The organism is Amycolatopsis echigonensis (genome assembly GCF_002846615.1).
Classification (GTDB): Bacteria; Actinomycetota; Actinomycetes; order Mycobacteriales; family Pseudonocardiaceae; genus Amycolatopsis; species Amycolatopsis echigonensis.
The window spans coordinates 853,543-908,094 of the sequence record NZ_PJMY01000003.1; the positions used below are offsets into that span (position 1 = coordinate 853,543).

The window sequence follows — 54,552 nt, forward strand, 5'->3', positions numbered from 1 at the left end:
GGCCCTTCAGCGGCACGTCCGCCACCTGGGCGGACGCCGGGCCCTCGGTCGAGGAGGAAGCGAGCTTGCCGGTGTCGACCGTGATCCCCTTGCCGCCGAGCACGCCGGGCAGCAGCGAGACCGACGCCGACGCGCCGTAAGCCGAGCCGGCGGGCGACTGGGCGGCGAACGCCGACGGGGCGACGGCGGTGGCGAGCAAAGCCAGCGCGGGCACGGCGACCGCGACGGTCCGTCCGCGCAGCAGGGCAGAACGCATGAATTGTCCTTCCGAACATCAAGAATGAAGCCGCCGCACGGATCCCCGAATCCACGCGCGACCGAGCACAACTGTCGGTCACCGGCAGGCCGCGACATTATCAAGCCGCCCGGGAAACGCAAAGCAAGATCCGTCGCACAGCGCGCCCACCCGACGGTTCAGTGACCACAATTATCGCAATTTCACCACTAAAGAGTGATGTAACGCGGCGGCCTCCCGGCCGCTATCTCACGCTGAGCTACCGGAACCGGGGCCCCGATGGCGGATTGCCCCGCACTCCACCCAGAGGGGTGATCCTTCGGAGGGTTCCCACCGGGCACCCGCCGTAATGTGACCGCTACGACAGTACGGCAACCATTCCGCGGTTCGCCAATTCGTCCCGCAACCGGCGCCCGCGCGGACGGAAATTGTCCACAATGGAATCAGCGGGAGCGGAACGAGCGAACGGGAAAAAGGGTACGGTTCTCCTTCCCAGGTCGGTGACCAGGGCCAATGCGCGATTGCGGACAGTCCGAAAAGGACTCCGGGCGCGTTCTGGCGCTTCCTCGGCCACTCCACGGCGCCGGCGACCTGAGAGAAAATCCCGTTCCGGTCCGGAACCCCGGCGCGCGCCCCGTTCGTCGACCATCTTCCACAGCACGCGGCAGACGCCGGTGCCGGTCGGCGTCGCCGGGACGCTCATCTCGACCAGCTGCCCCGGTTCGGCATCCGGAACCGGCAAGCGCGGCGGCGACGGGCACAGCACCGTGGTGCCGCCCGCGACCTGCAGACAGCGGCATCACGGGACCGAGCCGGTGTTCTTCAGCCACCCTTCGACCGCTCCTGCCCAGCGCACTGGGCCACTCGCGTCGCTGCCGACAGAGCGGATTTCGACGCCACCGCACCGAGTTCCGTGCGCATGCGGTCGTAGGACGGGTCCCCTGCTTCCCGCTTCAGGTCCAAGAACGCGCCCGAGAGACGGGAGCCGGGGCGGCGCAACCCCGGCCAGCCCGCCGGCTCTGCGGTCATCCCAGCGCGCCGCCCGTTTTGCCCTCAACCGATCGCTGTCCACGGTCAAGAGCAGGCGTTGTCCACGGCTCAGTCAGCCGGACCGCGCAGGGTCAGGACGACCCGTAAGACGTGTTCGACGGCCGACTCGAACATCGCGCCCCGCAGTTCGCCGCGCGTCTCGAGGTTGCGCGCGGCGAAGTCGAGCATCTGGTCCGGCCCGACGCGGCGGACGACGAGCGCCGCGACCTCCTCGAGGTCGAGGCTCGGGTTGTCGAGCCGGGTGAGGGCGAACTCGATGATGAGCTCTTCGTCGGTCACGCTTGCCAGGATAATCGCGATCCGGGCGTCAGCCGTGGCTCTGATAGCGCCCGTACGGATAAGCCTCGACCAGGGTGACACGCACGAGCGCGCCGCTGGGCACCTCGTACTCCCGCCGCTCCCCCGGTTTGGCGCCGTGCAGCGCCCGCCCGAGCGGTGAGTCCGGCGAGCAGACCTCGAGACCGGTGCCGACTTCGTCGCGCGCGGCCAGCAGGAATGTCTCGGTGTCGCCGTCGTCGTAGCGGACGGTCAGGACCATCCCGGGCTCGGCGATCCCGTCGTCGGGCGGGTCCTCGCCGACGACGGCGTTGTGCAGCAGGTCTTCCAGTTGCCGGATCCGCGCCTGGCGGTGCTGGTCGCGCACGAATCGGTCTTCGTCGGCGAGGTCGGGTTCGCGTCGCAGGGCGGCGAGTTCCGCGGCGAGGCGGGCGTGCGCGTCGGCGGTCAGCCAGGGACGCGAGGAGGTCGTCGACATGAAGGGGTGCCTTTCGGAGGACGTCCGTGGGGGCCGGGCAAGCGGGAGGCTTCCGGCCCCCACGGACTTTCGAGGAGTCCCGCGGCGGTCAGCGGGGCTCGGGCTCGGTGCGGCGGTCGAGCACGCCGGCGTCGGCGGCGAACCAGCCCGCCGCTTTCACCAGGATGTCTCTTTCGGTGCGCAGCAAGGCGTTCTCCGCGCGGAGGAAGAGCAGTTCGGCGTGCTCGTCCCCGGTCAGCGGCTGCCCCACGGGCTCGGCGGACATGCGCGGGTCACCGCAGCGGGTCGAACGGCCGCAGCGTTTCGGGCTGCCTGCCGGTGACGATCTGCTCGGCGAGCAGCTTCCCGGTGATCGCGCCGTGGGACAGGCCCCACATGCCGTGTCCGCCCGCGACGTACATCCCGGGCGCGCCGGTCTGGCCGATCACCGGCCGTCCGTCGGCGCTGATCGGGCGCGAGCCGACCCAGGCGTCGGTGCGCTGGTCCCAGCGCAGGCCCTTGAGCAGCGGCCGGGCCGAGGCGATGATCGCGTCGACGCGCGCCGGGTACAGCGGGTCGTCCGGCTTGCGGAATTCCATCGTCCCGGCCACCCGCAGCCCGCCTTGGTACGGCGTGCACGCGACCCGGATGTCCGGCAGGTACATCGGGCTCGGCACCGGCTCATCGGTCGGCACGGTGAAGGAGTACCCGCGGCCGGCGCGCACCGGGACGCGTACGCCCCACTTCTGCGCCAGCTCGCCCAGCCACGCGCCGGTGGCGAGCACGACGGCGTTGGCGTTGACGGTCTGCCCGTTCGCCGACAACACGGTGTAGGCGTACTCGTGCCGGCGGATCGCGGCGACCTCGAACCGGTGCCGGATCGTGCCGCCGCGGCTGACCACCGCGCGGGCCAGCGATTCGACGAACCGGCCCGGGTCGACATAGCGCTGGCCGTCGATCCGGATGCCGGCCCCGATCCGGTCGGTGACCTGCGGGAAATGCTCGCGCAGTTCCGGTCCGGCGAGCTGGGTCCAGGACACCTTCTGCCCGGCGTCGCCGAGCCGGTCCAGCTCCTTGACCAGCGTTTGTGCCTTCGCGGAGGTCTCGAAGAGGGCGGTGATGGGCGCGTCGATGGTCGGCGCTTCCACGCCGTTCGCGGTCAGGATGTCAAACGCTTCAAGGCATTCCTCGTTGAACGGCAGGTTCGCGCGCACTGCCCGGGTCCAGGACCGGTGGGTGCAGTTCGCCGCGAAACGGGCCAGGAACTGCCACAGCCGCGGGTCCGGGCTGGCCGGGACGTGCAGCGGTGCCTGCCGGTCGAGCAGGGTGCGCAGGCCGTAGCGGAGGACGGCGGGTTCGTTGAGCGGAATCGACAGCCCCGGCGAAAGCCAACCGGCGTTGCCCCACGACGAGCCCGCCGCGATGCCCTCGCGGTCGACGACGGTCACTCGCACGCCGCGTTCCTGCAGGAACCAGGCGGTCGACAAACCGACGATGCCCGCGCCGACCACGATCGCCGAACGCGGCCCGCCGTCCAACCGGTCGAGATCGCCCATGTGTTCCTCCGCCGAAGCCGTGCCGCTGGTTGTGCTGATGCGGCCAGGATGACCCGGATCCGGCGGCCGGTCTTTGTCGAGTTCGGCCAAACAGGGCAGGCCGGTTTGTCCGGATCGGTCAATCCTGCGGATCGGCGACCGCCAGCTCGATGATCATCGCCAGCCGCTTCGCGGGCAGATCGAGCCGCAGCGGCGTCACGTCGGCCATCTTCCGCAGCCGGTAGCGGATGGTGTTGGGGTGCACGCCGAGCCGTTCGGCCGCTTCGGTGAGGTCGCCTTGGGTCTCGAGCCACGCGCGCAGGGTCGCGACGTAGCTGGTCGAGTGGGCCGCGTCGTGCCTGGCCAGGTCCGCGATGGGACCGCGGGCCGGGGCTCGTCCCGCTGCCGCGGCGGCGCGCAGGCGGAGGATCAGGATGTCGTCCCAGGACTCGTCGTAGGCGACGGTCGCGCCGGGTTTCGGGCGGACGTCGTGCAGCGCGAGGCACTCGTCGGATTCCCGTCTGCTGGCGGGCAAATCCGCGGTGGACGCGGGCGCGCCGATGCCCGCCGCGACCGTGACCTGCGCGGGCAACGCGTCCCGGATCCCGTCGATCCACGCGCGGGCGGTCTCGACGTCCTCGCCGGGCAGGACGGTGTAGACGGTGTTGCTGAACAACGTGCTCCGGCCCGGCCGCGACCAGCCGAACCCGGTGGTCGCGCGCTCGAACGCGAGCAACAGCGCGGCGTGCCGTTCGTCGGCGATGTGCGCCTGGAGCGCGACCACGCGGAACCGCCCAGGCGGCAAGCCGAGCCTGCTCAGCACGGCCGCCGCGTCCGGAGTGCCTTCCAGCAGCCGGATCACCAGGTCCGACTCGACCTGCCGTTCGAGGTCAGCGCTCGCCCGCGACCGCAGCAAATGCAGCCCGACCGTGCGGGAACTGTCGTGCAGGACGGTGCGCCGGACGTCCGACAGCGGCTCCTCGCACTCGACCCAGATCGACCCGAGAGTCTCGCGTCCGGCCCGGACCGCGACGACCATGCGTCCGGTGAGCCCGTGCTCGGGATCGGGTTCGACGAACAACGGCTCATCCGAAACGGCGAGATGTGCGAACACGCCACGGCGCTCGAACAGGTCGCGCACCTGGTCCGGCACTCGCCGCCCGAGGATCGTCTCCAGCCGCACCCGGTCCGCTCCCTGCTGACGGCTGGAGTACGCGAGCACTCGCGACAGCTGGTCTTCGATGGTGACCGCGCTGCCGAGTGCGTCGGCGAGGCTGTCGGCCAGCGCGAACAGGTCGGTCGGGCCGCGCCCGGATTCCGTCTCGCGCCCTTCGAGGACCAGGCCGTAGACCACGCCCGCGAGCTGGCCCCACGACACTTCCGGGTCGACGAGCAGCACCGCGACCGGGCCGTTCTCCGCCTGCGCGACCTCCTCCGGTCCCGGCGGCGTCGCGCCGCGCACCAGCACTACCGACGCCCGCGCCGCGGTGGCCCGTTCGATGGCTTCCAGCACCGATTCGACGCCCACCGCCAGGTAGACGTCGCCGCGCAGCCCGCGCGGATCGGCGGGGTCGTCCATCACCACGTCCCGCAACGCCGCCTCTCGCGCGACGGGACAGCAGCACAACCGTGCGCCGTACCCGCCGAGGACGTTGACGAGCCGATCCAGGGTGACCATGCCCTGTTCATACCTGACGCGGCGCGCCCGGAGTCGTATCGTGCAGGTCATGCGGGCGCGGGTCGAGGACGTGCACGAGCTGGCGCTGGGGATGCCCCACGTCACGGTGGTGCGCGGCTCGCAGGAGAACCCCGTCTACCAGGTCGGCGGCAAGTCCTTCGTGTTCTTCCGGACACCGCGGCCGGACGCCTTCGACCCGGAAACCGGCGAACGGTATCCGGACGTGATCGTGTTCTGGGTGCCGTCCGAATCGGACAAGCAGGCGCTGGTCCAGGACCCGGACAGCCCGTTTTTCACCACCCCGCACTTCAACGGGCACCTGTCGGTGCTGGTCCGCGCCTCCCGCCTCGGCGAACTGACGCGGCAGGAGCTGGCCGAGGTCGTCGAGGACGCCTGGCTGTCCCGTGCGTCACCGCGCCGTCGCGAGGCGTGGCTGGCGGGGAACCGGTCTCGGTAAGCGATCAGGAATCAAGAAGCATCCGGGCCGGTGCCGGACTTAGCGTTTACGGCATGACTTCCTTCGACTTCGTCACCCTGGACGTTCCCGATGTCGCCGCCGCCGAACGCTTCTACACCGCCGCATTCGATCTGGGCGACCGTCTCCGCTTCCGGCAGGCCGCCGCGCCGAGCACCGGCTTCCGCGGATTTACCTTGTCGCTCACCGTTTCCCAGCCGGCCAACGCCGTCGCTTACCTGGACGCCGCCCTCGCCGCGGGCGCTACTTCCCTGAAACCGGCAGCTAAGTCGTTCTGGGGTTTCGGCGGAGTGGTGCAGGCTCCGGACGGCGCGATCTGGAAGGTCGCGACTTCCACGAAGAAGGACTCCGGCGCGGGGGTCCGGGAATACGACCAGATGGTGTTGCTGCTGGGCGCGTCGGATGTGGCGGCGACCAAACAGTTCTACGTCTCGCACGGGCTCGCGGTCGGCAAGAGCTACGGGCGCAAGTACGTGGAGTTCGAGACCAGCCCGATCAAGCTGGCGCTTTACGGCCGGAAGGCACTGGCGAAGGACGCCGGGGTGCCGGAGGCGGGTTCGGGCTCGCATCTCCTGACCATCGGCGGGAACGCCGGGCGGATCACGGACCCGGACGGATTCGCTTGGGAGACTTCGGTTCTGGCCTCGTGAGTGTTCGTCCCGGTTAGAACCGGGACGAACACTCACGAGAAGGTGACCGACACTCAACGAGCCCCGCCCTCCGGACAATAACCAGAACACAGCAGCACCATCCGCGAGAACCGCCCGTCCGCGTCGTCGTCCACATACGCCTGTTGTTCCACCGCGAACCAGCCCTCGCCGAGCCGTTCCGCGCGCACTCGCGCTCGCCAGCGCAGGTGCAGGCGCGGGCCGACCCGGTCCACCTCGCCCTCGGCGAGTTCGAAATCGTCGACCTCGCCGAACCAATGGGTGAACGCGGCGGTGACCTCAGCCGGACCGTGGAACTCACGCAATCCCGGCGGCAGCAAGGCCGTCAGCTCCACCGCACTGTCCAATGCGGACGACATCCGCGCGAAGTCCTGCCGGCTCAATGCTTCGATGAAGGCGCCCGCCCGGGAGATGCGGGAGGCCTGGAGTTGTGTAGTCATGCCTCAGGTCTACGGCTCGACCCAAGCCGCCGGATCGGGTAACTGCCCGATCTTTCACCCGGCCAGACCGCGGTGCATCGCGACCAGCGCGGCCTGCGTCCGGGTCGTCACGCCGAGTTTCGCGTAGATGTGTTCCAGATGCGTCGAAACCGTCTTGCGGGACACCGTGAGCGCGGCGGCGATCTCCGGATTCGACAGCCCGCGAGCCAGGTGCAGCAGGACCTCGGTCTCCCGGGCGGTCAACCCGGCCGGCGTGCGGCGGACTCGTTGCCCCGCCGCAGTCAGAACCGCGCTCACCGCATCGGGATCGAGGCGTCCGGCCTGGGCTTCGGACGTGAGCACCCGCGCGGCCGCGTCGGAAGCGAGCGGGGCGCGGTGCGGGCGCGGTTCGCCGAGCGCGTGGTAGACATCGGCGGCGGCGAGGACCCGCGACGTCATCGGCAGGGCGTCGCCGGAAAGTCCGTGCGGGTAGCCGGAACCGTCGAGTCGTTCGTGGTGCTGGGCCGCGCAGCGGGCGACCGCGGCGAGGCCGGGCATTCCGGTGAGCATCCGTTCGGTCAGGTACGGATGCGTGCGGGCACGTTCGGCCTGCGCGAGCGTCCACGGCTGGGTCGCGTTCCAGATCGCGCTCGGAACTCCGATCATGCCGATGTCGTGCACCCAGCCCGCGCGGCGCACCAGCCGGACGTCCGGCGCGGGGAGGCCGAGCCGGGTCGCGCCGTCCGCGGCCAGCGAAGCGACTCCGCGGGAATGCCCGAGCCGCGGCGGCGATTTGAGGTCGGCGAAGTCGGCGAACGCCTGCAGTGCGCGGTCGAGTTCGTCGTCAGCCAACGCCGCGCCTAGCCGCGGGTCCAGCGCGATCACCTCATCCCATGCCTGGATCCGGTCCAGCCCGGCCAAGATGTCGCCGCGGTGGTTCAGGAAGCAGTCGACCAGCGCCGGGTCGAATTGGGTGCCCCGGCGTTCCCGGGCGACGGCGACCGCGCCGTCGACGCCCGCGGTGTCGTGGAAAGCCTCGACGTTGTCGGCGAGCTGGACCAGCCGGATCGCCGGATCGAGGTCCGCGCCGCCGGCGTCGCCGGGGACGCCGCGGCCGTCCCAGCGTTCGAAGGACTGCAGCAGCGGACGGCATACGTCCTCGCCGAGGTCGAGCCGTCCGGCCAGTTCGCTCGCGCTTTGGCAGTGCGCCTGCATGACCTGCTGCACCGACCGGCCGGCTGTGGCGAGAAACCGGCCGACGAGCGCGGCGCGGCGGAGTCGCGGACCGCCGCGGCCGAGGTGCCGCAGGACGAACATCGCCATCGCGACCCCCGCGAGGTCGCCGTCGTGACTGTCGGCGTACAGCTCGGTCTCGTCGCCGAACAGGGCGGCCAGTTCGCTGGTGTCGGCGGCGCAGCCCACCCAGGTCAGCAACGACGTGTAGTAAGCCGCCGCGCGCACGCTGTCGTCGGCACCGGCCGCGTCGGCCAGCCGCAGGGCGATGACGGTCTGCCGCAGCACGCGCTCCATCGGGCGGCCCATGCCGAGGTCGGCCACCAGAGACAGCGTGGCGACCAATTCGGACAACCGCACCGGCGCGGCTCTGCTCACGTCGGGAAGGTCGCCGTTGAAATTCCGGTTGTTACGCCGGACGGCACAGTCCCGACTTCCAGGCAGAGTCCGGAGGTGCGCGATGGCGACCGAAGTGCCGACGTTCTGCCCGCTGTGCGTGTCGAAGTGCGGGGCCACCGCGACGGTCGAGGACGGGCGGCTGCTCGCGCTCGGTCCGCTGCCCGGCCATCCGACCGGTGCCGCGATCTGTGTCAAAGGCAAGGCCGCGCCGGAGATCGTCGCGCATCGGGACCGGCTGCTGCATCCCCTCCGCCGCACCGCTCCGAAAGGCGCGGCCGATCCGGGCTGGGAGCGCATCGGCTGGGACGAGGCACTGGCGACGATCGCGTCCCGGCTGACGACGATCGCGGAGGAATCCGGACCGGAAGCGGTGGTGTTCGGCACCGCCTCGCCGTCGACGTCGGCGATGTCGGACACCGTCGAATGGCTGACCCGGCTCCGGCGCGCCTTCGGCAGTCCCAACTTCGCCGTGTACATGGAACTCTGCGGCTGGGGCCGTCACCTCGCCACGCTCTACACCTGGGGCGAGCCGGTCCCCGGCGCGTACCTGCCCGATCTTGAGAACGCGCAGTGCATCCTCTACTGGGGCTACAACCCGTCGGTCTCCCGGCTCGCGCACGCCACCGCGACCACCGCCGCACTGCGCCGCGGAGCCAAGCTCGTCGTGGTCGATCCCCGGCGCGCCGGGCTGGCCAGCAAGGCCGACGAATGGCTGCGCGTCCGCCCGGGCACGGACGCGGCGCTGGCGTTGTCGCTCACCCGCGTGATGATCGACAACGGTTGGTACGACAAGGAATTCGTCGAACGGTGGACCAACGCCTCTCAACCGGTCGGCGAGTCCCGGCGGGTGTGGGACCTGATTGTCGAGGAGTGCGCGAAGTACCCGCCCGAGACCGCTGAGGAAATCACCGGCGTGCCCGCGGACCAGATCGTCGCCACGGCTCGACTGCTGTGGGAGCAGCGTCCGGTCGCGTTCTACACCTGGAGCGGGCTGGAGCAGCACAGCAACGCGACGCAGACCGTCCGCGCGATCGGCCAGCTCTACGCGCTCACCGGATGCATCGACGCACCCGGCGGGAACGTACTGTTCACGCCCGTGCCGACCAACCCGATCGACGGCCGGGAGCTGCTGGCGCCCGAACAGCGCGCCAAGACCATCGGCGTGCAGGAGCGTCCGCTCGGTCCGGCGAGGTTCGAGTTCGTCACCGGCGAGGACTTCTACCGCGCGGCGCTGGACGGAGCGCCCTACCGGGCCCGGGCGCTGGTCAACTTCGGCGGCAACCTGGTCATGGCGCACGGCGACAGCGCGCGAGGCCGCGACGCTCTCCGCGCGCTGGATTTTTTCGTCCACACGGATTTGTTCCTGAACCCGACGGCGGAGCAGGCGGACCTCGTACTGCCCGCGGCAAGCGCCTGGGAAGCCGAAGCGCTGCGGATCGGTTTCGAGACCAGCCAGGCCGCGCAGTCGACTGTCCAATTGCGACAGCCGTTGGTCGCCGCACGCGGCGAGGCCCGGTCGGATCTGCGGATCATCTTCGATCTCGCCGTCGCGCTCGGCCTGGGCCACCAGTTCTTCAACGGAGACATCGAGTCGGCCTGGCACCATCAACTCGCGCCGAGCGGTATCACGCTCGACCAGCTGCGCGCCGCACCGGAAGGAATCCGGCTGCCGCTGGAAACGGTGTACCGCAAGTACGAACAACGCGGCTTCCGGACGCCGTCCGGTCTGGTCGAGTTGTACTCGAAACCGTTGCTGGAACACGGATATCCGCCGTTGCCGACCTTCACCGAACCGTCGATCAGCCCGCTGTCCCGACCGGATCTGGCGACGCGGTACCCGTTGATCCTTACCTGCGCGAAGTCGCTGTTCTTCTGCGAAACCCAGCATCGGGAAATCACCAGCCTGCGCAAATCCGCGCCGGAGCCCGCCGTCGAACTGCATCCGGAAACCGCCGCGGCCCGAGGAATCGGCGCCGGGGATTGGGTGCGGCTGGAGACGCCGTTGGGAAGCGTCCGCGCGAAGGCGAAGTTCAACGTCAACCTGCGGCCGAACGTCGTGTGCGGACAGCACGGCTGGTGGCAGCCCGCCGGTGAACTCGGCCTGCCTGGCTATCCGCCGTTCGGCGACGGCAGCGCGAACCTCAACCTCGTGCTGGGCCAAGGCCCGAGCGATCCGATCAGCGGCAGCTCGCCGTTGCGCGCTTCCCTCTGCGAGATCGCCAAAGACAGCTAGTTCCGCTTCTGCGAAAGGGCATTCAGGCTGACGTCAACGATCGCGCGGAGCTGTTTCGGACTTGTCCCAGCACGGCTCATCACGGCCAGCGACTGATTGACCGCCGCGAGGTGAACGGCGAAGTCGTCGGCGTCGGCCACCTTCGCGGCACGCAAGGCGGTCCGCAGCCGCGCCCGCTGAAGGCCCAGAGCTTCGGTCGCGCGCGCGGCGATGTCCGGGCTCAGCACCGGTATCGCCATCGCGGTCTGGGCGACTAGGCAGCCATCCGGCACGCCGGGGTCGGCGATGCGGTTCAGGGTGACTTCGAAGAACTCCCGGATCGCCCGCAGCGGGTCGTCCGCCGCCTTCGACAGGGCTTGCTCGTACCTCTCTCCGTAGCGCGTGGCGTAACGGTCCAGGCAGCGCAGGTACAGGGAATCCTTGTCGCCGAGCGAAGAGTAGATGGAGCTGCGGTTCAACCCGGTCGCCTTGGAGAGGTCGTCCAGCGAGGTGTCCGCGTACCCTGCTCGCCAGAATTGGACCATCGCCGCGTCGAGCACGACGTCCATGTCGAACTGCTTCTTTCCGGCCATCGCGCGTTCGCCTCTCCTGAGCCCTGCCTTCGTGACCAGCCTACCTCATCTTGAACTGATCGGTTCAAGATGAGGTAGGCTCGAGCCATGACTGACGCCGCGCACCCCCTCCCCGAGTTGCCGCTGCCCGACCTGCCGGGATTCAGTCACCGCTGGGTCGACGCCGAAGGCATCCAGCTGCACGCTGTGGAAGGCGGCAACCCGACTGGCCCTGCCGTCGTTCTGCTCGCCGGATTCCCGCAGACCTGGTGGGCCTGGCGCAAAGCGATGCCAGGCCTCGCCGATCGATTCCGCGTGCTCGCCATCGACCTGCCCGGACAAGGCCACTCCGACCGTCCGCGCGACAGCTACGACACGCACACCGTCGCTTCGCGGGTCCAGGCCGCGGTGACCGCGCTCGACGTGCCGAAGTACTGGCTCGTCGCCCACGACATCGGGGCCTGGGTCGCCTTCTCGCTGGCCCTGAAGTACGAAGAGCGCCTGCACGGCGTCGCGCTGCTGGACGCCGGCATCCCCGGGATCACCCTCCCGGACTCCGTCCCCACGGATCCCGAGCGGGCCTGGAAGACCTGGCATTTCACGTTCCACCTGGTGCCGGAGCTTCCCGAGACCCTGCTCGCCGGTCGCGAACGCGACTACGTCGACTGGTTCCTGAACGCCAAAGCCTTTTCCCCGGACACGTTCGACAGCGCCGAAACCGAGCATTACGCCGCCGCCATCGCAGCTGAGGGCGGTCTCCGCGCGTCTCTCGCCTACTACCGCGATGCCGCGGAATCAGCGCGGAAGAATCGGGACGCTCTCGACCGGCAGCGTTTGACTGTCCCCGTCCTGGGAATTTCCAGCTCCCACGGCTCGATCCCCGACATGGGCGCTTCCCTCAGCCCGTGGGCGGACCAAGCGACCGGCGTCGTCCTCCCGGACGCCGGACACTTCATTCCGGACGAGCAGCCCGACGCGGTCGTGGCCGCCGTGACCTCGTTCATCGACCACGCGGGGTAATGCCACGTCGGATTTGCGCCAGCGAGAACGTCCTCGCGGCCAAAGACTGGCGGACATGATCCTCGGCCGCTTCCTCGCCGCCAGCACCGAATTCGACCAGCGCCTGACGTCCGTCCGCCCCGACCAGTGGACCGCCCCGACGCCCTGCACGGAATGGAACGTGCGTCATCTCGTCAACCACATGGTCCGAGGCAATCTCAACTACGTCGACCTACTGGCCGGCGGCACCCGCGAGCAGTTCCTGCACCTGCGCGACACCGACGCCCTTGGCGACGACCCGCTCGCCGCCTACACCGCGTCGGTGCAGCTAGTCGCCGAGGCCTTCAGCCGCCCCGGCGCGCTGGACCAGGTGCTCGACTACCCGCTCGGCAAGGTGACTGGCCGCCAAGCGCTGGCCGTGCGTGCCACGGATTCCGTCATCCATGCCTGGGATCTCGCCCGAGCTGTCGGTGCCGACGACCGTCTCGACCCTGATCTGGTCGCGTGGATCAGCGACAACCTCGAGACGATCTACGCCGGACTGGCGGAATCCCCCATCGCCGCGGACACAACGCACCGGTTCTTCGCCGAGCCGGGGACAGCGGTCAGCGAATCGGCCACGCGGCAGGACCGGTTGCTGCGGTTGATGGGCCGGGATCCGCGGCGATTCAGCGAGCGGTGAGCCAGGGGGCGAGGAGCTTCTCCAACGCGTCGTCCGACAGCGCCGCCGCTCCGCCGTGGAATTCGTGCCACCGGGAGGCCTCGCGGTAGTCGACTTCGAAGGCGCGCATCAGGACGTACATGAAACTTCCCGAATCGAACCGCTCGCCCAGCAGGGTGCGGGCGGTCCGGGCCACGTCCACGGCGGTCTGGCGGCCGTTGACGTCAGCCAGCTTCAGTTCCTCAGCCGCCGGATCGAGCAGGCTCGGCGCACACAACAAGACAACTACTCCACTCTGAACTGTTCGCTCAACCCTCGGCGGCGAGCTGTCCGCAGGCCGCCGCGATGTCCTGACCACGGGTATCCCGCACGGTGCACGCGACCCCGCCCGCATTCACCAGCCGCACGAACTCCCGCTCCACCGGCTTCGGCGACGCATCCCACTTCGAACCCGGCGTCGGGTTCAACGGGATCACGTTGACGTGCACCAGCTGGCCCGAGCCGAACGTGTCAAGCACCTGCACGATGCCGCTGGCCCGCAGCGGCAAGCAACTCTTCCGGATCGTGCAGCGGCGTTGTGACCGGCAACGCAGGCGAACGTGGTTCCAGGGCGGGCAGGCCTGCCGCGGGTGGTTCTGGCCGCCCGCCCCGGGGTTTTCGGGACCTCCGCTTGCCTAGCAAGCCTCACGGCGCGTCGCGCGGTCAGGCTGTTTCCCGCTGCGTCGGGAAGTCCGGCATTCCGCTTGCACATCGCGGCGGTGATCTGACCCCGCGACAAGCCGATCCTTTGCGATCACGGTACGTGTCCCGGGCGGTCGAGGGATCAGTCAGTGCAGGAATCCGTTGACGAGGGCGAAGGTGGCGTCAGTGGCTTCGACCTGGGGGATGTGCCCGGCACCGGGCACGATCGCGACTTTGCTTCCGCTGATCCGGGCGGCGAATTCGTCGGCGTAGACGGCCGGGACGAGTTTGTCTTGCTCGCCCCAGACGATCTGCGTGGGCGCGCTGATCCGGTGCAGGCGCCGTTCCAGTCCCTTGTCGGGGATGGGCCAGACGAACTTGCCGGTGCAGCCGAGCGCCCAGACCAGGCCCGCGCCCGCGGCGATCGCCTCCTCGGGGTCTTCGGGCGGGGTCAGCATCGCTTTCGCGGCGTCCCCGTCGGGGTCGGCGAACAGCAGTTCAGGGAGCGCGGCGGGCGGGGCGGCGATCCAGTTCGCGACCGGGTGCTCGTCGCGCCAGAGACCGATCGGGTCGAGCAGGACCAGCCGGGAGAACCGGTCTGGGTAGGCGGCGGCCAGTTCCGCCGCGAGCATTCCGCCGAAGGACTGTCCGATGAGGACCGGAGTGCCGATGTCCAGTTTTCGGATCGCCTCCTCGTAGATGAGCACGACTTGCCACAGGTCGTCGACCTTGTGGACGGCGTAGGGGTCGGCGGGCGAGGTGCCCGGGAATTCGGGGGCGTAGATGGTGAAGTCCTGGGCGAGGCGGTCCAGGAACCGGTCCCAGGCCAGCCCGGCGGCCGGGTGCAGGTAAACCAGGCCGGGGCCTTGGCCGGCGACCTTGACCCGAAGCTGGATCTCTCCGCCCCAGACGTCGACGGTTTTCTCGGTGAAGTCGAGGGTGCTGGTCATGCGAGGGCTCCTGTCAGACGGGCAGAATCGGCCAGCGGCGTGCCGCCGAGTCGTTCGGGCCACCAGTGGTGCGGGTAGCGCTCGTCGGTCCACAGTTGCTGTAGGCGCGGCATGACGGCGCTGGCGAACAGGTCGATGTTGTCTTTGGCCAGTTCGTGCGGCATGGAACCGAACTGCAGCATCGCGTGCAGGTTGCCGATGCGGTACTCCCGGGCGTAGGCGAGCAGCTGTTCGGCGACGGTGTCCGGGGAGCCGCAGATGACCGAGCCGGCGTCGACCAGTTCGGCGAAGGTCGCGGTGCGCATCTTGCTGTAGATACCGAAGTCCCCGGGGTCGCGCATGATCGCTTCGACGCCGCGGATGTCGATGCCGCCGGGCAGCGCGAGGCGCTCCATCGGGATGGAGCCGATGCCTTTCTGGAAGAAGTACTCGGCGTGTTCGGCGTAGCGCGCTTCGGCCTTCGCGTCGGTGTCGGCGACGCAGATCGTCTGCATGAAGCCGAGCCGGTACGGGTTGGCGTCCTTGCCGAGCCGGTCGGCGATTTCCCAGAACCGGTCGAAGATCCGGCGGCCGGTGACCTTGAGCCCGAACCAGCCGAAGTAGTTGAACCCGAATTCGCGCTCGAGCGTCATCTGCATGGTGCGCGGGTTGCCGATGCCGGTGATCCACACCGGCGGGTGCGGTGCCTGCTGCATCGGCCGCGGCCAGATGTTGACTGCGGGGTACTGGCCGAATTTGCCGTTCCACGGGAACGCGTCGCCGCGGTGGGTCCACGCTTTCAGCACCAGTTCGAGGTTTTCGTCGAACCGTTGCCGGGTCTGCGCGGGCGGGACGCCGTTGTTGAGGTTGGCGTCGTAGGCGAGGCCGACGGGGAACCCGCTGACCAGGCGGCCGTTCGAGATGCAGTCGATCATGGCCAGTTCCTCGGCGGCGCGCAGCGGTTCCCGGCTCTTGCCCAGCGATCGGCCGACCGGGTAGATCGCGGTGTCGATGTTCTCGACTTCGGTGGCGTAGGCGAGGGCGGACTCGATGATGTCCGGGTTGGGTGCCATGTCGTAGGAACTCTGGCCGTGCTCGGTGACCGCCAGCCCGTCGAATCCCGCGCGCGCGGCGTGCATCAGCTCGTCCATCGCCTCGCGGAACGCCGCGGCGACGTGCCGCGGCTCCGTGACGTCGTGATACGGGGTGGTGATGACGGATTCGAAGCGTTGTTCGAAGTCGTCGGCCAGGTGCCGGTAGGGAACCTGTTGGAAGTACGTGACTTTCACGGTGTTCTCCAGTTCTGTCGAAGCTCAGATGTCGAGCGGCTCGCCGCTGTTTCCCGCGTCGGACAAGGCATGCAAGTCGTGCACCCGGCCGACCCACTCGCCGGCCGGAGCGCCGCCGAAGGTCACGGTTCGCGGCAGCTGCGGCAGTTTCAGACCGGAGCGGCGGAACTCGCCGCGGTGGAAAATCAGCGGGTCGAGCCGGCGCGCGTCGTGGCATTCGACCTGGCCGAGCACCAGCACGTGATCGCCGCCGTCGTAGGTGCGCCACGGCCGGCATTGCAGCCACGCCGCCGCTCCGGTCAGCCGCGGCGGTCCGGATTCGGGCTCGTGCCAGGAAATCGGGCCGTTCTTGGGTTTTCCGGCGAAGTGCAGGGCGACGTCGAGCTGGTTGGCGGAGAGGACGTTGACGGTGAACTCGTTGTCCGCCAGGCCCGCGCACGCCTTGGCCCGGCGCGCCACGGACACGAGCACCAGCGGCGGATCCATCGACACCGACGTGAACGAGTTCATGGTCGCGCCTCGAGGTTGGCCGTCAGCGTCGCGGTAGGTGACCACTGTGACGCCGGTGGAGAATTCACCCAGGACCGTGCGCAGTCTCTTGGGGTTCAACGGTGTGCTCATGGCGGTCATGGAGGTTCTCCTGTCCCTGGGTCAGGTGACGACGTTGAGGAAGTCGGGATCGAGTTCGCGGTGGGTGTAGTTGATCCCCCTCGCGGCGTTGTCCATCGTCCAGGTGATCGTGCGGAAGTCCGGGCCGGTGCGGTAGCCGCCCGCGAAGACCTCGTTGCGGTTGCCCGCCGGGTCGAAGAAGTAGATCGTTTCGCCGCGGGTGATGCCGTGCCGGGCAGGGCCGAAGTCCACGGGCACGTCGTGCATCGAGAACAGGTCCCCGGCGCGCAGCAGGGTGCTCCAGTCGTCGACGTGGTAGGCGAAGTGGTGCAGTTTTCCCTGTTCCCCCTTCACGAACGCGATGTCGTGCGGTTGTTCGCCGCAAAACATCCACGAGCCGACCAGCTGGTCGTCGTCCTCGCCGCCGACCAGCCGTTCCGCGGCCCGGAACCCGAGCACCTCGGAGAAGAACCGTTCCAGCAGCGCCGGGTCTTCGGTCGTGATCAGCGTGTGGTCCAGCCGCGGCACGCCGAGGCCGCGCAGTCCCGAGCGCGGCCAGGGATCGGGATTCCAGTTCCCGGTCGCGTTGCCGAGGTACTCGACGTCGCTGTACAGCTCCAGGGTGTGTTCCGAAGGCAAGGTCAACCGCAGGCCGTCGCCGACGCCCTCGTTGTCGCCCTTGCTCATCCGTTCCACCCGGACACCGAACGACGCCGCCCGGTGCTCGAATTCGTCGAGGTCGCTGGATTTCTCGACCTTGTAGCCCAGCTTGACCAGGCCGACGCCGCCTTCCTCGAGCACGACTGAATGGTGGTCGTGCTCGTCCCAGGACTTGAGGTAGAGCCGCCCGTCCTGTTCGGCGACCTGGTCCATGCCGAGCGTCTCGCGGTAATGCTCGGCCGAGCCCGCCAGATCGGTGACTCGCACGTGGACATACCCGAGTCTGATCACACCCATGTTCGCTCCCGGTTTCAGCTGGCGGGCCGGAAAGTTCCGAAAACCCGCGTCAGAGTGTCCTTTTCGGACAGTCGAATGACGACCTCGCCGACGGGCTGTGCCCGGCAAGGAAGGCATTTGCCCGCGGCGCGCTCTTCCGCGCTCAGCACGGACTCGGCGATCGGGACGGGATAGCCGACCTCTCCCTCGACCAGATCGGCCTTGCAAGCCCGGCAACCGCCTCGCCGGCAGCAGTAGCGCGTCCGGTACCCGTGCCTGCGAACCGCATCGACGATCGTTTCTCCGGTGTGGACGGTGAGCCGCACCCCGGCGGGAAGAATCCGCACCGCCCCGGAAACCTCAGGTTGGCCGCTCATCGGCACCGCCGCCTCGTCGTCGAGTCGATTCGTTCACGCTGTCCGACGGACTGTAAGCGGGTCCCGGGCCCGATTCGATCCGCTGCGCGCGAAGCCCATCCGGTTCGCGCAAGCATTTGTGCCGAACAGCACGCGACCCGTTGCCCGGCGGTTGTCGCGCGTGTCAGATTCGCGGCAACCCACCGCTGAGGCACCGAAACAGGGAGTCGCGATGACCGGAGAATCACCCGAGATCGGCCTGACGATCGACGTCCGCGGCGTCGCCACGAACTACCACGACCAAGGATCCGGCGATCCGGTGCTGCTGATCCACGGCTCCGGGCCCGGCGTCTCCGCGTGGGCGAACTGGCGCCTAGTCCTTCCCGAACTCGCGAAGCGGCACCGCGTGCTCGCCCCGGACGTCCTCGGCTTCGGCTACACCGAACGCCCCGAAGCGGCCGTCTATGACGCCGAGAGCTGGCTGGACCATCTGGTCGGCTTCCTCGACGCGCTCGGCCTCGACCGGGTGTCAGTGGTCGGCAACAGCTTCGGCGGCTCGCTGGCGCTGCGGCTGGCCACACGGTATCCGGACCGCGTGCACCGGCTCGTGCTGATGGGCAGCGTCGGCGTGCACTTCCCGATCACCCCGGGACTGGAAGCGGTCTGGGGCTTCGAGCCGTCCGTGGAGAACATGCGCCGCCTGCTCGACGTGTTCGCCCACGACCCGCGCTTCGCCACCGACGAACTCGCAGAGCTCCGATACCGCGCCGCGACCCGGCCGGGCGTGCACGAAGCGTACGCGGCCATGTTCCCGCCGCCGCGGCAGGACAAGGTCGCGGCCATGGCCGTCCCGGAGGACGCCATCGCCGCGCTCCCGCACGAAACGCTCCTCGTGCACGGCCGCGACGACCAGGTCATCCCGCCCTCCACCAGCCACCGGCTGCTGGACCTGATCCCGAACAGCCAGCTGCACGTGTTCGCTCGCTGCGGGCACTGGGTCCAAATCGAACACGCTGCCGCCTTCGCCGCGCTTGCGGACGCCTTCCTCTCCGGGGCACTCTGAACCACGCCCCGTCACCACGTGGACAACGACGACTGCGTCAGGTGATCACCATGACCGCGACACCGAACCGGCCGCTGCCCGGCACTTCGCCGAGGTGGTCGACCGACGTCGTACGCACCGCGGACCGGGACGAGGCCCAGCAGGAAATCTCGCAGGTATTCAGCCCGCACACCCTCGAGGTCGTCGGCCCGGGCCAGGACCTCGACGTCGCGCTCCGGGCGCGCCGCACCGACTCGATCACCGTCGCCGACATCCGGCACGGCACCGAAGTCGTCGTCCGCCCCGGACGGCTGCACTCCTACTACGAGATCAACGTCCCGCTCCGCGGCCACACCCTCTCGCAGTGCGGACCCGACGAAATCGAGTCCGGTGCCGGACGCGCGGCGGTGCTCACCCCCACCGAGGAATCGAGCATGCACTGGAGCGCCGACTGCGCCCAGCTCGCGGTCAAGGTGAGCCGGCACGTGGTCGAGCGCACCGTCGAAGCAGCGCTCGGCTCCCCGCCGGACGAAGCGGTGCACTTCGCCGTCGGATTCGACCTCACCGGCTCCCCCGGCCGCAACTGGCTCCGGGCAGTACTGCTCCTGCGCGACGCCGTCGACTCCGGCGCCCCCGACCTCGTCCTGCGCCCGCTGGAAGAACTGGTCGTCGGCCAACTGCTCGCCGCCCAGCCCAACAACTTCTCCGACCGCCTGCTCCACGACGCCGCCCGCCCCGCCCGGCCCCGCATGCTCTCCCGCGTCATCGACGTGATCGACGCCGACCCGGCCGCCCCGCACACCGTCGCCGACCTCGCCCGGATCGGCGGAACCAGCGTCCGGTCCCTGCAGGCCGCGTTCTCCGAACACCTTGGGCTCACCCCGACGGAATACCTCCGCCGGGTACGGCTCGCCCGAGCACACCAGGATCTGCAAAACGCAGCCCCCGGCGACGGCCTCTCTGTCTCCGACATAGCCTTCCGCTGGGGATTCGGCCACGTGCCCCGCTTCGCCGCCGCCTACCGGGAACGCTACGGCCAGCTGCCGTCCCAGACCCTGCGCACCTGATCCGGGCAGCGGCCACAGCCAACCGGCTAGCCGATCAGCACACCGTAGAGTGCGAGGACTCTGGTCCGGACACGGGGACGCTCCGGTCGATACCACCGTGCTGGTCCACAAGAACCGGCCTCTGATCAGGACCTGTTACGCCCAGCACGAGCACTACTACCGCGCCATGCACTTGCCGCGGAGCTCGATCAGCGGGTCCGCTCGCCGAGATCATCAAGCATCACCGCGACATCAACGCCGCACCCGACGCTGTCCAGGACGGTCTCGCCGTGAAGGGGATATCGGCCCGACGGGCACAGGAGACTGAGCGACCGCAGAGGCGGCGAGGGCCGCTGAGACCGTCACCGCAGCCGCAGTCGGTAACCCAGTACCTCCACCACATCTCTACGCTCAGCGGCGACGGGATTTCCGGTGAGAGATAACGCGATAACGCCGACGAGCGCCCGGAACGGTGCGCTGTTCGAGAGGCTGGAAACGATCCGCGCGCCGCTCCGTCCGCCATCGGATTCGTGCCCCGCCCGGCGCAATGCGCATGCTTCAACGCGGCCTCGTCGCGCGGCTGATCGACCGCACTCGCACGTGCAGCTCCCGCCCATAGCCCATGAGGGGGTTGCAGCTTTTCCCGAAGGGAGGAGGCAACGGCGAACCGGCTCCTGCGGACGGGTGTCGAAACCGCGCTTCGAAGGATCCGGAGCAGACCAGCCACTCGCCGCCCCCGCTCTCGGACCGGCTGATCGGAGTGGTCAGCGGGCGAGCCAGGGGGCCAGCAACTTCTCCAGATCAGCGTCCGACAGCGCCCGTGGGCCGCCGTGGAATTCGTGCCAGCGCGACGCGTCCCGCGCGGCGGTGTAGTCGACCTCGAACGCCCGCATCAGCACGTACATGAACGTCACCGAACTGAACCGCTCACCCAACAGAGTCCGCGCCTCACGAGCGACCTCCGTCGCGCCCGTGAAGTCGGCGAGCCGGAGCTCCTCCGCAGCCGGTTCCAGCAGGCTGGGGGCATACATCACGACAAACACTCCATCATCGAAACCAACACACTCAGCCTTCAGCAGCCAACTGTCCACACGCCGCAGCAATATCCTGACCACGCGTGTCCCGCACCGTGCACGCGACCCCGCCCGCATTCACCAGCCGCACGAACTCGCGCTCCACCGGCTTCGGCGACGCATCCCACTTGCTGCCCGGCGTCGGATTCAACGGGATCACGTTGACGTGCACCAGCTGGCCCAGGTGCTTGCGCAGCCGCTTCGCCAGCAACTCCGCCCGCCAGGGCTGGTCATTGATGTCCCGGATCAACGCGTACTCGATCGACACCCGCCGACCCGAAGTATCCGCGTAATACCGCGCAGCCGACAGCACCTCATCCACCGACCACCGGTTGTTCACCGGCACCAACGTGTCCCGCAGTTCGTCGTCCGGCGTATGCAACGACACCGCCAAACGCACCTGCATCCGCTCATCCGCCAGCTTCCGAATCGCCGGAGCCAACCCCACCGTCGACACCGTCACCGAACGCTGACCGATCCCCAAACCACCCGGCGCCGGATCAGTGATCCGACGCACCGCCGCCACCACACGCTTGTAGTTCGCCAGCGGTTCGCCCATGCCCATGAAGACGATGTTCGACAGCCGACCCGGGCCGCCGGGCATGGAGCCGTCGCGCATGACCGCGGCGGCGTCGCGGACCTGGTCCACGATCTCCGCGGTCGACAGGTTGCGGTCGAGACCGCCCTGGCCGGTCGCGCAGAACGGGCACGCCATCCCGCAGCCCGCCTGGCTGGAGATGCACAGCGTCGCGCGGTCGGGGTAGCGCATGAGGACGCTCTCCAGCAGCGTCCCGTCGTGCGCGCGCCACAGGGTCTTGCGGGTCGCGCCGCCGTCCGCGGCCAGCGCGCGCACCTCGGTGAGCAGCGGCGGCATCAGGTCCGCCACGAGCTTCTCCCGCGACGCGGCCGGGATGTCGGTCATCTCCGCCGGGTCGACGGTGAGCCGCGAGAAGTAGTGGTTCGACAACTGCTTGGCGCGGAACGCCTTCTCCCCCAGTTCGACGACGGCCTCGGCTCGCTCGGCCAGCGTGAGGTCGGCGAGATGGCGCGGCGGCAGGCCGCGCTTGGGCGCGTCGAAAACAAGAGGGAGGGCAGTCATGACCGATCAAGTGTCTCATACGCGCGAAGGCTGGTGCCCCTCCCCCTCGGGCGCGCAGGCGAACCGGGGCAACGGCGGACGCCGGCGCGGTCCGGGCGCCGGGTAGCCGGAATGGCGGCCGACGAACGACGGGCCCGCTTCAACGGAAAAACACCCTACGAAGGTCGGATTGCCGAATGCTTTCCGCGGTGAATTCCCTTATCGTCGACGCCGGGCACGCGCTAATCGACCGGCGCGGAAATATCCGCCACGGTACTTCGGCAACGGAATACCCCCGTTAGTCGGTAGTCGCCGCAAACTTCGCGCGCGTACCGTTCCGGGCACATCTCCCCTTCCCCGCCGGTCCGGGAATTCCCCGGACCGGCCGGTCTTCCCCGTTGGAGGATCCCGTGAAAGTGCCCTCTTCGATTCTGCGCGGAATCGCGGCGGCCGCCCTCGCCGCGTCAGCCGCGTTCGCCGTTCCCGCCGTCGCGGACGCGGGCGAAACGAACATCTCCATGCAGGCGCAGCAGAAAGACAACTGGTGCTGGGACGCCAGCGGCAACACCATCGCCTCGTTCTGGGGCTATTCGCTGACCCAGACCCGGTTCTGCCAGATCGCGCACAACGAATCCGGCAGCGACTGCGCCGACAACCAGGGCTACCTGAGCGACCAGCAAAGAGTGTTCAGCTACCTCGGGTTCCGCAACGTCGGCACCTACAATTCCAACGGGTATCGCCTCTCCTTCTCCGGCATCAAGAACCAGATCGACGCCGGACAGCCCATCGGCACCCGGATCGGCTGGACCTCCGGCGGCGGCCACATGCACGTTCTCTACGGCTATGACGATTCGAACGGCAGCAGCATCGTCGAATACGGCGACCCGTGGCCCTCGAACGACCGCTACAACTCCATGAACTACAGCACCTACGTGTCCAACAACCAATTCTCCTGGACCCACACCGTCTACGGAATGGTGGGCTGACTCATGCTGCGAACCATCCTCCGCGCCACTGTCGCCTCCGGAGCCATCGCCGCGGCGGTGTTCGCCGCGAACCCGGCGTCCGCCGCGACAGCGCCGACGGCACCGTCCCCGTCGGACACGGCCGCGATCTCCGGCCTGCTCGCCAGCCCGGACACCGCCGCCCGCCTCTCGCACACGAAGTTCCCCGGCGCGGCACCGGCAGCCGCGCACGCCACGCGCGCCGCCGCCGACGCCAACACCCAGATCCCGGTCTACGAACCCACTGCGGCCTTCATCAACGGCGAATCCGACGTCCCCGCCGCCCTCGCCTACGTCGCCTCCCCCGCCCACCTCGCCGACGGCCGCGAGGCGACGGTGTGGGCGCAGCCGAGCAAGGCCGGGTGGCAGGTCGTCAACGTCGCCTCCGGCAACGACGAACAGGTCCACGCGGCGGCCGCGCACGGCGGCTACCTGCTGCACGAACCCCAGGTCAACGCCTGGTACTCCGTCACTGGCGACACCGTGACGGTGCTCGACGGCGCGGTCTCCGGCGTCCCCGCAGGCACCCGGGTGACTCTGGCGGCCTACCGAGCCGAGCTGCAGAAACGCTACGGCGACAAGCTTCCCGGCTCTACGTATGACAAGACCGGCGCGGGCGGAGGCTATGCCGTCCCCGCCCCGAACACCGGCACGGACGGCAGCCCGGCCATCGCACTCGCCATCGGCGGGGCGGTCGCGGCAGCCGGATGCGGCGCGTTCTTCCTGCGCCGCCGTTCCCAGCCCAGCAAGTGATCACCCGGCGGCAGGGGTACGCCCCTGCCGCCGATCCCTCTCCCGTCGAGAGACGCCGCCCGGAGAGATCGAGCGCGGGCGGCTCCATGGTGCGCGCGCTCAAGACTGCCGGCCGGGCACCGAAGCGGCGACCCGCGATTCCGATACCCGCTCTGTCCAGACGCGCCGCACGCTCTCCGCATGGGAAGCGGCGGGCGAACTGCGACGGCGACGACACGATCCCCGCACCGGGCAACCGCCGTTCAAGCCCGGGTGTAGCCGCCGTCGGCGAAGAGTTCAGCTCCGGTGACGAACGACGAAGCGTCCGAAGCCAGGAAGAGCGCGGCCTCGGCGATTTCCTCGGGATCAGCCAACCGCCCCAGCGGCACGACAGCCTCGGCGAACCGGTCGGCCTCCGCCCCCGCGGCGCTCAGCAGACCGGGGGTCCGCGTGGGGCCCGGGCTGAGCACGTTGACCCGGAACCGGCGCTCCCGCGACTGCCGCGCCCAGTTGTGCACGAGGTTGCTCAGCGCTGCCTTCGAAGCGCTGTAGATCTCGAGATTCTCATTGGGCCGCAGGCTGTTGCTCGAGCCGACCACAACGATCGAAGCGTTCTCCGCCAGCAGCGGAAGCGCCTTCTGCACGGTAAACAGCGGCCCCTTGACGTTGACGGCGAGCGTGCGGTCGACGTTCGCTTCGGTGTGGCCGCCCAGCGAGGCGTCCGCGGCGGTTCCCGCGTTCGCCACCAGTACGTCGATGCGGCCGGCCTCCGCGCGCACTCGCTCGTAGAGCGCGTCCAGGTCGGCGAGAACCGAGACGTCGGAGCGCACGCCGGTGGCCGCGGGCCCGAGCTCCTCGACTGCCGATTCGAGACGGTCAGCGTCCCGACCGGTCACGAAGACCGTGGCCCCTTCCCGCACGAAGCGGCGGGCGACGGCCAGCCCGATTCCGCTGGTCCCTCCGGTGATCACGGCGACCTTCTCCTGCAACACGCCGAACACCAGGTCCTGGAGCGAGCCCGGGAGCAGTTCTGGGCGACGGGGTACGCCGGAACCCGGATGGACGACATCGCCCAGGCGACCGGACTGGGCAAAGGCAGCCTGTACGGCGCGTTCGGCGACAAGAGCAAGCTGTTCCACCGCGTGTTCGGCGACTGGTGCACCGCTGTCGTCGAAGTCGCCGAAGGACGGCTGACCGGCGGTGACGACTCGAAAGCCCTGGCCCGGCTGTCGGAGTACGTGCACCTGATGGCGGAGAACACCGCCTCCGACGCCGAACGCCGCGGCTGTTTTCTGGCCAAAGGCGCGGCGGAACTCTCCCAACTCGATCCGAAGGTCGCCGAGCGGTCGACAGAGACCATGACGGCGTTGCTGGCCCTGCTGCGCAAGGAGATCAGCGCCGCCCAGCGCCACGGCGACATCGACGACGCGGCTGATCCGGAGGGGTTGGCGGCGCTGCTGCTGACGGTCGTCCGCGGGGTCGAGGCGGTCGGCAAGGCCGGGCTGGATCCGCAGACGCTGCGGAACATCGCGGACACCGCACTGGCGGTCCTGCCCAAGGGCCGAAACAGGCCCTGATCCGCCCTAAGCCTGTTCCACCGCCGCCGGAAGCTTCACCGGCTGCCGCAGCGCCTCAAGCACCGCGTTCACCGCCGCCCGCCGCGGCGAACCTCGCCGGGTGACCGCGACGATCGTGCGCGTCACCGGTGTCGCCAGCGTCTTCGTTGCCACCCGATACCGCGGATCCACCGCCAGCTCCGGCAGCAACGCGATCGACAGCCCGGCCTCGACGTGCTGCAGCGTCATCAGGTAATTGCTGAACCGGCACACCACGCGCGGCTCGAAACCCGATTCGCGGCAGAGCCGCAACGTCAGATTCGCCATGTAGGACTGGGGAATGTCGAGCGCCCACGGTTCGCCGGCGTAGTCGGCGAGCACCGCGGGTCCAGGCGGTTCCGGACGGTCGACGGCGGTCACCAGCACGATCGGGTCGGTCGCCAGCCGGATGATCTCCAGGTCGGGCCCGAGCGGGAGGTCGGCGAAGTCGGTGGTGGTGATGATGACGTCGCTGTCGCCCGCCCGGAGCGCCGGAACGCTTTCGTGCGGTTCCCGTTCCGCCAGTTCGGTTTCCAGCCGCGGATAGGTCTGCGCGAGACGGGTCGCGGCGGGCACCGCGAAGGTGTGGATCGCGCTCTGGAACGCGCCGATCCGCACCAGCCCGGCCGGTTCGTCGCCGCGCAGTTCGGCCTCGACCGCGTCGAGATGGTCGAGGATCGCGCGCGCCTGCCGGGCCAGTTTCTCCCCGGCAGGAGTCAGCCGGACGCGGCGGCCGGTGCGCTCCAGCAGCCGGGTGCGGGTTTCGGTTTCCAGCAGCGCGAGCTGGTGCGACACCGTGGAGGCGCTGAGATTCACGTCCTGCGCGACCGCGCGAACGGTGCCCAGCACAGCGAGCCTGCTCAACAGCCGCAACCGCGACGGGTTCAACATGGCCCCATCGTTGTTCGATGAAACCGCACAGGCAAGCGCAAACTGTGAGATGGACGCGGCGCTCGCCGCGGCTCTACCGTCGAGTCATGGCCACCGACACCTTCTGGTCCGACGTCGACCGGCACCTCGTCCGCTACGCCGGCCCCGGCTCGTTCACCGGCGAGATCATCGACCGCGCCGAGGGCAGTTTCGTCTTCGCCGAGGACGGACGGCGGATCCTCGACTTCACGTCCGGGCAGATGAGCGCGATCCTCGGGCACGCGCATCCGGAGATCGTCGAGACCGTCCGGAAGCAGGCCGCGAAGCTCGACCACCTGTTCAGCGGGATGCTGAGCCGTCCGGTGGTCGACCTCGCGCGGCGGCTGGCCGAAACGCTGCCGGACCCGTTGGAGAAGGCTCTGCTGCTGACCACCGGCGCCGAGTCCAACGAGGCCGCGCTGCGGATGGCCAAGCTGGTGACGGGCAAGCACGAGGTCGTCTCGTTCGCCCGGTCCTGGCACGGGATGACGCAGGCCGCGGCGAGCGCCACCTACAGCGCGGGCCGCAAGGGCTACGGTCCGGGCGCGCCCGGCAACTTCGCGATTCCGGTGCCCAGCGGGGCGGACTGGCAGCAGCAGCTGGACCTGGCGTTCGACCTGATCGACGCGCAGTCGGTCGGCAGCCTCGCCGCGTGTTTGGTGGAGCCGATCCTCAGCTCCGGCGGAATCCTCGTGCCGCCGCCGGGTTATTTCCCGGCGCTGCAACGGAAATGCCGGGAACGCGGCATGCTGCTGATCCTCGACGAAGCCCAGACCGGGCTGTGCCGCACCGGAACCTGGTACGCCTTCGAGCACGACGGCGTGGTCCCGGACATCCTCACGGTGTCCAAAACGCTCGGTGCCGGTCTGCCGCTCGCCGCGGTGCTGACGAGCGCGGAAATCGAAGAGGAAGCCCACGAACGCGGGTATCTGTTCTTCACCACGCACGTCTCGGACCCGCTCCCGGCGGCGGTCGGGAACACCGTGCTGGACGTGCTGATCCGCGACCGCCTCGACGAACGCGCCCTCCAGCTCGGCGCCCGGCTGCGCACCGGACTCGAGGAAATCGCGACGCGCCACGAGGCGGTCGGCGAGATCCGCGGCCGGGGACTGCTCGCCGGACTGGAACTGAGCGGCGGAGGACCGGACGCGGACAAACTCGGCGCGCGCGTGACGCAGCGGTGCCTCGAACTCGGGCTGCACATGAACATCGTGCAGCTGCCCGGGATGGGCGGGGTGTTCCGGATCGCGCCGCCGCTGACCGCTGCCGAAAGCGAGATCGACCTCGGACTGTCCATTCTGGACGAAGCGATCGGAGACGTCTCGCGGAGCTGACCACAGCGGGGAACGGTCGCCGCCGTCTGGACGACGCAGCAGCTCTTCGCGGCGCGGCCAAACACGACAAGCTGCTCCTCGGCACCCGGATCCGGCTGGTCCCGAGGGTTCACTTCGGGAACGTAGCCCGCAGCGAGACGAGCGGGACCGCGGCACCCGCCAGCACGACCGCACAGCCGGTCTGCGCCAGCAGGAACCAGAGCGGGCACGCGCCGGGGATCAGGTCGACACCGACGATCGCGACCGGCGCGACGATCGCGATGAGCCGCATCCGCAGATAAGCCGCGCGCGATCCCCGCGCCGCGGCCGAAACCAGCCACCACGAGACGGCGGCGCTGACGACCACGACCCCCGACCGGATCCACATGAAGCTGGACACCTCTCCGCCGGAAAGGGCCCGCGCCGCGATCGCTCCGAGGACGACCGCGCTCACCACTCCGTAAGCCGCGACGAACCCCTTCGCCAAGACGAGCCGATCCCGGTCGGTGGGTCGTTCGATGGTCTGCATCGGCGTTCTCCCTTGTGGTTTCCCGTTGTGCCAGCAACGCTAGGAAGCCGCGGCCAGGCCCGGTATGCGCCTGGACGCACAAGGGGGTGGGCCTGGACCCACTCCTGTCCCGCGGTGGCGGGAATCCGGTGTTTCGTGGTGCACAGTGGACCGTGAAGCCGGAGAACGAGGGGGCGAACCGATGCGATTACTACGGTCCTGGTTACGCGGGTGCGGGGTGGGACTAGGCCGAGCCGCCAAGGCCGCGGGCGTGGCCATGCTGGTCCCGGCGGTGTGGGCGGCCGCGGTGGGCCTGTGGCTGTTCTGGGGCGGCGGCCCGTGGGCGTGGATCGCGCCGGTCGCCTGGGCGGCGATCGGGACGCTGCTGCTGGCGCGGCCGGTGTGCCGGATGACCCGCGCGCTGGTCGCCGGCTGGACCGGCGTCGTGCTCCCGCCCGGATACCGCGAGCTGCCGCCGGTCACCCAGCTGTCGACCGGATACTGGTGGAACGGCCACTCCTATTCGCGCACCAGCAAAGACGCCCGGCGCGAACAGCGGCGGAAGAACTGGCGCCACGACCCGGCGAACTGGCGGGACCTGCGATTCCTCCTCATCGCGCCGTTCTCGTTCGGCCTGGTCGCGCTCGTGCCGCTGCTCGGCCTCGTCGCGGCCTTCCTGGCGCTGACGAACCTTCCCAGCGGATACTTCGCCGGTCTGCTGGTCACGATCGCGACCGCGCCGTACGCGTGGCGGAGCGTCGTCCCGGTAGCCACGCGGTTCCTGGGCGCGTCCGCGAAGATGGAGCTGGCCGACCGGGTCGACACGCTGACCGCGTTGCGCGCGGACACGACGATCGCGCAAGCCGCCGAAATCCGCCGTATCGAACGGGATCTGCATGACGGCGCGCAAGCCCGGCTAGTCGCGCTCGGCCTCGCCCTGGCGACGGCGGAGAAGCTGATGGAGACCAATCCCGAGCAGGCCAAGCAATTGCTGCGCGACGCCCGCGCCGGTGCCGCTACCTCCCTCACCGAATTACGCGAACTGGTCCGCGGCATCAGCCCGCCGGTGCTGAACGAACGCGGCCTCGTCGACGCCGTCCGCGCGATGGCGATGGACCTGCCGGTGGACGTGACCGTCGAGGCCGACTTGCCGCAGCCGCCCGATCCGCCGATCGAATCCGCGCTGTACTTCGGAATCGCCGAGTTGCTCGCCAACACGGTGAAGCACGCACGCGCGTCACACGTGCGGGTTTCCCTTCTGCGGGAAGGGAATCGGCTGTGCGCCGAGGTCGAGGACGACGGACTCGGCGGGGCGGAAATCCGTCCGGACGGCGGGCTCGCCGGACTGCGCCGCCGCCTCGCGGTCTTCGACGGCACCGTGGAGATCACCAGCCCGGAGGGCGGGCCGACCCGAGCGTGGATGATGGTGCCATGCGCATCGTCGTAGCCGAGGACCTCTACCTCCTGCGGGACGGCCTCGTCCGGCTCCTGCAGGCGTACGGCCACGAGGTGGTGGCGACCGCGACGACCGGTCCGGAAACCGTCGCCGTACTGCGGGAACACCGGCCGGACGTCGCCGTGGTCGACGTCCGGATGCCGCCGACGCAAACGGACGAGGGCCTGCGTGCCGTCCTCGCCGCGCGACGCGAGACGCCCGGACTGCCGGTGTTGATCCTGTCGCAGCACGTCGAACAGCTCTACGCCCGCGAGCTCCTCGCCGACGGGGCCAGCGGCGTCGGATACCTGTTGAAGGACAGCGTTTTCGAGGCCGAGCAGTTCATCGACGCCCTCGAACGCGTCGCGGCCGGCGGCACGGCGATGGACCCGGCGGTGATCTCGAAACTGCTCACGAGCGGGTCGCCGGACCAGCGACTCGGCTCGCTGACCGAGCGCGAGCGTTCGGTGCTGGAGCTGATGGCGGAAGGCCTGTCGAACGCGGCGATCGCCGGACGGCTGTTCCTGAGCGAAAGCGCGATCAGCAAGTACACGACGTCGCTGTTCGGCAAACTCGGCATCACCGACGACGACACCGGCAACCGGCGCGTCCTGGCGGTGCTGACGTATCTGAACTCGTGAGAACGGCCCGCACCGGCTCCGGTGCGGGCCGTCGAGGCGTCAGCCGACCAGATTGTCGAAGCGGCGCAACGTTTCCTCCGCGCCCAGCGCCTGCGTGATCGCGTGCAGGTCCGGGCTGCGGGTCGACCCGGTGATCGCGATCCGGATGATCTGCGACACCTCGCGGATCGAACCGGGGTAGGCGTCCGGGTCCTTCTTGTATTCCTTGGCGTTCTTGGCGAATCCGTGCTTCGCCGCGACGTCGCGGATCTGCTGGAACCACTCCTGGCCGTCGTCGAGCTGCTGGTAGGCCGACACGAAGTCCGACGCCACCGCGCGCACGACGTCCGCCGGAACGCCGAGCGCCGCGATCCGCTCGTCGTCGGGACCGGTCGCCGCCTGGTGCAGCTGCGGGAAGAAGAACCCGTAGACGGCGCGGAATTCGCTCCACTTCTTCAGGTCCTTGCGCGGGTTCTCGACGCCCTCGCGCTCCACCGCAAGCGCTCGCAGCGCCAGCTCGCGCGAAGACTCCAGGACCGCCTTCAGCTCCGGGTCGAACCGCTCCGCCCACTCCAGCACCGACGCGAGAATCTCCTCGCCGGACAGCGTCGCGACGTAGTCGGCGGCGAGGTCGTCCAGCTTCACCAGGTCCACGAGCGGACCGGCGACGCCGCACTCGTCGAGGTTGATCGGCGCGTCGAGCGCTTCGGCGAGCGGCATTTCGGCGAGCCGTCCGTTCGCCAGGCCGCGCAGGTAGTACAGCACCGCCGGAACCGGGTAGCCGGCTTCGAGGTAGAAGTCGACGGACGCTTCCGGGTCCTTGCGCTTCGACAGCTTCCGCTTGCTGCCGCCCTCCTGCTTCATCAGCGGCGCGATGTGCGCGTACTGGATCGGCTCGAAGCCGAGCGCCTCGAACAGCTGCTGGTGGGTCGGCACCGACGAGATCCACTCGTCGCCGCGGATCACGAGGTTCACCCGCATCAAGTGGTCGTCGACCGCGTGCGCGAAGTGGTAGGTCGGCAGCCGCGGGCTCTGGTCGGAGCTCTTGAGGATCACCACGTCGTTGCGGTTGGCCTCGGCCTCGATGGTGCCGCGGATCGCGTCGGTGAAACGCACGCGCTGCCCGGTGTCGTCAGGCGCGCGGAAGCGGACCACCCACGGCTCGCCCGCGTCGAGCTTCGCCTGGACGTCGGCCGGGTCGGCGTCGCGCCAGATCGCCCAGGAGCCGTAGTAGCCCGTCGGGAGCTTCGTCGCCTGCTGCCGTGCGGTGATGGACGCCAGCTCGTCCTTCGTCGCGAAGTCGATGTACGCGCGGCCTTCCCGCAGGAGGTGCCGTACGTAGGTGAGGTAGATCTGCTCGCGCTCGGACTGCCGGTACGGGCCGTACTCGCCGCCGCGCACCGCGTCCTCGTCGGCCTGCAGCCCGAAGTACGCGAAGCCGCGTTCGAACTGCTCGAGCGCGCCCTCGACCTCGCGCGACTGGTCGGTGTCCTCGACGCGCAGCAGGTAGCGGCCCTCGGAGCGGCGCGCGACATCCTGGTCGATCGTCGCGACATAGATGCCGCCGATGTGCACGAAGCCGGTCGGCGACGGGCCGAACCGGGTCACCTTCGCGCCGTCGGGCAGCTGCCGGGCCGGATAGCGCTGTTCCCAGTGCTCGGGCTCGGGCAGATCCGCGGGGAACAGGGCGTCGATGACCGCACGGTCCAGCATCGGAGGTCGGGTCTCCCAGGTCGTTCGGGTGATTTCGCTAGTGCTTCGAGTATCGCCGACCGCCGTCTTCCCCGGTCGTCCAGGTCCCCGGCTTGTCGGTACGGTTGCCAAGCGACCGGTTCCGATATATCGTGAACGTGTCGCAACAGTTCGAGAAAGGAAACCAAGACCCATGAACCGACGACGACACCCCTTCCCCGGAGGACGCTCGTTCCCCGGCGGACATTACGAACACGGAGAGCACGAGCAGCACGGCCGGTCCTCCTTCGGCCCGTGGGGCCGGGAATTCGGCGAGTTCGCCTTCGGGCCCGGCGGTCGCGGACGACGCGGCCACGGTCCGGGCGGACGCCGCGGCTCGCGACGCGGCCGGCGCGGCGACGTGCGGGCGGCGATCCTGATTCTGCTCGCGGAACAGCCGCGGCACGGGTACGAGATCATCCGCGAGATCGGCGAGCGCAGCGGCGGGCTCTGGAAGCCCAGCCCCGGCTCGATCTACCCGACCCTGCAGATGCTGGCCGACGAAGGCTTGGTCGTGAGCCGCGACGAGAGCGGCAAGAAGCTCTTCGAGCTCACGGACGAGGGCCGCACCGCCGCCGAGCAGCAGACCGGCACGCCGCCGTGGGAGCACTTCACCGACGACGTCGAACCGGTCGAGCACGACCTGCGCAAGGCGGGCGCGACGCTCGCCGCGGCTGTCGTGCAGGTGATGCGCGCCGGCAGCGAGAACCAGCAGGCCCGCGCGGTGGCCGTGCTCAACGAAGCACGCCGGTCGATCTACTCGATCCTCGGCGAGGTCGAGGACGAAGAGTCCGGCGAGGCAGCCGAGTGACCGGGCAGGACGAGGCCGGTGGGCTTGTCGCGGCAATGCACGCGATAGCCCACCGGCAGCGTCACCTCGCCCGGCCCCGGGTTCAGCCGGCGCGTGTCGGCGATCGCCCGCTGCGCGACTTTCGCGCTGAACTCGATCTTCAACACTGATTCCGCCGCGGCGAAGTCCGCGAAGCGCCAACGCGTGCGTACGCGCCGACAGTTGAAGCCGTGCGCGGCGAAGAAGCGTTCCACCGCAGGCGGGTCGTAGTGCGGCAGATCTGCCCGCATCCACCCGCCGTACGGCTCACTGGTCACGTCGAGGTCGACGATCACGATCGATCCTCCGGGCCGCAGCACCCGTTCCGCTTCGCGCAATCCGGGTTCGCATCCGGGGCCGAAGAAATACGCGGTGCGCGCGTGCACGATGTCCACACTGGCGTCGTCCACCGGCAACCGCTGCGCTCGTCCCACGCGGACCCGCACGTTCTCCAGATCCCGCACCCGTCGCTCCGCGTCCCGCGCGAGCGGCGGGTGCGGTTCGATTCCGAGCACCGAACGCGCGTCCGCGGCGAAGTACGGCAGGTGGTATCCGTCACCGCAGCCGAGATCGAGCACGTCCCGTCCGGTCCAGTCGCACTCTTCGCGCAGTACGCGCCAGATCTCGCCGTCCACGTCCTGCGCCTGGTTCTCCACGGCGTAGACCTGCTGGTAGTACCAGATGTTCGGGCTGGGAACGACTTCTTCGGACGCCGCCGGCCCGCGGAACAACCAGCGCACGGCACTCCTCTCCGGTCCGGGGCGCCGACGGGCGCGGCGGCTTTCCCGCTCAGAGCGTAGAACCCCGCTCCGCCGCATAGACTTCTCCCTCGTCGGGGAGGAGACGCGCAATGTCGATCGGCTGGCCAGGCTCCCGCACGATCCCGGCAGGGCTCCCCTGCTGGGTCGAGGTGGCGTGCCACGACGAGGCTCGGGCACAAGAGTTCTACTCCCGCCTTTTCGGCTGGGAATACGAGATCCGGCGCGACCCCGCGTCGCCGACCGGCCGGTACTCCATCGCCTCGTGCGACGGGGTCGCCGCCGGTGGTCTATACCAAGCCGGGTCCCGCAGCGCGCCCGGCTGGACGCTGCAGCTCGCGGTGCCGCACACGGCGAGCGCGGCGGAGTGGGTGGAGCACCTCGGCGGCCAGGTGACGCTCGGGCCGGTCGCGATTCCCGACCGCGGCAGCATCCTGCACGCGATCGACGCGTGCGGCGCGCCCGTGGTGTTCTGGGAAGCCCCGCCGGACTGGCAGTTCGCGAGCGGCGCGCCCAACACGTTCAGCGGCGCGGACCTGAACACGCACGACGGCGTGGCCGCGGACCACTTCTACACCAAGCTGTTCAACTACTCGAGCCGTCAGGTCGGCGACGGCGAAAGCGTTGACTACGTCGAGTACTCCATTGAGCACACAGCGGTGCTGTACCGCTACGTGATGGGTCCCGAATACCGCCGGGACACGCCCCCGCACTGGCTCGTGTACTTCGAGATCGACCCCGCGCGAGGCGCGGACGCGGCGGCGGGCGAGGCGTTGATGCTGGGCGGTTCGGTCGTGATCGAGCCGTACGACACGCCGTTCGGCCGCACCGCGATCCTCGCCGATCCGGACGGCGCGGTGTTCGCGGTGATCGACCACTCGCTGGTGCTGGAAGACGTGGGCCGCGCCGAGGTCGACGACCCGTACGACGACTAGCGGCTCAGGCCGGGACGAAGGCCGACAGCAGCAGCCACGACACGACGGCCGAGGGCAGCAGCGAGTCGAGGCGGTCCATGATGCCGCCGTGGCCGGGCAGCAGCGTGCCCATGTCCTTGATGCCGAGGTCGCGTTTGATGAGCGATTCGACGAGGTCGCCGAGCGTCGCGGTGAGCACGATGGCCGCACCGAAAATCGCGCCCTGCCAGGCGTGGCCGTCCAGCATGAGGCTGATCGTGAGCACGCCCGCGGCGATGCCCGCGATCATCGAACCGGCGAAGCCCTCCCAGGACTTCTTCGGGCTGATCGTCGGCGCCATCGGGTGCTTGCCGCCGAGCACGCCGGCGATGTAGCCGCCGGTGTCGGAGGCGACCACGGCGATCAGGAACGTGAGCACGCGCCCGACGCCGTCGTGCGGCGGCACGAGCATGGCCGCGAACGCGCCGAACAACGGCAGGTACGCGGCGGCGAAAACGGAACCGCTGACGTCGCGCACGTAGCCCTTCGCACCGCCGGGCAATCGCCACAGCAGGCAGGCGAGCACGGTGAGCACGAACGCGGTGAGCGCGCCTTCCCGGCCGAACGGCCAGGCCAGCCAGATCATCGCCTGCCCGCCGACCAGCACCGGGATCAGCGCGACCTTGGTGTCCGCGACCCGACGCAGCACGCCGGAGAACTCGAAGGTGCCGACCGCGATCGCGGCGGCGATGACCCCGATGAAGAGGAACCGGACGGTGAGCAGGGAAACGATGATCGCGGCCCCGAGCAGCAGCCCGACGCCGATCGCGGCGGGAAGGTTGCGCCCGGCCCGGGACGCCTTCTTCTCCGGTCCGGCTTCCTCGCCGGAGCCGGGGTTGCCGCCGGACGCGGCTGGTTCGCCGTTCGCGGGAACGCCCGCGGCCGTCGCGCCGGTCCCGTTTTCCGCCTTCGCCGACGCGGCACCGGATTCCGCGCGCGCGTTCGTCGCGGATTCCGATTTCCGTTGCCCGGCAGGGGGTTCCGGAGCCGGTTCCAGCCGCGACACCGGGTCCGGCCCGGCGGCCGGGTCCGGTGGCGGGATGTCGCCCACCCGCTCGTCGCGTTCCTCGCTCACCTGGCTCATCAGACCTCGAGCAGCTCGGCTTCCTTGTGTTTCACCAGCTCGTCGACCTGGTGCACGTAGGTGTCGGTGAGGTTCTGCAGCTCCTTCTCGGCGCGCGCGACCTCGTCCTCGCCCGCTTCGCCGTCCTTGGCGATGCGGTCGAGTTCTTCCTTGGCCTTGCGGCGGATGCTGCGGATCGAGACGCGGGCGTCCTCGCCCTTGCCCTTCGCGACCTTCACCATCTCCTTGCGCCGCTCCTCGGTGAGCTGCGGGATGACGATGCGGATGACGTTGCCGTCGTTGCTCGGGTTGACGCCGAGGTCGGACTCGCGGATCGCCTTCTCGATGGCGTTCAGCTGCGTCTGGTCGTAAGGCTTGATCAACGCCATCCGGGCCTCCGGCACGTTGACGCTGGCCAGCTGGTTCAGCGGCGTCGGCGCACCGTAGTACTCGACGACGATGCGGGAGAACATCGACGGGTGGGCCCGCCCGGTGCGCACCGACGTGAGGTCTTCCTTCGCGACGGACACCGCTTTTTCCATCTTCTCCTCGGCGTCGAGGAGGGTCTCGTCGATCACGGCTACTCCCGGTGTTGTGTTGTCGGACCTGAGCTTGATCCCAGCAGGTCTAGGCGGACGCCTCGTCGGCGGGGGTCGAGACCAGCGTGCCGATCCTCTCACCGCCCACCGCGCGGGCGATGTTGCCCTCGGTGAGCAGGTTGAACACGATGATCGGCATTTTGTTGTCCATGCAGAGGCTGAACGCGGTGGCGTCGGCGACCTTGAGGCCGCGCTCGAGCACCTCGCGGTGGCTGATCTCGTGGAACATCTTCGCGTCCGGGTCGGTCTTCGGGTCCGCGGTGTAGACGCCGTCCACGGCCTTGGCCATCAGCACGGCTTCGCAGCCGAGTTCGAGCGCGCGCTGCGCGGCCGCGGTGTCGGTGGAGAAGTAGGGCATGCCGACGCCGGCGCCGAAGATCACGACGCGGCCCTTCTCGAGGTGCCGTTCCGCGCGGCGCGGGATGTAGGGCTCGGCGACCTGGCCCATCGTGATCGCGGTCTGCACGCGGGTCGGAAGGCCTTCCTTTTCGAGAAAGTCCTGCAGCGCGAGGCAGTTCATCACGGTGCCGAGCATCGCCATGTAGTCGGCGCGGTCGCGGTCCATGCCGCGCTGGGACAGCTCCGCGCCGCGGAAATAGTTGCCGCCGCCGATCACCACCGCGATCTGCACCCCGGTGCGCGCGACGTCGGCGATCTGCTGGGCGACGGAGTGCACGACGTCGGGGTCGACACCCACCGCGCCGCCGCCGAACATCTCGCCGCCCAGTTTCAGCAGCACCCGGCGGTACCCGCCCTCGACCCGGTCCTCACCCATGTCTGTCGCCTCCTGCCCCTCGGTAGACCCGACTGTGCCCCGTCCCCGACGCGCGGAGACGGGGCACAGTGCCAGAACCTAGTCCCAGTGCCTCGCTCAGGCCTGGCCGACCTCGAACCGGGCGAACCGGGTCAGGGTCACGCCGGCCTCGTCGAGCAGGGCCTTGACGGTCTTCTTGTTGTCCTTGACCGACGGCTGCTCGAGCAGCACGTTGTCCTTGTAGTACGCGTTGACCTTGCCCTCGATGATCTTCGGCAGCGCCTGCTCGGGCTTGCCTTCCTCGCGGGCGGTCTGCTCGGCGATGCGGCGCTCGTTCTCGATGATCTCGGCCGGCACCTCCTCGCGGGTCAGGTACTTCGCGCGCAGCGCGGCGACCTGCATCGCGGCGCCGCGGGCGGCGTCGACGTCGTCGCCGGTGAACTCGACCAGCACGCCGACGGCCGGCGGGAGGTCGGAGCCGCGGCGGTGCAGGTAGATCGCGGTCTGGCCCTCGAACGACACCACGCGGCGCAGCTCGAGCTTCTCGCCGATGCGGGCCGAGAGCTCCTGCACGACCTCGTTGACCGGCTTGCCGTCCAGGTCAGCGGCCTTCAGCGCCTCGACGTCGCTGCTCTTCAGCGTCTTCGCGGTCTCGACGATCTTCGCCGCGAGCTGCTGGAACTCGTCGTTCTTGGCGACGAAGTCGGTCTCCGAGTCGAGCTCGATCATGACGCCGCCGTCGCCGGCGACCAGGCCCTCGGCGGTGGCGCGCTCAGCGCGCTTGCCGACGTCCTTGGCACCCTTGATGCGCAGGAACTCGACAGCCTTCTCGAAGTCGCCGTCGTTCTCCTCGAGGGCCTTCTTGCAGTCCATCATGCCCGCGCCGGTCATCTCGCGCAGGCGCTTCACGTCAGCGGCGGTGTAGTTCGCCATCGTGTTGAATCCGTCCGTTTCAGGTACGTGTGCGGTGAGCGCCGTCCGGGCGGCCCTGCGCGGACCGCCCGGACGGGGTGGATCAGGAGTTGGCCGGAGCCTGCTCGCCGGTCGCTTCCGCGGTCTCGGTCGCGGCGGTCTCGGCGGTCTCGGTCGCCGCGGCGGCCTCGGTCGCGTCGGCGGCGGCGGTCTCCGAGCCCGCGAGGAGCTCCTTCTCCCACTCGGCCAGCGGCTCGTCCGAAGCACCGGTCTCCGGCTTCGCGTCGGCCGAGGCGCCGTTGCGGCCGGAACGGGCCATCAGCCCGGCCGCGGCGGCCTCGGCGACGACCTTGGTCAGCAGCGCGGCGGAACGGATCGCGTCGTCGTTGCCCGGGATCGGGTAGTCGACCTCGTCCGGGTCGCAGTTGGTGTCGAGGATCGCGACGACCGGGATGTTGAGCTTGCGAGCCTCGCCGACGGCGATGTGCTCCTTCTTGGTGTCGACGATCCACACCGCGGACGGCACCTTGGCCATGTCGCGGATGCCGCCCAGGGTCTTCTCGAGCTTGTCCTTCTCGCGGGTCAGCGTGAGGATCTCGCGCTTGGTCAGCCCGGTGAAACCGCCGGTCTGCTCCTGGGCCTCGAGCTCCTTCAGGCGGAGAAGGCGCTTGTGGACGGTCTGGAAGTTGGTCAGCATGCCGCCGAGCCAGCGCTGGTTCACGTAGGGCATGCCCACGCGCGCGGCCTCGTTGGCGATCGCTTCCTGAGCCTGCTTCTTCGTGCCGACGAACATGATGGTGCCGCCGTGCGCGACGGTTTCCTTGATGAACTCGTACGCACGGTCGATGTAGGTCAGCGTCTGCTGCAGGTCGATGATGTAGATGCCGTTGCGCTCGGTGAAGATGTAGCGCTTCATCTTCGGGTTCCACCGACGGGTCTGGTGCCCGAAGTGCACGCCGCTGTCGAGCAGCTGCTTCATGGTGACGACGGCCATTGCCGGAATCACACCTTCTCTGTACTCGCGCGCTCCCGCTGTCGGTCTTCGATCCGCCGGCGGAGGCGCTGTTCCGGTTAGTCGCCCGCGACCGGGAGGCCACGAGCCCTGGTGCCGCAGCCGATGCCCGGACCCGCGGGTTCGGCAGTGCGAAACCCCAGGGACCGCCGGACACCGTGCGCCCTCCGTCCGGGTTCCCGCCGAAGCGGCCCGTCCGAGGACGCGCGCATGTGCACGCGAAGTCAGCCCAGCGAGTGGACTGCGGAATTGATTCTACCCCCTGCCACCAGGCCCGTCCCTGCGGGCGGCCTTCGCCCTCCCCGGGGTTGTCCACAACTGTGCCGGCCTGTGGACAACTAGCGCTGAACAGCGAGTTCCGGTCGGCCGGTGGCTGAGGATGGGGACATGACCACGACCCGATCTTTTCCCGCTGACTCTGCTGCGGCCGCTGGCCCCGCTGGCCCCGCTGCCCCCGCGGCTCCCGGTGCCCCTGCTGCCACGGTTGCCACTGCTACCGCTGTTGCCCGCCCCGCCGACTCGCCCGCGGCTTCCCTGCCGCCCTCGTCGACACCGAGCACGGCCCGCTCAACGCCCTCCCCCGTTCCTCGCCCGGACAGAGAGGCGAGCAGCCGATCCGATCCGCCGTCGCATTCGCCCGCGCCTGATCTGCTGTCGCTCAGCCAGCCCCGCCTGAATCCGCCACCGCTCAATCCGCCCACGCTCAATCCGCGCAGCCTCAATCCGACGCCGACGATCGCGTCGCCGTCGGCGAAGACGACTTTGTCGTCGATGTCGGCGTCGCCGACGGCGGAGTCACCGTCGATTTCGACGTTGGCGGAGTCGACATCCGCACCGAGGTCGACGCCGTCGGCGGCGGCGATGTCGGCGGCGCTGTCGGCGGAGTCGCTGTCGGCGGAGTCGCTGTCGGCATCCGCATCCACGTCGCCGTTGCCGTCGGCGCAGTCATCGTCAATGTCGGCGATGTCGAAGTCCGCGGCGTCGGCGAAGTCGGCGAAGTCGGCGAAGTCGGCGAAGTCGGCGAAGTCGGCGAAGTCGGCGTCGGCGGAGTCGGCGAAGTCGGCGTCGGCGGAGTCGGCGGAGTCGGCGGAGTCGGCGGAGTCGGCGGAGTCGGCGTTGCCATGGTCGGCGTCCGCATCGCCGTCGCTGGAAACACCTCACCCGGTGGTCCTGGCTACCGGCGCCCTGCTCGCTCAGCACCCATCCGCGGCCACCGCCCTCCTGAGCCCTGGCGACACCACCCCACCCGCTGTCTCAGCGCGCTCGCTCCCTCGGGGCGGCCGTCACCGCAAACCACCCGCTAGACCGCGTAGAATCCGCACGGCACTCCTCCGCGCCTGGACCCGCGCGACCTCCGCGGCGAGCACCGCCACCCGCTACGCCCTCTTCGCCTCCCGCAGGCTCGTCCGCCCATCCCACCGACCGGCAACGAACCTGCTGCCGAGGATCCGAATCTCCCTCCCCTGCGATTTCAGCTGGGGCCACCCCCCACTGCGCCTAGCCGGACCAAGCGGCGAGCTCCCGCTTTTCAGCTCGCCCAACCGAAAAAGCACCACCCGAACGTGGCTGATCCTGGCGACGGTATTGACCCTGTCCGCAGGCTCAGCCGCCCTGTTCACCTCCCGAGCCGACGCCGCCCCGATCCAGCCGACTCCGGAAGAGCCCGGCCGCCTGGCCTGGCCCTTGACGCCCCGTCCACACGTCACCCGCAACTTCGAACCACCCACGACCCCGTTCGGCCCAGGCCACCGAGGCGTAGACCTGGAAGCTGCGGCCGGACAACAGGTACTGGCCGCGGACATGGGCGTAGTGGTCTTCGCCGGCCAAGTAGCAGGCCAAGGAGTAGTTGCCCTGGACCACGACGGCGGCCTCCACACGACCTACCTCCCCATCGCCCCGACAGTCGCCCCCGGAGACCAGATCTATCGCGGCCAGCCGCTGGGAACCGCAACGCCAGGCCACCCCGGCTGCCCAACCGCCGCCTGCCTGCACTGGGGAGCCCGCCGCGGCACGGAATACATCGATCCGCTCGCCCTGGTCGGTACCCCCAGCCGAGTACGCCTCAAGCCGTGGGCAGAAGGCCCCTGACACCGCGGCAATAACGGCTGCGTCCCTCGCCCCTCGGCGCAGTCGCCTCAGTCAGCACGGTCGCCGCAACCGCCGCAACCGCGGCAATCGGTGCAGTCGGCAGGATCGCCTCACTCACCGCAGGCGGCACGGTCGGCGCAGCCGCCCGGAAGTCAGTTGCTGGGTTGCTCCATCAGCTTGGCGCGCAGCCGCATCACCGCGCGGGTGTGCAGCTGGCTCACCCGTGATTCCGTGACGCCGAGGACTTTGCCGATTTCCGCCAGGGTCAGGCTTTCGAAGTAGTAAAGGCTGACGACGATCTTGTCCCGGTCGGTGAGCTGGGCGATGGCTTCGGCGAGCTGGCGGCGGTTGTCCTGGTCCACCAGGACGGCCACCGGGTCGACGGCGCCGTCGTCAGGGAGAGTGTCGACCAGCGAGCCAGCGTCTTTGCCTGCCGCGACAAGGTCTTCCAGGGCCACCACGCTGGTGAGGCGGAGCTGGCCGTAGAAGTCGCGGAGGTCGTCGAGGCTGATGCCCATTTCGCCGGCTAGTTCGGCGTCGGTCGGGGTTCGGTGCAGGCGGGCGCCGAGGCGTTCCAGGGCGCGGGCGGTTTCCTTCGCCTTGCTGCGCACCGCGCGCGGGACCCAGTCCTGGGAGCGCAGGTCATCGAGGATGGCGCCCCGGATGCGTTGCATCGCGTACGTCTCGAAGCGCAGGCCGCGTTCCGGGTCGAATTTCTCGATCGCGTCGACGAGCCCGAAGATGCCCGACTGCACGAGGTCGCCGACGTCTACGTGCGTCGGCAGACCGGTGCCGACCCGGCCCGCGACGTACTTCACCAGCGGTGCGTAGTGCAGCACCAGCCGGTCGCGCGACGTCTGGTCCGGTTTGTCGGCGAACTGCTGCCACAGCGCCTGAATCCCCGCGTCGACATCCTGACCAGGACGACCGTCCCCGTTGGCGGCGTCCTGCACGCCGGGGCGTGCCGCCCCGGCTTCCGTGACCTGCGATGTGGAAGTCATTGCACGGTCGTTCTCGGCGTGCTGATCAGTGTGGTCTCCGTGCTCGTGCGGATGCGCGTGCGCCGGCGGCTCGGCCCTGCCGTCCCCGGCCGAGCCGCTGCCGGCCTCTTCAGGCCCGCGGGTGTGCTCGGTCATGGATCGCCTTCAGCCGATCGACGGTCACATGAGTGTAGAGCTGGGTCGTGGCCAGCGTAGCGTGACCAAGCAGTTCCTGAACGCTCCTGAGATCCGCACCTCCTTCGAGGAGATGTGTCGCGGCGGAATGCCTTAGTCCGTGCGGCCCCATGTCCGTTGCGCCCGGCACCGCGGCCACCGCCTCGTGCACGACGCGCCGTGCCGCGCGCGGGTCCAAGCGCTTGCCGCGAACGCCCAGGAAAAGCGCCGTCAGCGGCGTTTCCCCAGCCAGCGCAGGCCGTCCGTCCTCCAGCCACGCGGTCAGCGCCTCGGCCGCCGGGACGCCGAACGGGACTGTCCGCTCTTTGTCTCCCTTGCCCACCACCGAAACCACGCGACGGGAAAAGTCCACGCTGCCGACGTCCAGTCCGCACAACTCCGACACCCGAATGCCAGTCGCGTACAGCAATTCGACCAATGCGCGGTCACGCAGAGCAACCGGATCCCGTTCGGCTGCCCCTTTCGCGGAGGCGTCCATGAGCGCGTCGGCCTGCTCGGCCCGGAGCACGCCGGGCAGGGTCCGGTGCGTGCGCGGCGCGGCCAGCCGACCGCCGGGGTCCGACTTCAGCAAACCGGTGCGGTGTGCCCAAGCCGTGAAGGTGCGCGCGGCCGCAGCGCGGCGCGCGAGGGTGGTGCGCCCAGCGCCGTCCGAGCGCTGCCTCGCGAGCCACGCGCGCAGCTGCGTGACGTCCAAGTCCTCAAAGCGCCGCGCGAGACGGTCGTCCTCCCCCACGGTCAGGAATGCCAACAGCGAAACGACGTCGCCGACGTACGCGCGCACGGTGTGCGGCGACAGCCCACGCTCCAGCGACAGATGCCGTTCGTAATCGGCCACTACCGACTCGGCGGACTCCGGCAACTCTGCGCGTAGAGCACGAAGATCGGGGCGTGGCGGGTGTTTCCGGTGTCCACCGGGACGCGGAACCGCGTCCTTGCGTGCACTCGCTGACGGCATGGCGATTACGCTGCGCGAACCATCGCCATTGGTCAAGCATCGCCACGCCCATCATCGGTTGGCCGTTCGGACGATCTGCCGCCAGCCGGTCTCGCCGCGCACCGCGAAGCCGTCGACCTCCAGTGCGGGCAACAAGGCGCGAACTCGGGAAACGGGCACGCCAGCGCTTTCCGCGACCTCCTCCGGAGCCCGGCCGGCCCGTGGAAGCAGCGCGTCGTAAACCCTCGACGCCTCCGGTCCGAGATTGTCCGTGGGCCGCCGGCTCGACTCGGCCGCGGGAGCCGCCGTGCCGAACCGGCCCACGGTTTCGAGCACCTCGTCGACTGAGGTGACCAACGTGGCCTTGCAGTCCCGGATCAGCGCGTGGCAACCGGCTGAACTGCCCGAATGCACTGATCCCGGCAACGCCATGACAACCTTGCCGAGCGCACCCGCGATGGTGGCGGTGTTGCGCGCACCACTGCGGATTCCGGCCTCCACAACGACTGTGCCATCGGTAAGACCTGCGATAAGGCGGTTGCGCACCAGAAATCGATGACGCGCGGGCGGCGTCTTTGGCGCGTACTCACTGACGAGAGCGCCGCCCTCCGCGACGATGCGGTCCAACAGGTCTCTGTTTCCCGCGGGGTAGGCATAGTCGACGGCACAGCCGAGCAGCGCGACCGTGACGCCTCCACCATTGAGCGCGCCGCGGTGAGCGGCGGCGTCGATGCCTAGGGCCGCACCGGAGAAGACCGGTATTTGTCGGGTTGCCAAGGCGTGACCGAACTCGATGGCGTTGTGCACGCCGTAGTCCGTGGCCAACCGAGCGCCGACGACTGCTACCGCACGGTCGGCGACTTCGGCCAGGCTTGCGTCGCCGCGCACCCAGAGTCCGAGCGGCGCGGCGACGTGCTTAACACCGTTTCCGGCTGCTACCGCCAGCGATAGCAACGGCCACGCGGGCCATTCGTGGTCTTCGGGAACCACTAGCCGGGCACCTGATTTGGCGGCCTCCTCGAGATCTTGTTCCGCGATCGTGGATTCCCGCCGCGCAGCCGTTTCACGAAGGACCGGCTCGGGACAGTCCCCGGCCCGGACCCGCTCGGCTGCCGCGACCGGGCCGTGTTCGCCGACGAACTCCAGCAAATGCGGCGCCGGTGGTTCAGCGACGCCCAGCAGATACGCGCGAGCGAGCCTCTCGGAGTCGGTCGCCGCAGTCTGATCTTCGACGGCGATGCTCACGCCGCACCTCTTCGACCACCAGGATTCTCGGAGCGGACCACTGCGAGATGCCGGTGCAACGCCAACTGTTCTCGAACCCGGACCGGGTCATGTTCGGGCCGGACTTCCCGCCGCCGGACCGGGTGCAGATGCCGGACGATCTTGTGCTGCGGCGTCTTCGGCCTGCGGTGCCGGGTGCGCGGGGACGAGGGCGGGATGGCTCGGTTGGACATGGGGCTTTCCTTTCGGTGAAGGTCCGGCGGCGGGTTTGCCTGGCCGGGTTGGGACATCTGGTCGGGACGTTGGTCAGTGGGGCCGGGTTGGTCCCGAGGCGTTCGCCGCAGCCAGCACGGACGATTCGGTGCTGTCCGGGATGGGGACATCTAGTCGAGCCGCTGGCGCGCACAGACCGGGTTGGTTTCGGTCATTCGCCGCAGGTGGATTCGGTCTGGCCGGGTTGGGACATCTGATCGGGACTTGGGTGAGCGGGATCGGGTTGAGTTCGGCGCGTTCGCCGCGGCCAGCACGGGGGCGTTCGGCTCTGTCCGGGGTCGGGACGTCTGGTTGAGCCACTGGCGCGCGGAGACCGGGTGGATTTCGGGCGTTCGCCACCGCCAACGCGGCCTCGTGGCCGGACGTGCCCGCCGACCAGCTGTGCGCGCAGGAGGCGAAGACCCCGGCGGAGTTTGCACAAGGGTTCGGGCGAGCGGGAGGCGTCGAGAGCGGGACTGGGCGTTGGGTTCGGCGGGCGGGATGACCTCCAGGCGCTAGCCGGTTTTGCGTTCTCGGAAGTCCAGGGCTGCGGTGACGTGGTCGGTGTCGGGTTGGGGAAGGGCGGCCAGGTCGGCCAGGGTCCAGGCGATGCGCAGGCATCGGTCGGCTCCTCGTGCGGTCAGGAGGCCTCGGTTCAGGGCGCGGTCCAGGACTGCGGTCGCGGGCGGCGGCAAGGCGAAGTCACGGCGAAGGACGGGGCCTGGCACTTCGGTGTTCGACTGCCAGCCGTGTTCGTGCCAGCGGTGTTTGGCGCGGTCTCGGGCGGCTAGGACTCGGGCTCGGACGGCTGAGGAGGGTTCGGGGGTGGTGGATTGATGGGCGGAGATCGCGGTCAGGGGGCGTAGACGGACGCGAAGGTCTACTCGGTCCAGGAGGGGGCCAGAGAGCCGCGAGAGGTAGCGGCGGCGGGTGGTTACTGAGCAGGTGCAGTCGGTTTCCCGGGGAGGGGCGCAGGGGCAGGGGTTGGTGGCCAGGACTAGCTGGAACTGGGCGGGATAGCGGACGACGCCTTTGGCCCGGGCGATGCGGACTTCGCCTTCTTCTAGGACGGTGCGGAGCGAGTCGAGGCGTTGGTTGCCGAATTCGCAGGCCTCGTCTAGGAAAAGGACGCCTCGGTGGGCTCGGCTGATGGCACCGGGAGCGGCCAGACCCGTGCCGCCGCCGATGAGGGCTGGCGGGCTGATCGAGTGGTGCGGCGCGACGAATGGCGGGACCGTCACCAGGGGAGACGACTTCGACAGGGAGCCGTCTACGGAGTGGATGGCGGTTACCTCCAGGGATTCGTCCGGGGAGAGGTCCGGCAACAGACCGGGGAGACGTCTGGCGAGCATGCTTTTGCCGACGCCGGGCGGGCCGGTGAGCAGGAGATGGTGGCCTCCTGCCGCGGCGACTTCCAGGGCCCAGCGGGCTTCCGGTTGACCTACTACGTCGGCTAGGTCGGGGACTGCCGCAGGCGCGACAGCTGTGGGAGCGGCGGGAGGTTCCAGGTCGCCTTCGTCTTTCAGCCAGGCGATGAGTTCGGCCAGGCGCGTGACGCCGGAGACTTCCAGGCCGTCTACGAGGGCGGCCTCAACTAAGGATTCAGTCGGTACTACGGCGCGTTCGTGACCGGCGGCTTTGGCGGCCAGCAGGCCGGGGAGGACACCGCGCACGGGGCGGATTCGGCCGTCCAGCGCGAGTTCGCCTAGCAGGATGGTGTGCAGGAGTTTCCGGCCTGGGACGGCGCCGATGGCGGCTAGGACCGCGGCCGCGATGCCCAGGTCGTAGCCGGAGCCCATTTTGGGCAGGTTGGCGGGCGACAGGGCTAGCGTGATTTTGCCGTCCGGCCAGGACTGGCCGGAATTGCGGACTGCGGAGCGGACTCGGTCTTTCGCCTCGCGGAGGCCGGCGTCAGGCAGGCCGACCAGGGTCACTCGGCTGAGGCCGCCGCCTAGGTCAGCTTCGATTTCCACTACGCGGCCTTCGATGCCGAGCAACGCGACGGACCAGGTTTTGGCGTGCGGCATCAGAAAGCCCCCACCAGATGCCGCACGACGGGCTCTTCGCCGTTTGGCGCGTAGACGGTCACGACGTCGTAGCGGATGCGGCACCAGCCGACTCGATGTTCCTTGAGCCAGCGCATGGCGGCTCGGTGGACGCGGTCGATCTTTTCCGGAGTGACCGACTCGGCCGGGGTGCCGTATTCGGTGCTGGAGCGGGTTTTGACCTCGCAGAAGATCACCCGGTCGCCTTCGGACAGGACCAGGTCGAGTTCACCCTCGCGGCAGTGCCAGTTCCGGCTGAGCAGGACCATGCCGGCGGCCTGCAGATGCCGGGCGGCGAGGTCCTCGCCCCAGCGGCCGAACGTCCGGCGCCAGTGCGTGCCGGGGTGCGGGCCGTCGTTCATGGTGGTCCCCCTCGAACAGCGTGAGCACCGCCGATCACGGTGCGTGTACTTTCACGATCGCAACGTGATCAGCGCCCGCGCCAGGGGGATTCCGCGCAGCTGTGGATAACCCGGGGGTTGTGGATCGCGGCTGGTCTCAAAGGACAGGAAGCGACGGAATTGTCGGTGCGGTGTGCGGGCCGGCCGGAGAACGACGAAGGCCACCGGGCAGTGCCGGGTGGCCTTCGTGGCGAAAGAGCGGGTCAGCCCGAGAACGGACCGTCTTCCGGGAGCCGCAGATCGGGTTTGTCCAGTTCTTCGACGTTGACGTCCTTGAAGGTGATGACCCGGACGTGCTTGACGAACCGGGCGGGGCGGTACATGTCCCACACCCAGGCGTCCGACATGCGCACCTCGAAGTACACCTCGCCACCGCCGTCGCGGACCTGCACGTCCACCGCGTTGGCCAGGTAGAACCGCCGCTCGGTCTCCACCACGTACGAGAACTGGCCCACTATGTCGCGATACTCGCGGTACAGCGAGAGCTCCATCTCGGTCTCGTACTTCTCGAGATCCTCTGCGCTCATGAAATCCGCGCCCCTCCTCGCGTTCGTCCTGCTCCGGCGGCGGAGCGTTCATTCTTACCCACCGAGCGGTCCGGGGCACGGACCGGCCCGCCCGCATTTTCCAGGGCATTCTCCAGTGCAGCGTAGGTGAGCACGACCGGATGCGGGGCAGTGACTCCGTGTGCGAGGGCGATAGTGGCGACATTCGTGTAGGACCAGCGGTGCGCCGGGCTCGGGCCGTGCTCACTCAGCGCAGCCAAATGGTCCGCGGTGCTGTAGCCCTTGTGCACGTCGAACCCATAGGCCGGCAACTCTTCGTGCAGGCCGGCCATGATCCGGTCCCTCGTCACCTTCGCCAGGACGGACGCCGCCGCGATGCTCGCGACACTGCGGTCCCCCTTGATCACCGCGACGTTCGGCGCGGGAATGCCGGGAATCGGGAAACCGTCGGTGAGGACGTACCCGGGATGGGTGCGCAGACCGGCGACGGCGCGGCGCATGCCTTCCAGGTTCATCACCCGGATGCCGAGCAAGTCCACCTGCTCGGAGGGGATGACGATCACCGAGTAGTCGAGGGCGCGTTGCAGCACCCGGTCGTAAACCCGTTCCCGGGCCTTCGCGGTGAGCATCTTCGAATCGGTCAGCTCGGGCAGTCGCGCGCCGTCGCCGGGACGGAGCACGCACGAAGCCACCACGAGCGGACCCGCACAGGCTCCGGCACCGGCCTCGTCCACACCGGCGACCGGGCCGAGGCCGCGGCGTTCGAGTGCGCCTTGCAGACCCCAGAACAGCTCGCCGCGCACCACAGCGCGCGGCGGGCGGAGCGGTTCTGCCGGAATACGGGGAGGAGGGAGAGTCACCGAAACACCACCCGGGAGTCGCGGACGACGGAACGCACTGCTTACCGTGTCCGGCCGGCCGCCTTGCGGAGGCCAGCCTTCACGCGGCGTCCGACGAAGAGCGTGGGCACCGCGGTGGCGAAGCCGATGCCGAGCGGCAGCCCTTCCTGCCAGGCGGGCGCGCCGAGCGCGACCGGCTGGGCGTTCTGCTGCGGATTGTGGTCCGAGATCCCGCCCCAGCGGCTCGGCGGCAGCACGATGATGCGGGCCTTGCCGATGACGTGGTCCACGGGCACCGCACCGTTGGGACCGCCGCCGCCCTGATACCGCGAATCGGCGGAGTTGTTGCGGTTGTCGCCCATCACCCAGACGGTGCCCTGCGGGACCTTCACCGGGGCGAACGACTCCTGAACGGGGTGGTTCGGGTCTTCCCAGTGGATGTAGGGCTCGTCGAGGGATTTGCCGTCGACGATCACCCGGTTGCGGTTGTCGCAGCACTGGACGGTCTGGCCGCCGGTGGCGATGACGCGTTTGACGAAGTCCCGCTCGTCCGGCGGCGCGAAGCCGACCAGCGAGCCGATGCCGCGCAGCGCTCGGACGACGATGTTGCTCGACTCCTGCGGCGCGATCTCGTTCTCGGTCCACGCGGGCGGACCCTTGAACACGATCACATCCCCCGGGGAGGGGTCGGTGAAGTCGTAAGTGACGCGGTCGACCAGGATCCGGTCGCCGGTGCAGCCGGGGCAGCCGTGCAGCGTGGACTCCATGGATCCCGAAGGGATCATGTAGACCTTGGCGAGGAACGCCTGGATCAGGATCGTGAGCACCAGCGCGATCACGATCAGGATCGGCAGTTCCTTCCAGAACGACCGCTTTTTCGAGGACTTGCCTCGCCGGTGCGACCCCCGACGCCCGCCGGACCGTTCCTGGTCCTCCTCCGGGCGTTCGGGGCCGTCCTCATCGGCGTTCCGCGACACAGGTTCGACCACGTCGCCAGGCTACCGGTAGCCGACTCGTCACTCAGGAGGCGGAGGTGGTCTCGCGGTTCTCGCGGCGCTCCTTGATCTTGGCCTTCTTGCCGCGCAGCTCGCGCAGGTAGTACAGCTTCGCCCGGCGGACGTCGCCGCGCTTGAAGACCTCGACCTGCGACAGGTTCGGCGAGTGCACCGGGAAGGTGCGCTCGACGCCGACGCCGAACGAAACCTTGCGCACGGTGAAGGTCTCCCGGATGCCGCCGCCCTGACGGCGGATCACGACGCCCTGGAAGACCTGGTTGCGCTCGCGGTTGCCCTCGATGACGCGGACGTGCACCTTGAGCGTGTCGCCGGGGCGGAAGTCCGGGATGTCGGAACGCAGTGACTGCGCGTCCAGCGCGTCCAGGGTGTTCATCGGTGGTCCGTCCTCGTATTCGTGTGGCTTACGTACAGCTTGAGCGCGCAGTGGAGTTCACTGCGACTAGCCCGGGGCTGATGGCATTCACGGTTGGCCTCGCGGTCCTTTACTCCGGCCACTGGCCCTAGTAAAAACTCGCACGTCACGCCAACTGATTCATTATGGCAGAGGCCCCCGGAGACCTCGCACGGGGCCTATCCGGGCTGGTCGTCCAGCCCTTCGAGCACCTCGCGGTCCCGTTTGTCCAGGCTGCCCTCCGGCAGCTGGGCCAGCAGGTCCGGCCGCCGCCGCGCGGTGCGCTCGAGCGCCTGGTCGCGCCGCCAGCGGTCGATCAGCGCGTGGTTGCCCGAGCGCAGCACGTCCGGCACCGCCAGGTCGCGCCACACCTCCGGGCGGGTGTAGCTGGGGCCTTCGAGCAGGCCGTCGGAGAACGAGTCCTCGGCCGCCGACCGCGCGTTGCCGAGCACGCCCGGCAGCAGCCGGACCACGGCCTCGACGATCACCAGCACCGCTGCCTCGCCGCCGACCAGCACGTAGTCGCCGATCGAGACCTCGTCGACCGGCATCCGGCGGGCGGCGTCGTCGACGACCCGCTGGTCGATGCCCTCGTAGCGGCCGCAGGCGAACACCAGGTGCTTTTCCTCCGCGTACGCGTGTGCCAACTCCTGGGTGAACGGCTTTCCCGCGGGGGTCGGGACCACGAGCCGGGTCTCCTCGCCGCACACGTCGTCCAGGGCCGGGCCCCAGATCTGCGGCTTCATGACCATGCCGGGACCGCCGCCGTACGGCGCGTCGTCGACCGCGCGGTGCACGTCGTGGGTCCAGTCGCGCAGGTCGTGCACACCGACCTCGATCAGGCCGCGGTCGATCGCCCGGCCCAGCAGCGCGGCGCGCAGCGGGTCGAGGTACTCGGGGAAAATGGTGACGACGTCGATGCGCAAGCGGTTACCAGTTCCAGTACTCGGTGGCCTCGGCGTGCCACGGGCTCGGGACGTCCTGGTCGATCGCGAAGGCCATGCCGAGCCCCTTCGCGATCTTGATGCTGCGGTGCAGGGTCTCCCGCATCGGCGACCCGGCGGGCAGCCCGTTGTCGTCCGACCACGTCTCGGTCTGCGTAATGCAGGTTCGCGCACCGAAACGGGCGTTCGAGCACGGAGCGGGCGCGCCCCACGTCTGCAGGTGTTCGAAGTGGACGACCTTGCCCGAGCTCTGCCTGGTGATCGTGCCGCGCGCGACGAGCCGGTAGTCGGTGGACGGCACGGTCCAGCGCACGTAGTGCTGGCGGCCGCCGTCGGACGGGATCGCCGTGCATTGGGCCCCGTCGCATGCGGACTCTTCGGTGACCCGCTGCGAGTAGTAGGTGCCGTTGCCGTCCCAGCCGTCGAGCAGCACCCAGTCGCCCGAGCGGACGAAGTGCTCAGCGGTCGCCGGCGGCCACGTGACCGGGTCACCCCAGGTGATCTGCGATTCGGTGGCCGACTGCGGCGACCACGCCCACTGGAACGCCTTCTCCCCCGGCGGGGCGTACTGGCCAGCGCTGCGCTGGAACATCAGCGAAAAATCGCCGTACACCGGCGAAGCGGCCTGCGCGGGCGGCGCGGCGAAAGCGGTGGCCAGAACAGCCGCGAAGCCGGCCTTCATCCAGAACTTCACGAGCTCCCCCTCACTCGGCGTCGAGGAGGCCCTCGGGCGGATCGAGCACGACCCGGCCCCCCGCGACGTCCACCACCGGGACGATGGCGCGGACGAACGGTACCAACACCGAGCGCCCGTCGTGATCGAGTTCGAGCAGTTCCCCGGCCGGCGAGTGGACCACCTCGACGACCTTGCCCACGACGGTCCCGTCGAGCAGTTCGGCGCGCAGGCCGGCCAGCTCGTGGTCGTAGAACTCGTCCGGGTCGCCGGTGGGCGGCAGCGCGTCGGTGTCCGCCAGCAGCAGGGCGCCGCGCAGGGTTTCCGCGACGTCGCGCGTGAGCACTTCCTCGAAACGCACCAGCAGCCGCCCGCTATGTTCGCGGGCGGCTGCGATGGTGAGTTCTCTCGTGCTGCCGTCGCGCAGCTTCGTCGTGACGACCGCACCGATCGCGAACCGCTCCTGCGGCGAATCCGTGCGCACGTCGACCGCGAGCTCGCCGCGGATGCCGTGCGCCTTCGCGATACGGCCGACTACGACGTCCATACCTGACCGTTTCCGAGAATCCGGATCAGCGATCGGTGTCGACGACGTCCACCCGGACGCCGCGGCCGCCGATGCCGCCCATCACGGTGCGCAGAGCGGTCGCGGTGCGCCCGCCCCGGCCGATCACCTTGCCGAGATCGTCGGGGTGGACGTGCACCTCGAGCGTGCGGCCACGACGCGTGGTCAGCAGCTCGACCCGGACCTCGTCCGGGTTGTCGACGATCCCGCGCACCAGGTGCTCGAGGGAGTCGGCGAGGAAGCTCACTCGGACTTCTCGCCCTCAGCAGCTTCGGCCTTCTCGGCCTCGGCCTTCTTCGGGGCCGACTTCTTCTTCGGCGTGACGGCCTCGGTGGAGGGCTCCTCGCCGGCCGCGGCCAGGGCCGCGTTGAACAGGTCCTGCTTGGACGGCTTCGGCTCGGCCACCTTCAGGGTGCCCTCGGCGCCCGGCAGGCCCTTGAACTTCTGCCAGTCGCCGGTGATCTCGAGGATGCGCTGGACCGGCTCGGTCGGCTGCGCGCCGACGCCCAGCCAGTACTGCGCCCGCTCGGTGTCGACCTCGATGAAGCTCGGCTCTTCCTTCGGGTGGTACTTGCCGATCGTCTCGATGGCCTTGCCGTCCCGGCGGGTGCGCGCGTCGGCGATGATGATGCGGTAGTACGGCGCACGGATCTTGCCGAGGCGCTGCAGCTTGATCTTGACGGCCACGGGTGTGGGTACTCCTCAGTGCTGTGTGGTGCAGGGCGCGCGCGGAGCCCGTGGGGACAGGCTCGCGGTGCCCGGAGGTCAGGAGCTTCCACACGGCGAGAGGGTCCGGCGGAAGCGGGCAAGCAAACATTCTGCCAGATGCGTCGTTGTGCCTGCGCAGGGGCTCCCGCGCAGGCCCCGCCGGGCCTCAGAACGACGCGAGGCCGAGCGCGCCGAGCAGGATCGCGACCGCGGGCAGGAAGTTGTTGACCGCGTGCGCGACGATGCTGCCGGCCAGCCGTCCGGTGGACAGCCGGGCCAGCCCGATCGGGATCGAGATCACCAGCAGCAGCGTGGTGCGCAGCGGTTCCAGGTGGCTGGCCGCGAAGACCGCGGTGGACAGCAGGAACGCGGCGATCCGGCCCCAGCGCTCGCTGCGCCATTGCAGCCGCTCGACCGCTCCCCAGAGCAGGCCGCGGTAGATGATCTCCTCGCAGATCGGCCCGAGCAGCCACAGGTAGCCGAACATCACCGCGGCGGCGGGCACGGACATCTTGCGGTCGTCGACCAGCGCGCTGATCGCCGACGTCGCGTCCGCCGTGCCGACCAGCTGGGTCCACACGTAGGCGCTCAGCGAGGTGAGCACGAGGCCGAGCATGCCGAATTTGAGGCCGGTCCAGACGTCCGCCCAGCGCCATTCGAGCCGCAGGTCGAGCTTCGGCCCGTTGCCGCGGACGACGGTGATCAGCACCGCGACGCCGGCGGCGATCATGGTGGGCAGCATCGTGCCGAGCAGCACCGTGCTGATCGGCAGCGGCCTGCCCGGAGCCGTCGGCCCGGACAGTGCGCCGATGAACGCGGCCGACGCCAGCAGCACCGCCTCGACCAGCAGGAACGCCCCGAATCCCCAGCGATGCGCCGGGAACGCGGTCGGTTCGGCCACGAAGTCCTCCGGGGAGAGCGCGCGAGAGAGGGGTTCACCGGGCTGTGATGTGGTCACGCCCGCCTCCCCGTGCTCGCTCTGCTCACCGGTCGAGCCTAGCGGCCGAAATGATTTCGCACAGTACTCGGCTGGTCACCGGCTTCCGCATCGCCCGCCTGCCCTCAGTGCCCGGTGAAGAGGAGGACGGCGGGCGGCAGGTTGTTGGCCGCGTGCGCGAGCACGCTCGCCGACGTCCGGCCCGAATACTGCCGCGCCAGCCCGAGGACCAGACCCTGGCCGAACAGCGCGATCGTGCGCGTGGTCTCGCCGTGCAGCAGCGCGAACATCAACGAGGTGAGGACGAGCACCACCCACGGCGGGATCTTGTAGTGCAGCAGGGCGTTCCACAGCACCCCGCGCAGAAGCAGTTCCTCGGTGAGCGGGACGGCGATCACCAGCACCAGTGCGGTCGTGACGAGCCAGAGCGTGCTGCCGCCGGACACGTCGGGCAGGTCGGTGAGCGGGCTGTCGGACACCTCGTCGCCGCCGAAGACGGCGATTTCGGCGGCGTTCAGCACGAAGCCGACGACGAGCGCGAGCAACCCGCAGGCGAGACCGATCCGGAGGTCGCGGCCCCGGACGCGGAGCCCGAAGTCGCGTTCGAGGCCGGAGCCGTACCGCAGCGAGGCGATCGCCGGGCCGAGGCCGAGCACCAGGTTCGGCAGGAAAGCCAGCAGCAGCAACGGTCCCGCGTACGCCTCGACCGGGTCGTCGTCGCCGACGTGCCGGTTGAACGCGGCCGAGGTGAGGAGGGTGACGAGGTAGTAGCCGGCTACGCCGAAGAAGAACGCGGCGAAGGCCCAATGGGCACCCAGAATTCGCTTTCCCCCACGGTCTTCGGCCACGGGTTCACGCTATGTGCCTGTGCTGTGGCACATCGAGGCGGGGTCAGTGGAAGACGGTGCCGCCCAAGACGATGTGGGTCGGGTGGTGCAGGGCGGCGAGGTCGGCGCGCGGGTCGTCGGCGTAAACGATCAGGTCCGCCGGGGCACCGTGCTCGATGCCGGGGTGGCCCAGCCATTCGCGCGCTTCCCAGGACGCGCTCGCGAGAGCCTGCGTACGCGACATGCCCGCACGATGAAGCGCTTCGACCTCGTCGGCGATACGGCCGTGCGCGACCATGCCGCCCGCGTCCGTGCCCGCGAAGACGCGTACGCCCGCTTCAACCGCCGAAGAGACCATGTCGGCGACACCGGTGTGCAGCGCGCGCATGTGG

62 protein-coding genes and 1 pseudogene (2 of these 63 cut by a window edge) are annotated in these 54,552 nt (G+C 69.4%); 16 read left to right on the forward strand and 47 right to left on the reverse strand.

What is annotated here, in order from left to right; all coding sequences use genetic code 11:
- The 6 genes from ATK30_RS08460 to ATK30_RS08485 all read right to left on the reverse strand — a co-directional run.
- On the reverse strand, positions 1-256 hold the 5' end (the start) of the coding sequence (locus ATK30_RS08460) for a choice-of-anchor P family protein (RefSeq protein ID WP_101435100.1). The gene continues 578 nt to the left of window position 1, outside the view; only the first 256 of its 834 coding nucleotides appear in the window; its start codon is at positions 254-256; its stop codon lies beyond the left edge, outside the window.
- Between the two features lie 1,077 nt (positions 257-1,333).
- A complete protein-coding gene (locus ATK30_RS08470; RefSeq protein WP_101435101.1) occupies positions 1,334-1,564 on the reverse strand; it encodes a hypothetical protein in 231 nt (76 codons plus the stop codon).
- A gap of 28 nt (positions 1,565-1,592) precedes the next feature.
- Positions 1,593-2,039, reverse strand: coding sequence for a GreA/GreB family elongation factor (locus ATK30_RS08475; protein ID WP_101435102.1), 447 nt, complete (start codon positions 2,037-2,039; stop codon positions 1,593-1,595).
- An 88-nt stretch (positions 2,040-2,127) separates the two neighbouring features.
- Positions 2,128-2,304: a hypothetical protein gene (locus ATK30_RS45310; protein WP_167441862.1), complete on the reverse strand. Its 177-nt coding sequence runs from the start codon at positions 2,302-2,304 to the stop codon at positions 2,128-2,130.
- A 7-nt stretch (positions 2,305-2,311) separates the two neighbouring features.
- On the reverse strand, positions 2,312-3,574 hold the full coding sequence (locus ATK30_RS08480; RefSeq protein ID WP_101440701.1) for an NAD(P)/FAD-dependent oxidoreductase: 1,263 nt from the start codon (positions 3,572-3,574) through the stop codon (positions 2,312-2,314).
- Between the two features lie 118 nt (positions 3,575-3,692).
- Positions 3,693-5,231 (reverse strand): PucR family transcriptional regulator, encoded by a 1,539-nt coding sequence (locus ATK30_RS08485; RefSeq protein ID WP_101435103.1) that lies wholly within the window; start codon positions 5,229-5,231, stop codon positions 3,693-3,695.
- Positions 5,232-5,280: 49 nt separating this feature from the next.
- Here ATK30_RS08485 and ATK30_RS08490 point away from each other — a divergent pair, with 49 nt between their 5' ends.
- Together ATK30_RS08490 and ATK30_RS08495 are read left to right on the forward strand one after the other, a co-directional pair.
- A complete protein-coding gene (locus tag ATK30_RS08490; protein WP_101440702.1) occupies positions 5,281-5,688 on the forward strand; it encodes an MmcQ/YjbR family DNA-binding protein in 408 nt (135 codons plus the stop codon).
- Positions 5,689-5,741: 53 nt separating this feature from the next.
- Entirely contained in the window at positions 5,742-6,356 is a 615-nt protein-coding gene (locus tag ATK30_RS08495; protein WP_101435104.1) for a VOC family protein, read from the forward strand.
- Between the two features lie 53 nt (positions 6,357-6,409).
- On the opposite strand, the gene ATK30_RS08500 is transcribed toward ATK30_RS08495, so the two are convergent.
- Positions 6,410-6,814, reverse strand: a complete 405-nt coding sequence (locus ATK30_RS08500; RefSeq protein WP_101435105.1) for a nuclear transport factor 2-like protein — start codon at positions 6,812-6,814, stop codon at positions 6,410-6,412.
- 54 nt (positions 6,815-6,868) lie between these two features.
- A complete protein-coding gene (locus tag ATK30_RS08505; RefSeq protein ID WP_101440703.1) occupies positions 6,869-8,404 on the reverse strand; it encodes an HD domain-containing phosphohydrolase in 1,536 nt (511 codons plus the stop codon).
- An 82-nt stretch (positions 8,405-8,486) separates the two neighbouring features.
- On the opposite strand from ATK30_RS08505, the gene ATK30_RS08510 reads away from it, so the two are divergent.
- Positions 8,487-10,658 (forward strand): molybdopterin-containing oxidoreductase family protein, encoded by a 2,172-nt coding sequence (locus ATK30_RS08510; RefSeq protein ID WP_101435106.1) that lies wholly within the window; start codon positions 8,487-8,489, stop codon positions 10,656-10,658.
- Here the strand turns inward: ATK30_RS08510 and ATK30_RS08515 are convergent.
- The gene (locus tag ATK30_RS08515; protein WP_101435107.1) at positions 10,655-11,230 is read right to left on the reverse strand and encodes a TetR/AcrR family transcriptional regulator; all 576 of its coding nucleotides are present in this window, start codon (positions 11,228-11,230) and stop codon (positions 10,655-10,657) included. The two genes, ATK30_RS08510 and ATK30_RS08515, sit on opposite strands and share 4 nt — an antisense overlap.
- An 87-nt stretch (positions 11,231-11,317) precedes the next feature.
- Here ATK30_RS08515 and ATK30_RS08520 point away from each other — a divergent pair, with 87 nt between their 5' ends.
- On the forward strand, positions 11,318-12,229 hold the full coding sequence (locus tag ATK30_RS08520) for an alpha/beta fold hydrolase (RefSeq protein ID WP_101435108.1): 912 nt from the start codon (positions 11,318-11,320) through the stop codon (positions 12,227-12,229).
- Between the two features lie 55 nt (positions 12,230-12,284).
- Complete coding sequence (locus ATK30_RS08525) at positions 12,285-12,890, forward strand: TIGR03086 family metal-binding protein (protein WP_101435109.1); 606 nt, start codon at positions 12,285-12,287, stop codon at positions 12,888-12,890.
- Here ATK30_RS08525 and ATK30_RS08530 read toward each other — a convergent pair.
- From ATK30_RS08530 to ATK30_RS08560, 7 genes and pseudogenes are all read right to left on the reverse strand, one after another.
- A complete protein-coding gene (locus ATK30_RS08530; protein WP_101435110.1) occupies positions 12,877-13,149 on the reverse strand; it encodes a hypothetical protein in 273 nt (90 codons plus the stop codon). The two genes, ATK30_RS08525 and ATK30_RS08530, sit on opposite strands and share 14 nt — an antisense overlap.
- Before the next feature lie 28 nt (positions 13,150-13,177).
- Positions 13,178-13,366: pseudogene (locus ATK30_RS08535) on the reverse strand (dual-specificity RNA methyltransferase RlmN); the annotation flags it as partial.
- A 330-nt stretch (positions 13,367-13,696) separates the two neighbouring features.
- Complete coding sequence (locus tag ATK30_RS08540) at positions 13,697-14,500, reverse strand: alpha/beta fold hydrolase (protein ID WP_101435111.1); 804 nt, start codon at positions 14,498-14,500, stop codon at positions 13,697-13,699.
- Positions 14,497-15,768, reverse strand: a complete 1,272-nt coding sequence (locus tag ATK30_RS08545) for an LLM class flavin-dependent oxidoreductase (RefSeq protein WP_101435112.1) — start codon at positions 15,766-15,768, stop codon at positions 14,497-14,499. Before ATK30_RS08545 ends, ATK30_RS08540 begins: the two co-directional genes overlap by 4 nt.
- Positions 15,769-15,792: 24 nt before the next feature.
- On the reverse strand, positions 15,793-16,398 hold the full coding sequence (locus ATK30_RS08550) for a flavin reductase family protein (RefSeq protein ID WP_208637301.1): 606 nt from the start codon (positions 16,396-16,398) through the stop codon (positions 15,793-15,795).
- A 21-nt stretch (positions 16,399-16,419) separates the two neighbouring features.
- Positions 16,420-17,334: a catechol 2,3-dioxygenase gene (locus ATK30_RS08555; protein ID WP_101435113.1), complete on the reverse strand. Its 915-nt coding sequence runs from the start codon at positions 17,332-17,334 to the stop codon at positions 16,420-16,422.
- Between the two features lie 14 nt (positions 17,335-17,348).
- Positions 17,349-17,690: a 2Fe-2S iron-sulfur cluster-binding protein gene (locus ATK30_RS08560; RefSeq protein ID WP_101435114.1), complete on the reverse strand. Its 342-nt coding sequence runs from the start codon at positions 17,688-17,690 to the stop codon at positions 17,349-17,351.
- Between the two features lie 211 nt (positions 17,691-17,901).
- Between ATK30_RS08560 and ATK30_RS08565 the strand changes: the two genes are divergently transcribed.
- Complete coding sequence (locus tag ATK30_RS08565; protein ID WP_101435115.1) at positions 17,902-18,732, forward strand: alpha/beta fold hydrolase; 831 nt, start codon at positions 17,902-17,904, stop codon at positions 18,730-18,732.
- A 50-nt stretch (positions 18,733-18,782) separates the two neighbouring features.
- Positions 18,783-19,778, forward strand: coding sequence for an AraC family transcriptional regulator (locus tag ATK30_RS08570; protein ID WP_143271360.1), 996 nt, complete (start codon positions 18,783-18,785; stop codon positions 19,776-19,778).
- A 743-nt stretch (positions 19,779-20,521) separates the two neighbouring features.
- On the opposite strand, the gene ATK30_RS08575 is transcribed toward ATK30_RS08570, so the two are convergent.
- Entirely contained in the window at positions 20,522-20,788 is a 267-nt protein-coding gene (locus tag ATK30_RS08575) for a hypothetical protein (protein WP_183125964.1), read from the reverse strand.
- A 34-nt stretch (positions 20,789-20,822) separates the two neighbouring features.
- The gene (gene rlmN / locus ATK30_RS08580; protein WP_101435118.1) at positions 20,823-21,929 is read right to left on the reverse strand and encodes a dual-specificity RNA methyltransferase RlmN; all 1,107 of its coding nucleotides are present in this window, start codon (positions 21,927-21,929) and stop codon (positions 20,823-20,825) included.
- Between the two features lie 389 nt (positions 21,930-22,318).
- On the opposite strand from rlmN, the gene ATK30_RS08585 reads away from it, so the two are divergent.
- Positions 22,319-22,894: a papain-like cysteine protease family protein gene (locus ATK30_RS08585; protein ID WP_101435119.1), complete on the forward strand. Its 576-nt coding sequence runs from the start codon at positions 22,319-22,321 to the stop codon at positions 22,892-22,894.
- A gap of 3 nt (positions 22,895-22,897) precedes the next feature.
- A complete protein-coding gene (locus tag ATK30_RS08590) occupies positions 22,898-23,665 on the forward strand; it encodes an LPXTG cell wall anchor domain-containing protein (RefSeq protein ID WP_101435120.1) in 768 nt (255 codons plus the stop codon).
- Positions 23,666-23,907: 242 nt separating this feature from the next.
- Here ATK30_RS08590 and ATK30_RS08595 read toward each other — a convergent pair whose 3' ends face one another.
- Complete coding sequence (locus ATK30_RS08595) at positions 23,908-24,636, reverse strand: SDR family oxidoreductase (RefSeq protein ID WP_101440705.1); 729 nt, start codon at positions 24,634-24,636, stop codon at positions 23,908-23,910.
- A 15-nt stretch (positions 24,637-24,651) separates the two neighbouring features.
- Here ATK30_RS08595 and ATK30_RS08600 point away from each other — a divergent pair, with 15 nt between their 5' ends.
- Complete coding sequence (locus tag ATK30_RS08600; RefSeq protein WP_279630047.1) at positions 24,652-25,221, forward strand: TetR/AcrR family transcriptional regulator; 570 nt, start codon at positions 24,652-24,654, stop codon at positions 25,219-25,221.
- A gap of 6 nt (positions 25,222-25,227) precedes the next feature.
- Here the strand turns inward: ATK30_RS08600 and ATK30_RS08605 are convergent, their stop codons facing one another.
- Positions 25,228-26,130, reverse strand: a complete 903-nt coding sequence (locus ATK30_RS08605) for a LysR family transcriptional regulator (protein WP_101435121.1) — start codon at positions 26,128-26,130, stop codon at positions 25,228-25,230.
- 86 nt (positions 26,131-26,216) lie between these two features.
- Here ATK30_RS08605 and ATK30_RS08610 point away from each other — a divergent pair, with 86 nt between their 5' ends.
- Positions 26,217-27,482 carry an aspartate aminotransferase family protein gene (locus ATK30_RS08610; protein WP_101435122.1) on the forward strand — a complete coding sequence of 422 codons (1,266 nt, stop codon included), beginning with the start codon at positions 26,217-26,219 and terminating at the stop codon, positions 27,480-27,482.
- Positions 27,483-27,591: 109 nt separating this feature from the next.
- Here the strand turns inward: ATK30_RS08610 and ATK30_RS08615 are convergent, their stop codons facing one another.
- Complete coding sequence (locus ATK30_RS08615) at positions 27,592-27,990, reverse strand: hypothetical protein (protein WP_101435123.1); 399 nt, start codon at positions 27,988-27,990, stop codon at positions 27,592-27,594.
- A gap of 217 nt (positions 27,991-28,207) precedes the next feature.
- Here ATK30_RS08615 and ATK30_RS08620 point away from each other — a divergent pair, with 217 nt between their 5' ends.
- Positions 28,208-29,416, forward strand: a complete 1,209-nt coding sequence (locus ATK30_RS08620) for a sensor histidine kinase (protein ID WP_244194558.1) — start codon at positions 28,208-28,210, stop codon at positions 29,414-29,416.
- Positions 29,401-30,045, forward strand: a complete 645-nt coding sequence (locus ATK30_RS08625) for a response regulator transcription factor (protein WP_101435125.1) — start codon at positions 29,401-29,403, stop codon at positions 30,043-30,045. Before ATK30_RS08620 ends, ATK30_RS08625 begins: the two co-directional genes overlap by 16 nt.
- Positions 30,046-30,084: 39 nt before the next feature.
- Here ATK30_RS08625 and ATK30_RS08630 read toward each other — a convergent pair whose 3' ends face one another.
- Entirely contained in the window at positions 30,085-31,737 is a 1,653-nt protein-coding gene (locus ATK30_RS08630) for a glutamate--tRNA ligase (protein ID WP_101435126.1), read from the reverse strand.
- Between the two features lie 172 nt (positions 31,738-31,909).
- On the opposite strand from ATK30_RS08630, the gene ATK30_RS08635 reads away from it, so the two are divergent.
- Positions 31,910-32,566: a PadR family transcriptional regulator gene (locus ATK30_RS08635; protein ID WP_244194559.1), complete on the forward strand. Its 657-nt coding sequence runs from the start codon at positions 31,910-31,912 to the stop codon at positions 32,564-32,566.
- Here the strand turns inward: ATK30_RS08635 and ATK30_RS08640 are convergent.
- The gene (locus ATK30_RS08640) at positions 32,512-33,324 is read right to left on the reverse strand and encodes a class I SAM-dependent methyltransferase (RefSeq protein WP_244194560.1); all 813 of its coding nucleotides are present in this window, start codon (positions 33,322-33,324) and stop codon (positions 32,512-32,514) included. The two genes, ATK30_RS08635 and ATK30_RS08640, sit on opposite strands and share 55 nt — an antisense overlap.
- Positions 33,325-33,434: 110 nt before the next feature.
- On the opposite strand from ATK30_RS08640, the gene ATK30_RS08645 reads away from it, so the two are divergent.
- A complete protein-coding gene (locus ATK30_RS08645; protein WP_101435127.1) occupies positions 33,435-34,277 on the forward strand; it encodes a VOC family protein in 843 nt (280 codons plus the stop codon).
- A gap of 4 nt (positions 34,278-34,281) precedes the next feature.
- Here ATK30_RS08645 and ATK30_RS08650 read toward each other — a convergent pair whose 3' ends face one another.
- From ATK30_RS08650 to ATK30_RS08675, 6 genes are all read right to left on the reverse strand, one after another.
- Complete coding sequence (locus ATK30_RS08650) at positions 34,282-35,379, reverse strand: phosphatidate cytidylyltransferase (protein WP_101435128.1); 1,098 nt, start codon at positions 35,377-35,379, stop codon at positions 34,282-34,284.
- Positions 35,379-35,936 carry a ribosome recycling factor gene (gene frr, locus ATK30_RS08655; RefSeq protein WP_009074501.1) on the reverse strand — a complete coding sequence of 186 codons (558 nt, stop codon included), beginning with the start codon at positions 35,934-35,936 and terminating at the stop codon, positions 35,379-35,381. The genes ATK30_RS08650 and frr overlap by 1 nt, the downstream gene beginning before the upstream one ends.
- A gap of 49 nt (positions 35,937-35,985) precedes the next feature.
- A complete protein-coding gene (gene pyrH, locus ATK30_RS08660) occupies positions 35,986-36,732 on the reverse strand; it encodes a UMP kinase (RefSeq protein ID WP_101435129.1) in 747 nt (248 codons plus the stop codon).
- 96 nt (positions 36,733-36,828) lie between these two features.
- Positions 36,829-37,644 carry a translation elongation factor Ts gene (gene tsf, locus ATK30_RS08665; protein ID WP_101435130.1) on the reverse strand — a complete coding sequence of 272 codons (816 nt, stop codon included), beginning with the start codon at positions 37,642-37,644 and terminating at the stop codon, positions 36,829-36,831.
- 82 nt (positions 37,645-37,726) lie between these two features.
- Complete coding sequence (gene rpsB / locus ATK30_RS08670) at positions 37,727-38,617, reverse strand: 30S ribosomal protein S2 (protein ID WP_101435131.1); 891 nt, start codon at positions 38,615-38,617, stop codon at positions 37,727-37,729.
- 356 nt (positions 38,618-38,973) lie between these two features.
- A complete protein-coding gene (locus ATK30_RS08675) occupies positions 38,974-39,558 on the reverse strand; it encodes a hypothetical protein (protein WP_101435132.1) in 585 nt (194 codons plus the stop codon).
- Between the two features lie 649 nt (positions 39,559-40,207).
- On the opposite strand from ATK30_RS08675, the gene ATK30_RS46075 reads away from it, so the two are divergent.
- A complete protein-coding gene (locus ATK30_RS46075; protein WP_376772297.1) occupies positions 40,208-40,723 on the forward strand; it encodes a murein hydrolase activator EnvC family protein in 516 nt (171 codons plus the stop codon).
- Between the two features lie 152 nt (positions 40,724-40,875).
- Here the strand turns inward: ATK30_RS46075 and ATK30_RS08685 are convergent, their stop codons facing one another.
- The 18 genes from ATK30_RS08685 to ATK30_RS08765 form a co-directional block, all read right to left on the reverse strand.
- Positions 40,876-41,859 (reverse strand): FliA/WhiG family RNA polymerase sigma factor, encoded by a 984-nt coding sequence (locus tag ATK30_RS08685; protein WP_183127709.1) that lies wholly within the window; start codon positions 41,857-41,859, stop codon positions 40,876-40,878.
- Entirely contained in the window at positions 41,834-42,853 is a 1,020-nt protein-coding gene (locus ATK30_RS08690) for a tyrosine recombinase XerC (protein ID WP_376772295.1), read from the reverse strand. The genes ATK30_RS08685 and ATK30_RS08690 overlap by 26 nt, the downstream gene beginning before the upstream one ends.
- Positions 42,854-42,904: 51 nt before the next feature.
- Entirely contained in the window at positions 42,905-44,077 is a 1,173-nt protein-coding gene (dprA, locus tag ATK30_RS08695) for a DNA-processing protein DprA (RefSeq protein WP_101435134.1), read from the reverse strand.
- Positions 44,074-44,289 (reverse strand): hypothetical protein, encoded by a 216-nt coding sequence (locus ATK30_RS44645; protein ID WP_143271361.1) that lies wholly within the window; start codon positions 44,287-44,289, stop codon positions 44,074-44,076. The genes dprA and ATK30_RS44645 overlap by 4 nt, the downstream gene beginning before the upstream one ends.
- A 534-nt stretch (positions 44,290-44,823) precedes the next feature.
- Entirely contained in the window at positions 44,824-46,335 is a 1,512-nt protein-coding gene (locus tag ATK30_RS08700; protein ID WP_101435135.1) for a YifB family Mg chelatase-like AAA ATPase, read from the reverse strand.
- Entirely contained in the window at positions 46,335-46,715 is a 381-nt protein-coding gene (locus tag ATK30_RS08705; protein WP_101435136.1) for a YraN family protein, read from the reverse strand. The genes ATK30_RS08700 and ATK30_RS08705 overlap by 1 nt, the downstream gene beginning before the upstream one ends.
- Before the next feature lie 242 nt (positions 46,716-46,957).
- Positions 46,958-47,281, reverse strand: coding sequence for a DUF2469 domain-containing protein (locus ATK30_RS08710; protein WP_003096226.1), 324 nt, complete (start codon positions 47,279-47,281; stop codon positions 46,958-46,960).
- Positions 47,278-48,066 carry a ribonuclease HII gene (locus ATK30_RS08715; RefSeq protein WP_101435137.1) on the reverse strand — a complete coding sequence of 263 codons (789 nt, stop codon included), beginning with the start codon at positions 48,064-48,066 and terminating at the stop codon, positions 47,278-47,280. Before ATK30_RS08715 ends, ATK30_RS08710 begins: the two co-directional genes overlap by 4 nt.
- A gap of 95 nt (positions 48,067-48,161) precedes the next feature.
- Complete coding sequence (gene lepB / locus ATK30_RS08720) at positions 48,162-49,088, reverse strand: signal peptidase I (protein ID WP_101435138.1); 927 nt, start codon at positions 49,086-49,088, stop codon at positions 48,162-48,164.
- A 31-nt stretch (positions 49,089-49,119) separates the two neighbouring features.
- The gene (gene rplS / locus ATK30_RS08725) at positions 49,120-49,488 is read right to left on the reverse strand and encodes a 50S ribosomal protein L19 (protein ID WP_037366629.1); all 369 of its coding nucleotides are present in this window, start codon (positions 49,486-49,488) and stop codon (positions 49,120-49,122) included.
- 197 nt (positions 49,489-49,685) lie between these two features.
- Positions 49,686-50,432 (reverse strand): tRNA (guanosine(37)-N1)-methyltransferase TrmD, encoded by a 747-nt coding sequence (gene trmD / locus ATK30_RS08730; protein ID WP_101435139.1) that lies wholly within the window; start codon positions 50,430-50,432, stop codon positions 49,686-49,688.
- Positions 50,433-50,436: 4 nt separating this feature from the next.
- Positions 50,437-51,144, reverse strand: coding sequence for a hypothetical protein (locus ATK30_RS08735; RefSeq protein WP_244194561.1), 708 nt, complete (start codon positions 51,142-51,144; stop codon positions 50,437-50,439).
- Positions 51,145-51,154: 10 nt separating this feature from the next.
- Positions 51,155-51,670, reverse strand: a complete 516-nt coding sequence (gene rimM / locus ATK30_RS08740; protein WP_101435140.1) for a ribosome maturation factor RimM — start codon at positions 51,668-51,670, stop codon at positions 51,155-51,157.
- Between the two features lie 25 nt (positions 51,671-51,695).
- Positions 51,696-51,935: an RNA-binding protein gene (locus tag ATK30_RS08745; protein WP_003103110.1), complete on the reverse strand. Its 240-nt coding sequence runs from the start codon at positions 51,933-51,935 to the stop codon at positions 51,696-51,698.
- Entirely contained in the window at positions 51,932-52,375 is a 444-nt protein-coding gene (gene rpsP, locus ATK30_RS08750; protein WP_009074451.1) for a 30S ribosomal protein S16, read from the reverse strand. The genes ATK30_RS08745 and rpsP overlap by 4 nt, the downstream gene beginning before the upstream one ends.
- A 187-nt stretch (positions 52,376-52,562) precedes the next feature.
- Complete coding sequence (locus ATK30_RS08755) at positions 52,563-53,354, reverse strand: CPBP family intramembrane glutamic endopeptidase (RefSeq protein WP_167441863.1); 792 nt, start codon at positions 53,352-53,354, stop codon at positions 52,563-52,565.
- A gap of 104 nt (positions 53,355-53,458) precedes the next feature.
- Complete coding sequence (locus ATK30_RS08760; protein ID WP_101435142.1) at positions 53,459-54,181, reverse strand: CPBP family intramembrane glutamic endopeptidase; 723 nt, start codon at positions 54,179-54,181, stop codon at positions 53,459-53,461.
- Between the two features lie 43 nt (positions 54,182-54,224).
- Positions 54,225-54,552 carry the final stretch of an amidohydrolase family protein gene (locus ATK30_RS08765; protein WP_101435143.1) on the reverse strand. The gene runs 746 nt beyond the window's last position, so only the last 328 of its 1,074 coding nucleotides appear in the window; the start codon falls outside the window, past its right edge; the stop codon is at positions 54,225-54,227.

What these genes read in the sequence shown, in the direction of transcription:
- ATK30_RS08475 (WP_101435102.1), bottom strand. Translation starts at nt 2,039, where the DNA reads ATGTCGACGACCTCCTCGCGTCCCTGGCTGACCGCCGACGCGCACGCC.
- ATK30_RS45310 (WP_167441862.1), bottom strand. Translation starts at nt 2,304, where the DNA reads ATGTCCGCCGAGCCCGTGGGGCAGCCGCTGACCGGGGACGAGCACGCC.
- ATK30_RS08480 (WP_101440701.1), bottom strand. Translation starts at nt 3,574, where the DNA reads ATGGGCGATCTCGACCGGTTGGACGGCGGGCCGCGTTCGGCGATCGTG.
- ATK30_RS08485 (WP_101435103.1), bottom strand. Translation starts at nt 5,231, where the DNA reads ATGGTCACCCTGGATCGGCTCGTCAACGTCCTCGGCGGGTACGGCGCA.
- ATK30_RS08490 (WP_101440702.1), top strand. Translation starts at nt 5,281, where the DNA reads ATGCGGGCGCGGGTCGAGGACGTGCACGAGCTGGCGCTGGGGATGCCC.
- ATK30_RS08495 (WP_101435104.1), top strand. Translation starts at nt 5,742, where the DNA reads ATGACTTCCTTCGACTTCGTCACCCTGGACGTTCCCGATGTCGCCGCC.
- ATK30_RS08500 (WP_101435105.1), bottom strand. Translation starts at nt 6,814, where the DNA reads ATGACTACACAACTCCAGGCCTCCCGCATCTCCCGGGCGGGCGCCTTC.
- ATK30_RS08510 (WP_101435106.1), top strand. Translation starts at nt 8,487, where the DNA reads ATGGCGACCGAAGTGCCGACGTTCTGCCCGCTGTGCGTGTCGAAGTGC.
- ATK30_RS08515 (WP_101435107.1), bottom strand. Translation starts at nt 11,230, where the DNA reads ATGGCCGGAAAGAAGCAGTTCGACATGGACGTCGTGCTCGACGCGGCG.
- ATK30_RS08520 (WP_101435108.1), top strand. Translation starts at nt 11,318, where the DNA reads ATGACTGACGCCGCGCACCCCCTCCCCGAGTTGCCGCTGCCCGACCTG.
- ATK30_RS08525 (WP_101435109.1), top strand. Translation starts at nt 12,285, where the DNA reads ATGATCCTCGGCCGCTTCCTCGCCGCCAGCACCGAATTCGACCAGCGC.
- ATK30_RS08540 (WP_101435111.1), bottom strand. Translation starts at nt 14,500, where the DNA reads ATGACCAGCACCCTCGACTTCACCGAGAAAACCGTCGACGTCTGGGGC.
- ATK30_RS08550 (WP_208637301.1), bottom strand. Translation starts at nt 16,398, where the DNA reads ATGACCGCCATGAGCACACCGTTGAACCCCAAGAGACTGCGCACGGTC.
- ATK30_RS08555 (WP_101435113.1), bottom strand. Translation starts at nt 17,334, where the DNA reads ATGGGTGTGATCAGACTCGGGTATGTCCACGTGCGAGTCACCGATCTG.
- ATK30_RS08560 (WP_101435114.1), bottom strand. Translation starts at nt 17,690, where the DNA reads ATGAGCGGCCAACCTGAGGTTTCCGGGGCGGTGCGGATTCTTCCCGCC.
- ATK30_RS08565 (WP_101435115.1), top strand. Translation starts at nt 17,902, where the DNA reads ATGACCGGAGAATCACCCGAGATCGGCCTGACGATCGACGTCCGCGGC.
- ATK30_RS08570 (WP_143271360.1), top strand. Translation starts at nt 18,783, where the DNA reads ATGACCGCGACACCGAACCGGCCGCTGCCCGGCACTTCGCCGAGGTGG.
- ATK30_RS08575 (WP_183125964.1), bottom strand. Translation starts at nt 20,788, where the DNA reads ATGTATGCCCCCAGCCTGCTGGAACCGGCTGCGGAGGAGCTCCGGCTC.
- rlmN (WP_101435118.1), bottom strand. Translation starts at nt 21,929, where the DNA reads ATGACTGCCCTCCCTCTTGTTTTCGACGCGCCCAAGCGCGGCCTGCCG.
- ATK30_RS08590 (WP_101435120.1), top strand. Translation starts at nt 22,898, where the DNA reads ATGCTGCGAACCATCCTCCGCGCCACTGTCGCCTCCGGAGCCATCGCC.
- ATK30_RS08605 (WP_101435121.1), bottom strand. Translation starts at nt 26,130, where the DNA reads ATGTTGAACCCGTCGCGGTTGCGGCTGTTGAGCAGGCTCGCTGTGCTG.
- ATK30_RS08610 (WP_101435122.1), top strand. Translation starts at nt 26,217, where the DNA reads ATGGCCACCGACACCTTCTGGTCCGACGTCGACCGGCACCTCGTCCGC.
- ATK30_RS08615 (WP_101435123.1), bottom strand. Translation starts at nt 27,990, where the DNA reads ATGCAGACCATCGAACGACCCACCGACCGGGATCGGCTCGTCTTGGCG.
- ATK30_RS08625 (WP_101435125.1), top strand. Translation starts at nt 29,401, where the DNA reads ATGCGCATCGTCGTAGCCGAGGACCTCTACCTCCTGCGGGACGGCCTC.
- ATK30_RS08630 (WP_101435126.1), bottom strand. Translation starts at nt 31,737, where the DNA reads ATGCTGGACCGTGCGGTCATCGACGCCCTGTTCCCCGCGGATCTGCCC.
- ATK30_RS08635 (WP_244194559.1), top strand. Translation starts at nt 31,910, where the DNA reads ATGAACCGACGACGACACCCCTTCCCCGGAGGACGCTCGTTCCCCGGC.
- ATK30_RS08645 (WP_101435127.1), top strand. Translation starts at nt 33,435, where the DNA reads ATGTCGATCGGCTGGCCAGGCTCCCGCACGATCCCGGCAGGGCTCCCC.
- ATK30_RS08650 (WP_101435128.1), bottom strand. Translation starts at nt 35,379, where the DNA reads ATGAGCCAGGTGAGCGAGGAACGCGACGAGCGGGTGGGCGACATCCCG.
- pyrH (WP_101435129.1), bottom strand. Translation starts at nt 36,732, where the DNA reads ATGGGTGAGGACCGGGTCGAGGGCGGGTACCGCCGGGTGCTGCTGAAA.
- tsf (WP_101435130.1), bottom strand. Translation starts at nt 37,644, where the DNA reads ATGGCGAACTACACCGCCGCTGACGTGAAGCGCCTGCGCGAGATGACC.
- rpsB (WP_101435131.1), bottom strand. Translation starts at nt 38,617, where the DNA reads ATGGCCGTCGTCACCATGAAGCAGCTGCTCGACAGCGGCGTGCACTTC.
- ATK30_RS08685 (WP_183127709.1), bottom strand. Translation starts at nt 41,859, where the DNA reads ATGACCGAGCACACCCGCGGGCCTGAAGAGGCCGGCAGCGGCTCGGCC.
- ATK30_RS08690 (WP_376772295.1), bottom strand. Translation starts at nt 42,853, where the DNA reads ATGCCGTCAGCGAGTGCACGCAAGGACGCGGTTCCGCGTCCCGGTGGA.
- ATK30_RS44645 (WP_143271361.1), bottom strand. Translation starts at nt 44,289, where the DNA reads ATGTCCAACCGAGCCATCCCGCCCTCGTCCCCGCGCACCCGGCACCGC.
- ATK30_RS08700 (WP_101435135.1), bottom strand. Translation starts at nt 46,335, where the DNA reads ATGCCGCACGCCAAAACCTGGTCCGTCGCGTTGCTCGGCATCGAAGGC.
- ATK30_RS08705 (WP_101435136.1), bottom strand. Translation starts at nt 46,715, where the DNA reads ATGAACGACGGCCCGCACCCCGGCACGCACTGGCGCCGGACGTTCGGC.
- ATK30_RS08710 (WP_003096226.1), bottom strand. Translation starts at nt 47,281, where the DNA reads ATGAGCGCAGAGGATCTCGAGAAGTACGAGACCGAGATGGAGCTCTCG.
- rplS (WP_037366629.1), bottom strand. Translation starts at nt 49,488, where the DNA reads ATGAACACCCTGGACGCGCTGGACGCGCAGTCACTGCGTTCCGACATC.
- rimM (WP_101435140.1), bottom strand. Translation starts at nt 51,670, where the DNA reads ATGGACGTCGTAGTCGGCCGTATCGCGAAGGCGCACGGCATCCGCGGC.